The 55360-nt window shown below is 62.3% G+C and carries 57 protein-coding genes, 1 tRNA gene and 1 pseudogene (2 of these 59 cut by a window edge); 25 read left to right on the forward strand and 34 right to left on the reverse strand.

Annotated elements, in window-relative coordinates; all coding sequences use genetic code 11:
• The 4 genes in view from C8N43_RS17395 to C8N43_RS17410 are tightly spaced (at most 12 nt apart) and all read right to left on the reverse strand, a layout consistent with a single transcriptional unit that may run on beyond the window.
• A protein-coding gene (locus C8N43_RS17395) for a nitric oxide reductase activation protein NorD (RefSeq protein WP_107847351.1) crosses the window boundary here: on the reverse strand, positions 1 to 221 show its beginning. Its footprint begins 1669 nt before the window's first position; 221 of the gene's 1890 nt are visible here — the first part of the coding sequence; the start codon lies at positions 219 to 221; its stop codon lies off the left edge, out of view.
• Positions 222 to 226: 5 nt separating this feature from the next.
• Positions 227 to 1021, reverse strand: coding sequence for a CbbQ/NirQ/NorQ/GpvN family protein (locus C8N43_RS17400; RefSeq protein WP_107847007.1), 795 nt, complete (start codon positions 1019 to 1021; stop codon positions 227 to 229).
• Between the two features lie 3 nt (positions 1022 to 1024).
• On the reverse strand, positions 1025 to 2374 hold the full coding sequence (locus C8N43_RS17405) for a cbb3-type cytochrome c oxidase subunit I (RefSeq protein WP_107847008.1): 1350 nt from the start codon (positions 2372 to 2374) through the stop codon (positions 1025 to 1027).
• 12 nt (positions 2375 to 2386) lie between these two features.
• A complete protein-coding gene (locus tag C8N43_RS17410; protein ID WP_107847009.1) occupies positions 2387 to 2839 on the reverse strand; it encodes a c-type cytochrome in 453 nt (150 codons plus the stop codon).
• Between the two features lie 120 nt (positions 2840 to 2959).
• Here C8N43_RS17410 and C8N43_RS17415 point away from each other — a divergent pair, with 120 nt between their 5' ends.
• The gene (locus C8N43_RS17415; RefSeq protein WP_107847010.1) at positions 2960 to 3169 is read left to right on the forward strand and encodes a DUF1858 domain-containing protein; all 210 of its coding nucleotides are present in this window, start codon (positions 2960 to 2962) and stop codon (positions 3167 to 3169) included.
• Here the strand turns inward: C8N43_RS17415 and C8N43_RS17420 are convergent.
• Positions 3164 to 3892 (reverse strand): Crp/Fnr family transcriptional regulator, encoded by a 729-nt coding sequence (locus C8N43_RS17420; RefSeq protein WP_107847011.1) that lies wholly within the window; start codon positions 3890 to 3892, stop codon positions 3164 to 3166. The genes C8N43_RS17415 and C8N43_RS17420 overlap by 6 nt on opposite strands.
• Before the next feature lie 162 nt (positions 3893 to 4054).
• Here C8N43_RS17420 and C8N43_RS17425 point away from each other — a divergent pair, with 162 nt between their 5' ends.
• The 3 genes and pseudogenes from C8N43_RS17425 (at position 4055) to C8N43_RS17435 (ending at position 6534) form a co-directional block, all read left to right on the forward strand.
• A complete protein-coding gene (locus tag C8N43_RS17425; protein ID WP_107847012.1) occupies positions 4055 to 4495 on the forward strand; it encodes a pseudoazurin in 441 nt (146 codons plus the stop codon).
• 55 nt (positions 4496 to 4550) lie between these two features.
• Positions 4551 to 5768, forward strand: a pseudogene (gene nirK, locus C8N43_RS17430) (copper-containing nitrite reductase).
• Positions 5769 to 5784: 16 nt separating this feature from the next.
• Positions 5785 to 6534: a formylglycine-generating enzyme family protein gene (locus tag C8N43_RS17435; RefSeq protein ID WP_107847013.1), complete on the forward strand. Its 750-nt coding sequence runs from the start codon at positions 5785 to 5787 to the stop codon at positions 6532 to 6534.
• Positions 6535 to 7070: 536 nt separating this feature from the next.
• Here C8N43_RS17435 and C8N43_RS17440 read toward each other — a convergent pair.
• Positions 7071 to 7160, reverse strand: a tRNA-Ser gene (locus C8N43_RS17440).
• 163 nt (positions 7161 to 7323) lie between these two features.
• Here C8N43_RS17440 and C8N43_RS17445 point away from each other — a divergent pair.
• Complete coding sequence (locus C8N43_RS17445; protein WP_146174249.1) at positions 7324 to 7806, forward strand: hypothetical protein; 483 nt, start codon at positions 7324 to 7326, stop codon at positions 7804 to 7806.
• Here C8N43_RS17445 and C8N43_RS17450 read toward each other — a convergent pair.
• From C8N43_RS17450 to C8N43_RS17460, 3 genes are all read right to left on the reverse strand, one after another.
• A complete protein-coding gene (locus C8N43_RS17450; RefSeq protein WP_107847015.1) occupies positions 7758 to 8138 on the reverse strand; it encodes a hypothetical protein in 381 nt (126 codons plus the stop codon). The genes C8N43_RS17445 and C8N43_RS17450 overlap by 49 nt on opposite strands.
• A gap of 91 nt (positions 8139 to 8229) precedes the next feature.
• A complete protein-coding gene (gene ychF, locus C8N43_RS17455; RefSeq protein ID WP_107847016.1) occupies positions 8230 to 9327 on the reverse strand; it encodes a redox-regulated ATPase YchF in 1098 nt (365 codons plus the stop codon).
• Between the two features lie 54 nt (positions 9328 to 9381).
• The gene (locus C8N43_RS17460) at positions 9382 to 10221 is read right to left on the reverse strand and encodes a PhzF family phenazine biosynthesis protein (RefSeq protein WP_107847017.1); all 840 of its coding nucleotides are present in this window, start codon (positions 10219 to 10221) and stop codon (positions 9382 to 9384) included.
• Positions 10222 to 10388: 167 nt separating this feature from the next.
• Here C8N43_RS17460 and trpA point away from each other — a divergent pair, with 167 nt between their 5' ends.
• On the forward strand, positions 10389 to 11180 hold the full coding sequence (trpA, locus tag C8N43_RS17465) for a tryptophan synthase subunit alpha (RefSeq protein ID WP_107847018.1): 792 nt from the start codon (positions 10389 to 10391) through the stop codon (positions 11178 to 11180).
• A 33-nt stretch (positions 11181 to 11213) separates the two neighbouring features.
• Positions 11214 to 12680: an alpha/beta hydrolase gene (locus C8N43_RS17470; RefSeq protein ID WP_107847019.1), complete on the forward strand. Its 1467-nt coding sequence runs from the start codon at positions 11214 to 11216 to the stop codon at positions 12678 to 12680.
• Here the strand turns inward: C8N43_RS17470 and C8N43_RS17475 are convergent.
• Together C8N43_RS17475 and C8N43_RS17480 are read right to left on the reverse strand one after the other, a co-directional pair.
• A complete protein-coding gene (locus C8N43_RS17475; RefSeq protein WP_107847020.1) occupies positions 12677 to 13123 on the reverse strand; it encodes a MarR family winged helix-turn-helix transcriptional regulator in 447 nt (148 codons plus the stop codon). The two genes, C8N43_RS17470 and C8N43_RS17475, sit on opposite strands and share 4 nt — an antisense overlap.
• On the reverse strand, positions 13116 to 14222 hold the full coding sequence (locus tag C8N43_RS17480; RefSeq protein ID WP_107847021.1) for an Acg family FMN-binding oxidoreductase: 1107 nt from the start codon (positions 14220 to 14222) through the stop codon (positions 13116 to 13118). Before C8N43_RS17480 ends, C8N43_RS17475 begins: the two co-directional genes overlap by 8 nt.
• A gap of 135 nt (positions 14223 to 14357) precedes the next feature.
• Between C8N43_RS17480 and C8N43_RS17485 the strand changes: the two genes are divergently transcribed.
• Positions 14358 to 15521 (forward strand): alpha-hydroxy acid oxidase, encoded by a 1164-nt coding sequence (locus tag C8N43_RS17485; protein ID WP_107847022.1) that lies wholly within the window; start codon positions 14358 to 14360, stop codon positions 15519 to 15521.
• An 88-nt stretch (positions 15522 to 15609) separates the two neighbouring features.
• Here C8N43_RS17485 and C8N43_RS17490 read toward each other — a convergent pair whose 3' ends face one another.
• Positions 15610 to 16746, reverse strand: coding sequence for an MFS transporter (locus C8N43_RS17490; protein WP_107847023.1), 1137 nt, complete (start codon positions 16744 to 16746; stop codon positions 15610 to 15612).
• Between the two features lie 149 nt (positions 16747 to 16895).
• Between C8N43_RS17490 and C8N43_RS17495 the strand changes: the two genes are divergently transcribed.
• The 5 genes from C8N43_RS17495 to C8N43_RS17515 all read left to right on the forward strand — a co-directional run bounded on the left by C8N43_RS17495 (position 16896) and on the right by C8N43_RS17515 (position 20935).
• Positions 16896 to 17552, forward strand: coding sequence for a 50S ribosomal protein L25/general stress protein Ctc (locus C8N43_RS17495; protein ID WP_107847024.1), 657 nt, complete (start codon positions 16896 to 16898; stop codon positions 17550 to 17552).
• 132 nt (positions 17553 to 17684) lie between these two features.
• Positions 17685 to 18359: an aminoacyl-tRNA hydrolase gene (gene pth, locus C8N43_RS17500; RefSeq protein ID WP_107847025.1), complete on the forward strand. Its 675-nt coding sequence runs from the start codon at positions 17685 to 17687 to the stop codon at positions 18357 to 18359.
• Positions 18360 to 19526, forward strand: coding sequence for a serine hydrolase domain-containing protein (locus tag C8N43_RS17505; protein ID WP_107847026.1), 1167 nt, complete (start codon positions 18360 to 18362; stop codon positions 19524 to 19526). It abuts the gene before it with no gap.
• Entirely contained in the window at positions 19523 to 20554 is a 1032-nt protein-coding gene (locus C8N43_RS17510) for a DUF2332 domain-containing protein (RefSeq protein WP_107847027.1), read from the forward strand. Before C8N43_RS17505 ends, C8N43_RS17510 begins: the two co-directional genes overlap by 4 nt.
• A gap of 3 nt (positions 20555 to 20557) precedes the next feature.
• On the forward strand, positions 20558 to 20935 hold the full coding sequence (locus C8N43_RS17515; RefSeq protein ID WP_107847028.1) for a DUF2237 family protein: 378 nt from the start codon (positions 20558 to 20560) through the stop codon (positions 20933 to 20935).
• Here the strand turns inward: C8N43_RS17515 and C8N43_RS17520 are convergent.
• The 4 genes from C8N43_RS17520 to miaB form a co-directional block, all read right to left on the reverse strand.
• Positions 20932 to 21942: a PhoH family protein gene (locus C8N43_RS17520; protein WP_107847029.1), complete on the reverse strand. Its 1011-nt coding sequence runs from the start codon at positions 21940 to 21942 to the stop codon at positions 20932 to 20934. The genes C8N43_RS17515 and C8N43_RS17520 overlap by 4 nt on opposite strands.
• Before the next feature lie 134 nt (positions 21943 to 22076).
• Positions 22077 to 22403, reverse strand: a complete 327-nt coding sequence (locus tag C8N43_RS17525) for a hypothetical protein (protein ID WP_107847030.1) — start codon at positions 22401 to 22403, stop codon at positions 22077 to 22079.
• A 12-nt stretch (positions 22404 to 22415) separates the two neighbouring features.
• Positions 22416 to 23018, reverse strand: coding sequence for an OmpA family protein (locus tag C8N43_RS17530; protein ID WP_425437090.1), 603 nt, complete (start codon positions 23016 to 23018; stop codon positions 22416 to 22418).
• A 597-nt stretch (positions 23019 to 23615) separates the two neighbouring features.
• Positions 23616 to 24932, reverse strand: a complete 1317-nt coding sequence (miaB, locus tag C8N43_RS17535) for a tRNA (N6-isopentenyl adenosine(37)-C2)-methylthiotransferase MiaB (RefSeq protein ID WP_107847031.1) — start codon at positions 24930 to 24932, stop codon at positions 23616 to 23618.
• Between the two features lie 124 nt (positions 24933 to 25056).
• Between miaB and C8N43_RS17540 the strand changes: the two genes are divergently transcribed.
• Positions 25057 to 25917 (forward strand): hypothetical protein, encoded by an 861-nt coding sequence (locus tag C8N43_RS17540; protein WP_107847032.1) that lies wholly within the window; start codon positions 25057 to 25059, stop codon positions 25915 to 25917.
• Between the two features lie 158 nt (positions 25918 to 26075).
• On the opposite strand, the gene C8N43_RS17545 is transcribed toward C8N43_RS17540, so the two are convergent.
• From C8N43_RS17545 to C8N43_RS17565, 5 genes are all read right to left on the reverse strand, one after another.
• Positions 26076 to 26522: an Hsp20 family protein gene (locus C8N43_RS17545; protein ID WP_107847033.1), complete on the reverse strand. Its 447-nt coding sequence runs from the start codon at positions 26520 to 26522 to the stop codon at positions 26076 to 26078.
• Between the two features lie 165 nt (positions 26523 to 26687).
• The gene (locus tag C8N43_RS17550) at positions 26688 to 27491 is read right to left on the reverse strand and encodes a trypsin-like serine peptidase (RefSeq protein ID WP_158270011.1); all 804 of its coding nucleotides are present in this window, start codon (positions 27489 to 27491) and stop codon (positions 26688 to 26690) included.
• 281 nt (positions 27492 to 27772) lie between these two features.
• Positions 27773 to 29170 (reverse strand): glycolate oxidase subunit GlcF, encoded by a 1398-nt coding sequence (gene glcF, locus C8N43_RS17555; protein ID WP_107847035.1) that lies wholly within the window; start codon positions 29168 to 29170, stop codon positions 27773 to 27775.
• A 4-nt stretch (positions 29171 to 29174) separates the two neighbouring features.
• The gene (locus tag C8N43_RS17560) at positions 29175 to 30260 is read right to left on the reverse strand and encodes an FAD-binding protein (RefSeq protein WP_107847355.1); all 1086 of its coding nucleotides are present in this window, start codon (positions 30258 to 30260) and stop codon (positions 29175 to 29177) included.
• Positions 30261 to 30320: 60 nt separating this feature from the next.
• Entirely contained in the window at positions 30321 to 31754 is a 1434-nt protein-coding gene (locus C8N43_RS17565; RefSeq protein ID WP_107847036.1) for an FAD-linked oxidase C-terminal domain-containing protein, read from the reverse strand.
• 94 nt (positions 31755 to 31848) lie between these two features.
• Between C8N43_RS17565 and C8N43_RS17570 the strand changes: the two genes are divergently transcribed.
• Both C8N43_RS17570 and C8N43_RS17575 read left to right on the forward strand, forming a co-directional pair.
• Positions 31849 to 32574 carry a DUF599 domain-containing protein gene (locus C8N43_RS17570; protein WP_107847037.1) on the forward strand — a complete coding sequence of 242 codons (726 nt, stop codon included), beginning with the start codon at positions 31849 to 31851 and terminating at the stop codon, positions 32572 to 32574.
• Positions 32571 to 32924: a hypothetical protein gene (locus C8N43_RS17575; protein WP_107847038.1), complete on the forward strand. Its 354-nt coding sequence runs from the start codon at positions 32571 to 32573 to the stop codon at positions 32922 to 32924. The genes C8N43_RS17570 and C8N43_RS17575 overlap by 4 nt, the downstream gene beginning before the upstream one ends.
• 82 nt (positions 32925 to 33006) lie before the next feature.
• Here C8N43_RS17575 and C8N43_RS17580 read toward each other — a convergent pair whose 3' ends face one another.
• From C8N43_RS17580 to C8N43_RS17595, 4 genes are read right to left on the reverse strand one after another with little or no spacing between them, the layout of a single operon-like run.
• Positions 33007 to 35070, reverse strand: coding sequence for a hypothetical protein (locus C8N43_RS17580; protein ID WP_170114433.1), 2064 nt, complete (start codon positions 35068 to 35070; stop codon positions 33007 to 33009).
• Between the two features lies 1 nt (position 35071).
• Positions 35072 to 37813, reverse strand: coding sequence for a DUF4159 domain-containing protein (locus C8N43_RS17585; RefSeq protein ID WP_107847040.1), 2742 nt, complete (start codon positions 37811 to 37813; stop codon positions 35072 to 35074).
• Positions 37814 to 37815: 2 nt separating this feature from the next.
• Positions 37816 to 38715 carry a DUF58 domain-containing protein gene (locus C8N43_RS17590; protein WP_107847041.1) on the reverse strand — a complete coding sequence of 300 codons (900 nt, stop codon included), beginning with the start codon at positions 38713 to 38715 and terminating at the stop codon, positions 37816 to 37818.
• Positions 38712 to 39719, reverse strand: coding sequence for an AAA family ATPase (locus C8N43_RS17595; RefSeq protein WP_107847042.1), 1008 nt, complete (start codon positions 39717 to 39719; stop codon positions 38712 to 38714). Before C8N43_RS17595 ends, C8N43_RS17590 begins: the two co-directional genes overlap by 4 nt.
• Positions 39720 to 39785: 66 nt before the next feature.
• On the opposite strand from C8N43_RS17595, the gene C8N43_RS17600 reads away from it, so the two are divergent.
• The 3 genes from C8N43_RS17600 to C8N43_RS17610 all read left to right on the forward strand — a co-directional run bounded on the left by C8N43_RS17600 (position 39786) and on the right by C8N43_RS17610 (position 41482).
• Positions 39786 to 40373, forward strand: a complete 588-nt coding sequence (locus C8N43_RS17600) for a DUF1285 domain-containing protein (protein ID WP_107847043.1) — start codon at positions 39786 to 39788, stop codon at positions 40371 to 40373.
• Between the two features lie 162 nt (positions 40374 to 40535).
• A complete protein-coding gene (locus tag C8N43_RS17605; protein ID WP_107847044.1) occupies positions 40536 to 40811 on the forward strand; it encodes a DUF2798 domain-containing protein in 276 nt (91 codons plus the stop codon).
• Positions 40812 to 40855: 44 nt separating this feature from the next.
• Positions 40856 to 41482: a LysE family translocator gene (locus tag C8N43_RS17610; protein ID WP_107847045.1), complete on the forward strand. Its 627-nt coding sequence runs from the start codon at positions 40856 to 40858 to the stop codon at positions 41480 to 41482.
• Here C8N43_RS17610 and C8N43_RS17615 read toward each other — a convergent pair.
• The 6 genes from C8N43_RS17615 to C8N43_RS17640 all read right to left on the reverse strand — a co-directional run bounded on the left by C8N43_RS17615 (position 41479) and on the right by C8N43_RS17640 (position 47492).
• On the reverse strand, positions 41479 to 42048 hold the full coding sequence (locus tag C8N43_RS17615; RefSeq protein ID WP_158270012.1) for a YdeI/OmpD-associated family protein: 570 nt from the start codon (positions 42046 to 42048) through the stop codon (positions 41479 to 41481). The two genes, C8N43_RS17610 and C8N43_RS17615, sit on opposite strands and share 4 nt — an antisense overlap.
• Positions 42045 to 42392, reverse strand: a complete 348-nt coding sequence (locus C8N43_RS17620) for an MmcQ/YjbR family DNA-binding protein (protein ID WP_107847047.1) — start codon at positions 42390 to 42392, stop codon at positions 42045 to 42047. Before C8N43_RS17620 ends, C8N43_RS17615 begins: the two co-directional genes overlap by 4 nt.
• Positions 42392 to 45166: a DNA polymerase I gene (polA, locus tag C8N43_RS17625; RefSeq protein ID WP_107847048.1), complete on the reverse strand. Its 2775-nt coding sequence runs from the start codon at positions 45164 to 45166 to the stop codon at positions 42392 to 42394. The genes C8N43_RS17620 and polA overlap by 1 nt, the downstream gene beginning before the upstream one ends.
• A complete protein-coding gene (locus C8N43_RS17630) occupies positions 45166 to 45345 on the reverse strand; it encodes a zinc-finger domain-containing protein (RefSeq protein WP_107847049.1) in 180 nt (59 codons plus the stop codon). Before C8N43_RS17630 ends, polA begins: the two co-directional genes overlap by 1 nt.
• A 192-nt stretch (positions 45346 to 45537) precedes the next feature.
• Positions 45538 to 45909, reverse strand: coding sequence for a histidine triad nucleotide-binding protein (locus tag C8N43_RS17635; RefSeq protein ID WP_107847050.1), 372 nt, complete (start codon positions 45907 to 45909; stop codon positions 45538 to 45540).
• Between the two features lie 5 nt (positions 45910 to 45914).
• Positions 45915 to 47492 (reverse strand): DUF5928 domain-containing protein, encoded by a 1578-nt coding sequence (locus C8N43_RS17640; RefSeq protein WP_107847051.1) that lies wholly within the window; start codon positions 47490 to 47492, stop codon positions 45915 to 45917.
• A gap of 153 nt (positions 47493 to 47645) precedes the next feature.
• Between C8N43_RS17640 and C8N43_RS17645 the strand changes: the two genes are divergently transcribed.
• On the forward strand, positions 47646 to 48464 hold the full coding sequence (locus C8N43_RS17645; protein WP_107847052.1) for a sulfotransferase family protein: 819 nt from the start codon (positions 47646 to 47648) through the stop codon (positions 48462 to 48464).
• Positions 48465 to 48909: 445 nt separating this feature from the next.
• Here the strand turns inward: C8N43_RS17645 and C8N43_RS17650 are convergent, their stop codons facing one another.
• Both C8N43_RS17650 and nth read right to left on the reverse strand, forming a co-directional pair.
• Entirely contained in the window at positions 48910 to 49905 is a 996-nt protein-coding gene (locus C8N43_RS17650) for an adenosine kinase (protein ID WP_107847053.1), read from the reverse strand.
• Positions 49898 to 50554: an endonuclease III gene (nth, locus tag C8N43_RS17655; RefSeq protein WP_107847054.1), complete on the reverse strand. Its 657-nt coding sequence runs from the start codon at positions 50552 to 50554 to the stop codon at positions 49898 to 49900. Before nth ends, C8N43_RS17650 begins: the two co-directional genes overlap by 8 nt.
• A 143-nt stretch (positions 50555 to 50697) precedes the next feature.
• On the opposite strand from nth, the gene C8N43_RS17660 reads away from it, so the two are divergent.
• The 5 genes from C8N43_RS17660 to C8N43_RS17680 all read left to right on the forward strand — a co-directional run bounded on the left by C8N43_RS17660 (position 50698) and on the right by C8N43_RS17680 (position 54818).
• Positions 50698 to 51393 carry a Hint domain-containing protein gene (locus C8N43_RS17660; protein WP_107847055.1) on the forward strand — a complete coding sequence of 232 codons (696 nt, stop codon included), beginning with the start codon at positions 50698 to 50700 and terminating at the stop codon, positions 51391 to 51393.
• A gap of 70 nt (positions 51394 to 51463) precedes the next feature.
• A complete protein-coding gene (locus C8N43_RS17665) occupies positions 51464 to 52348 on the forward strand; it encodes a methylated-DNA--[protein]-cysteine S-methyltransferase (RefSeq protein WP_107847056.1) in 885 nt (294 codons plus the stop codon).
• A 174-nt stretch (positions 52349 to 52522) separates the two neighbouring features.
• Complete coding sequence (locus tag C8N43_RS17670; protein WP_107847057.1) at positions 52523 to 53161, forward strand: YiaD family glycine zipper/OmpA-like lipoprotein; 639 nt, start codon at positions 52523 to 52525, stop codon at positions 53159 to 53161.
• Positions 53162 to 53300: 139 nt separating this feature from the next.
• Positions 53301 to 53945 carry a YiaD family glycine zipper/OmpA-like lipoprotein gene (locus C8N43_RS17675; RefSeq protein ID WP_107847058.1) on the forward strand — a complete coding sequence of 215 codons (645 nt, stop codon included), beginning with the start codon at positions 53301 to 53303 and terminating at the stop codon, positions 53943 to 53945.
• A 105-nt stretch (positions 53946 to 54050) separates the two neighbouring features.
• Entirely contained in the window at positions 54051 to 54818 is a 768-nt protein-coding gene (locus C8N43_RS17680) for a FadR/GntR family transcriptional regulator (protein WP_107847059.1), read from the forward strand.
• Here the strand turns inward: C8N43_RS17680 and C8N43_RS17685 are convergent.
• Positions 54815 to 55360 carry the final stretch of a mandelate racemase/muconate lactonizing enzyme family protein gene (locus C8N43_RS17685; RefSeq protein WP_107847357.1) on the reverse strand. Its footprint extends 684 nt past the window's final position, so 546 of the gene's 1230 nt are visible here — the last part of the coding sequence; the start codon falls outside the window, past its right edge; the stop codon is at positions 54815 to 54817. The genes C8N43_RS17680 and C8N43_RS17685 overlap by 4 nt on opposite strands.

Genomic DNA, 55360 nt, shown 5'->3' on the forward strand with positions numbered 1-55360 from the left:
CGCATGCGTTGACGGTGCTGCACAACGCTTGGCGCAACCTCGGCCAGTTCGACCCCCGGTGCCCCGCCGAGCGCGCGGAAGAGCACGGCAAGGCTGGGCCGGACCGAGGCCAGCGTGACGCCCGCTTCGGGGTATGTGACGCCAGCCCCGATCCCGCTGGCCATATCGTGCCAAAGGTTTCCGACCGTTTCTTCGGGTTCCATGAGGTCGCGCAGGTGCATCATGCTTACCCGTAGATTGTGCTGACCAGATCGCGCAGCGATTGCTGCACATCGGGCTCATCGCTCAGCGGCTCGATGATCGCCGCCTCGAGCGCCTGGTTCAAGCCCATGCCGCCGACCATGAGGGTCGCGGCATAGATCAACAGGCGGGTCGATACGCCTTCCTCAAGATCCATGCCGCTCAGGTTGCGGATATGACCCGCGAGCCGGACCAGCGGCGCGACGCGCCCCGGCTCTAGCCTGCTTTCGGAGGTAACGACCGCGATCTCCGTCTCCGCATCGGGGAAGTCGAAACTGATCGACAGAAACCGCTGCCGGGTCGAGGGTTTCAACCGCTTGAGCACGTTCTGGTAGCCGGGGTTGTAGCTGGCTACCAGCATGAATGACGCGGGTGCCACGAGCTCTTCGCCCGTGCGGTCAATCATCAGCGTGCGGCGCGTGTCCGTCAGCGGGTGCAGAACGACTGTGACGTCCTTGCGGGCCTCTACCACCTCATCGAGGTAGCAGATGCCACCCTCTCGCACGGCACGGGTCACGGGGCCATCGACCCAGACCGTCTCGCCGCCTTTCAGCAGATAGCGACCGATCAGGTCCGCTGCCGACAAGTCATCATGGCAGGCAACCGTGTAGAGCGGTTTGCCCAGCTTAGCTGCCATGTGCTCGACAAAACGCGTCTTGCCGCAGCCGGTCGGCCCCTTCAGAAGAAGGGGCAAACCGTTATCATGGGCCGTTTCAAAAAGGTCGCATTCGCGTCCGGTTGCTTGGTAAAACGGCAGCTTTGGTGTGGTTGCGATATTCATGACCTATTCTCCCGGAACCGAGGCGGTGGGTCCTGGCGCGATGATCTCGCGATCACGCACCACCAGCATCGAATAGATGAACAGAAGTGCACCGAGCACCACGGCAGCCCCCGCGCCAAAGCGCATCAGGTAGAACACCGACAGGCTTTCCTGCACGTCCATGTAGTAGTCACCGATCACTCGCTGCATGTGTGTCTGGATGGTTCCTGCGAAGGTCAGCACGAAGGTCATGAACGCCATGCCGCCAGTCATCAGCCAGAACGACGCCATGTTGAGCACCTGGTTATAAGGCGCACGTTCGCGCAGCATCGGCATCGCGTAGGTGAAGACCGCGAGATTGAGCGCCACGTAGGCCCCGAAGAACGCGAGGTGCCCGTGAGCCGCCGTGATCTGCGTGCCGTGGCTGTAGAAGTTCACACCATGCAGTGTGTGCAAGAAGCCCCATACGCCTGCGCCAAAGAAGGCGACCGTCGAAGATCCGAGAGACCACAAGAGTGCCGCCTTGTTGGGATGGTTTTTGCGACCCTTCCAGACCATGACGAAGGCAAAGCTCATCATCAGGAAAAACGGGATCACCTCAAGCGTCGAGAAGATCGAGCCGACCCACTGCCAATAGCCCGGTAGACCAATCCAGTAGAAATGGTGACCGGTCCCCAGAATGCCTGAGAACAGCGCGGTGGCGACGATGACATAGAGCCATTTCTCGACCACTTCGCGGTCAACCCCTGTCAGTTTCAGAAGCAGGAAGGCGAGGATTGCGGCCATCACCAGTTCCCAGGTCGCTTCGACCCAGAGGTGCACGACGAACCACCAGTACATCTTGTCGAGGCTGAGATTGTCGGGATTGATGAAGGCAAAGATCCAAAGCAGGGACAGCAGCCACAGGCCCATCAGCAGCACACTGGTGATCGCTGTTTTCTTGCCCGCCAGAACGGTCATCGAGATGTTGAGAAGGAAGATCAGAGCGGCCACGAGGATACCGAACTTGACCCAGAGCGGTTGTTCGAGGAATTCTCGCCCGCCATGGATACCGACCAGATAGGAACCCACGGCCCCCAACGTGCCCACGAGGAGTATGATCAACTGGACATAGGCCAGCTTGGGCGACCATATCTCGCGCTCGGATTCCTCGGGGATGAGGAAGTACGCCGCACCAAAGAACCCCAATAGAAGCCATACGATCAGAGCGTTCGTGTGAATCATGCGGATCACATTGAACGGCAGAAGCTCGGACAGGAAATTGGGCGAGACGTAGATCCAGCCCGCGACAAGGCCGCCCAGCACCTGGACACCAAACAGCGCTATCGCTGCAAGGAAGTACCAATAGGCCACTTTCTGAGATTGATATTTCATCGTTTCGTCTCCTTATCCGGCCTCGTTTGGCGGCCAGCCCTGCGTATCGGTCTGATCCGCCCAGCGGAGAAACTCCGCGAGACCGCGAATGTCCTCATCAGTCAGTTCGTATTTCGGCATTTGTCTTCGGCCTTCGATCCCGCTGGGCTGGCTTTCGATCCAGGCCTTGAGGGTTTCGAAAGCGTCCTCGGGGCTGTCGAGCACGCCCCAGCGGGTCATCACGTTGCCGACTTCAGGCGCGAAATAGGCACCCTCGCCATGCAGGCTGTGACAATTGATGCAGGAGTGTTGCTCCCACACATGCTTGCCGTGAATCACCTCGTCGCTCAGAGGCATACCTGCCGTCGAGACGTTCACAACGTATCTATGGGAATGGACGGTCATCACCACGAAAACCACGACAAAGAAAATCGAGCCCCCGTAGAAGATGTTTCGCGCCCGTGATTTTGTGAGAATTTCCGCCATGAGCCGGTCTCCTTGAATTCGGGATGACCGATCTCTAGCGCGGCGCGAAACGTCAAAGTTTGCGCCAGCACAACGTTTCGTCTCTTTGGGCGTCTAGTGTCGTGTCATCAGGAGAGACACATGGGAAAGATGAAACTCGATGATCCCGACCTGCCGCTGTCGGAATTGATGTCGCGCTGGCCGAAGACCATTGCCGTGTTCAATCGGCACAAGATGCTTTGCGTCGGATGCCTGATCAGCCCGTTTCACACGATCGTCGACGCATGCGCGGAGTACGGTCTGGATGAAGAGGTGTTTGTCGCAGAGTTGATGGAAGCTGCGGGTCTATAGATCACTCTTGGGCTGGGAAATCACGACAAGGGCGTGCGGGTTCAGCACCTTGATGCGCTTACGTTTGCTTTGCACCAGGCCCTTTTTTTCCCACGCGCTCAGAAGGCGGCTCGCCGTATGTAGTGTGGTTGCGGTGAGTTCCGAAAGATCTTGCCGCGTGATTGGAAAATCAATCTCGATCCCGTCCGATACCTTGCGACCCGTCTGGTTGATCAGTCGAAGCAGTGCATTCGCAACCCTCTGTTCGACTTGCTGGGTTGCCATCTCCATCACCCGGTTGTGAATTTCTCCCATTCGGTCGCCAACGGTTTTGTAGGTCTCCGTCGCAAATCCGTCGTAGTCTGCAACAAACCCATCCCAAAGCCGGGTTGGCCAACTAAGTACAATGGACTCGGTCGCGGTCATAGCCGTCGCTGGGTAGGTCACCCGCCCAATCGCTTTTGCGATTCCTAACAGCTGCCCTGCGGGAATATGCAGAGCCGTCACTTGCTCTCCCGTCGGCGTCACCCGCACCACCCGCACATACCCGTCGAGCAACATGAAGAAGCGTTCGGCGGGTGCGCCCTCATCAAAAATCGCGACCCCTTCATTGTACCTGCGTGACGTCGCCTGATCCAGGATCGTGCGAATCTCACGCTTCTCCAGTTTGGAGAAGGGTGGCAGATGCGTCAGCAGGCTTTCATCGAGCCGCGGCAGCGTCTTGCGAGGTGATAAATCGGTCATCCACGCAGTCATGCCACAATATCCACCGTAATTTCCATCGCTTATCGGTTCGGAGTCACCAATAGCGCGATCGAATTTGAGTTTGAGCCAGCGCAAAGTTCTCTTCGTCGAAAATCTTAATCTTGTCCTAAACGAATAACCCGAACGGAAAGGAAAACGAAGATGCTTCGCACGGTTTTATCCGGTCTCGCTCTCGCCGCCTTGATGGGTGGCGCAGCTTTTGCTGAGACCTTCGAGGTTCAGATGCTCAACAAGGGCGCGGATGGGGAACGTATGGTTTTCGAACCTGCCTTCATCCAGGCGCAGCCCGGTGACACGATCAAGTTCATCGCTGCCGACAAGGGCCACAACGCCGAAGTGAACAAGGGCATGATGCCGGAGGGCGCAGAGGGGTTCAAAGGCAAGATCAACGAAGAAATCGAGGTCACTTTGGACGCGGAAGGCGTCTATGGGGTGATCTGCAAACCGCACTTTGCCATGGGCATGGTGATGACCATCGCCGTTGGTGACGTCGAGGTGCCCGGCGACTTCTTCGAAGGCCGTGTGCCGCCAAAAGCCAAAGAGCGGTTCGAAGCACAGCTCGCCAATCTCGCAACGAATTAACGGATCGGCGGACGTAACGTCCGCCAACCGGAACCAAACCCCAAAGGAGGGAACCATGACCAAATTCATCAATCCAGGCCTCATGAAAACGAGCCGCCGCAACGTCTTGCGAGGCAGCATGCTCGCCGGTGCCGCTGCAATGACGGGAGCCGGGGCAATGGCTGCACCGCGGGCACCCAAGCTGCACGGCATCAACGCCGCATCGGCCAAAATCTACAACGCTGCGTGAAAGGAAGAGTCCGCAACAGATGCCAAACCTGCTGATCTGTCGGGATACACCCGTGTGAAGCAGGAACTCGTGCCACCGCCATTCGCGCCCAAACATGATCAGGTGGCAGTCGGAGGTCCCAAGATCGTCGAAATCACCATGGAAACCGAAGAACGCCTGATGGTCGTCGACGAGGACAACGGCGCAAGCGTCTGGGCACTGACATACAACGGTTCCGTTCCTGGTCCGCTGATCATCGTGCATGAAGGCGACATGGTCGAACTGACCCTGCGCAACCCCACGTCGGGCATGATGGAACACAACATCGACTTCCACGCATCAACCGGCGCTTTGGGTGGCGGTGGCCTGACCCATGTCTATCCCGGTGAGGAATGCGTGCTGCGCTGGAAGGCGACGAAACCGGGCTGCTTCACCTATCACTGTGCACGGGGTGGCGACATGATCCCCTATCACGTCACGCACGGCATGAACGGCGCCATCATGGTGCTGCCGCGCGACGGGTTGAAGGACAAGGACGGCAATCCGCTACGCTATGACAGAATCGCGTACTTCGGTGAGCAGGATTATTATCTGCCCAAGGACGAAAACGGCGACTACCGCACCTATGAGGCGGCAGGCGACGACTATGCCGACAGCCTTGAGGTGATGCGTGGCCTGATCCCGACCCATTCGGTGTTCAACGGTGCCGTGGGTGCCCTTACCGGCGAAGGCGCAATCAAAGCCAAGGTTGGTGAGACTGTGCTGATGGTCCACAATCAGGCCAACCGGGATTCCCGTCCCCACTTGATCGGCGGGCATGGCAACTATGTCTGGGAAAGCTCGTTCACGGACGCGCCTCTGCAGGACATGGAAACCTGGTTTGTGCGTGGCGGCAGCGCTGTCGCAGCGATGTACACCTTCGAACAACCGGGCGTTTATGCCTACGTGAACCACAACCTCATCGAGGGTGTGATGCTCGGGGCGACCGCTCACGTGGTGGTCGAAGGTCAATGGGACAATGCCCTCATGGAGCAAGTTGTCGCTCCGCGCAGCTTTGAGACCTAAGAGAGGAGGAGGACCGATGTCGGCCGCTGCAAACTCAGAAACAAGACTTGGTAAAACGTCCCTTCGTTTCGCCATCCTGGGTCTTGCGGCGGCAAGCATCGCCTGGGTCGCGCTCACGCAGCGCGGCCCGGATCTAGCTTACTTGCCGGTGATGGCCGAACAGGTCGTCATTTTGCCGGACGGGCGTTCGGTCTACGTGCAAAAGTATGAAGTCACCGTAACTGAATGGAACAGATGCGCGGACGAGGGTGCCTGTGAGCTGACTTTGCGCGCGCGACCTGATCAGAACCCCGCTACAACACCAGCAACGGGGCTGAGCTATGTGGACGTTCAGCAGTATCTCTCTTGGATCAACAAAAGAAGCCGCCATAGTTTCCGGCTGCCGACCGCTGAAGAATGGAATTCTATGGCCGCCACGGTTCTTCCCGAGAAACCCAATCCAATCTTTACTGACCCGTCGTTAACATGGGCATCCAGCTATCTTGTTGAGGGCCTGGCCCCACGGGCGCTCAAGCCTCAAGGCAGCTCTTCTGCTTCCCCCGAAGGCGTTGTCGATCTCGACGGCAGTGTCTGGGAATGGACAATGGAATGTTACGATGGACTGGATGGTGGTACCGCTCCTGATCGCTGTCCGGCGTTCTTCGTGGGTGGAGAGCATTTGGCAGCGATGTCTTATCTGGTGCGCGATCCCGCGCGTGGCCGTTGTGCTGTTGGAACGCCACCGGCCCACCTTGGGATGCGTCTGATTAGTGACAAAGCGGTTTGAACACGTGACAAGTTCTATGCGATTTCCCAAGCAGGCGAAGCGCACGAGACGAGCAATTGATCGAACAATATGATCGAACGACCGCTTCGTGTCGTAGAGGCCCAGGACAACCAACCCGATGCCGCAGCCGCAATAACTTTCTGCGTAAGCAATAGCTGCAAGTGCACAAGTCCGCTTCGTCCGCGAACTGTGAGTTCGACAGCGTTGAACCATCCGCCTGCAGCGAATGTCCGGTAAGCGGGCTGCGACCGCAGTATCTCGAAGGAAGGTCGAAGGTCCGCTAAGGGCCGGAACTAACTCAAGACATGATGGCGATGGACAGGCACTCGAGCTCGCACAGCGTTGAGAAAACCCATGTCGGCGCGCGCGACGACGAAGCCCAGCGTATCCGAAGCGTTCTCCATTACAGTTCCCCACGGATCACTAATCAAACTGTGCCCATAGCAATCGATCGCACGCAATCGCTTTCAGCTTGGCGGGCATTTAGGCGGGTAAAAAAAAATCAATCAATTTGTATATTTAAAATCAAGGCTTAGTGGCGGAGACGAAGGGATTCGAACCCTCGAGACGGTTTCCCGCCTACTCCCTTAGCAGGGGAGCGCCTTCGACCACTCGGCCACGTCTCCGTCGACCCGTTTAGCGGCACCTCCGCAACGCAGCAACCGCAAAATTTATGTGCAGGCCCCGCGGTATGGCCGGCATGCGTACGAAAAGGTGATGGATTTACGAGAGTTTTTGCTAAGCTGCCCACAAAACAACGCGCTTCAGCGTGGAACAGGAGGGTGAGCCGTGCAAAGATTCTGGACATTGGGCGCTATCGTGACCGCCGCGTCTCTCACGGTGGTAGCGGCGCAGGCCGAGCCATCACAGGATGCGTTCGAGCGCGAGGTCGGCGCCAAGACCTGCGCGTATTTCGAAAACCGCGCGCGGCATCAGGAGCGCAGTCCGCAACAGAGCCTGGAGGTCACTCTGGCCGACAGCTGTACGCGCGCACTCGACCATATCAGTGGCAACAGCTCGGACGCGCCTGAGTTGGCGCAATCCGCGCGGCGCTACATTGACAGGCTCACCGCGTTAAAGGCGGTCATCGTGTCGATGAACACCCGCGAATTCCTGGACGCGCTGGCGCGAGGTCAGACCCGTGCCGCGATGAACATTGCGGCTGTCTCGGTGACCCCAACGGGCGAGTATCTGATCGCGCGCCAGATGGGGGTACTGGCCGATCACGCCGATTGGGCGGAGGCCTCGAGGATCTTGCGCGCGTCTCGATAGTTTTGCCCGAGACGCGCGGCGGCCCTGGATGGCAACATCTTGAGCCGCGCTGCATGGGCGATTATGGCTTCGCACGCTTCAATGGCTGTCGCGCCCTCGGGATGGATCGTGTGGGTGACACGGTCGTCGCTTGCCCCTTCAAACGCGCAGCTCTGCAAGCGCAGCTCGCCACGTAGATAGACCAGCGCGGGCAGGCCTTGCAGCTCGTCCATCGCGGCATCCAGCAAATCAGGCGCGCAGATCACCTGCAACAGGGGGCCATCACGGGCGCCCACGAGACGCAGGGCCGAAACGGGCTCAGCTTGGTCTTCCAGATTTCGATCTTGCAGCATCTCGCGCACTCCTCGCGAGAACGCCTAATGCGACAGAGCCCCTGCGGCATGGGGAAAAGTCAACGGCTCGGGTCTTAGGCGAAGTCCTGCCTTAAGTGTTGAAAAGGAAGTGCAAAACATCGCCGTCCTTGACGGTGTAGCCCTTGCCTTCGGCGCGCATCTTGCCCGCTTCCTTGGCCGGTTGCTCCCCGCCCAGCGTGATGTAGTCGTCATAGGCGATGGTCTCGGCGCGGATGAAACCCTTCTCGAAATCGCCGTGGATGACGCCCGCTGCCTGCGGGGCCATGGTGCCGTGCTTGATCGTCCAGGCGCGTGCTTCTTTCGGGCCCACGGTGAAGTAGGTCTCGAGATGCAGCAGCTCGTAGCCCGCGCGGATCAACCGGTCGAGCCCGGCCTCTTCCAGCCCCATCTCCTCGAGGAACATCGCGGCTTCGTCCTCTTCGAGCTGCGAGATTTCCTCTTCGATCTGGGCGGAGATCACCACATGGGCGGCCCCTTGCGCGGCGGCCATCTTGGCCACCTTGGCCGAAAACTCATTGCCCGACGCCGCAGAGGCCTCGTCGACATTGCACACATACAGGATCGGTTTGGTGGTCAGCAGTTGCAAGTTCTTCCACGCGCGCGCATCCTCGGCATCGACTTCGACCAGCCGAGCGGGGCTCCCGCTTTCCAGCATCTCCATCGCCGCCTTCAGCAAACGCTCCTGCTGAACCGCCTCTTTGTCGCCGCCGCGCACCTTGCGCACGATGTTGACCAGCCGCTTCTCGATGCTCTCCATGTCGGCCAGCATCAGCTCGGTCTCGATGACCTCGGCATCGGCCACCGGGTCGACACGCCCGTCGACATGGGTGATGTCGCTGTCCTCAAAACAGCGCAGCACATGGGCGATGGCGTCGGTCTCGCGGATGTTGGCCAAGAACTGGTTGCCGAGGCCTTCGCCCTTGGATGCCCCTTTCACCAGCCCCGCGATGTCGACGAAGGTCATACGCGCCGGGATGATCTGCTTGGAGCTCGCGATCGCCGCCAGCTTGTCCAGCCGCGAATCCGGCACCGCCACCTCGCCCACATTGGGCTCGATCGTGCAGAAGGGGAAGTTCGCCGCCTGCGCCGCCGCGGTCCGGGTCAGCGCATTAAACAGCGTCGACTTGCCCACATTCGGCAGCCCCACAATGCCCATCTTGAAACCCATCACTTTCTCCTTGGCCGGTGTCGAGCGGCATGTAGGGGCGCGGGTGGGCCGGGGTCAAGTGGAAGGGGGTGCGTCCGCAATGACCCGGGTGCGGCCCGACACGCGCACGGGCGCGCCCGCACCTTCCAACGCGGCGATTTCCAGCCGCGATGGCGCGCCCATTTCCACGCCCTGCAGCGCGGTGTAAGGCCCGCCCCGCCCGCCCGCGTCCCGCAGATATCCCGCCACCGCGCTGGCCGACGCCCCGGTGGCCGGGTCCTCGTAGACACCATGGCCCGCGAACGGGTTGCGCACATGGACCAGGTCCGATGCGGCGCGCCAGTAGAGATGCAGAGTTATGAACCCGTGCTCTCGCATGAAGGCGGCGCCGTCGTCGAAATCGTAGGCCATGTCGCGTAAATCCTCGGCCTTCGCCAAGGGCAGCACCAGAAATTGCGCCGATCCGGCGCGCACCACCGCGGGCGCAATCTCGTCCGACAGGTTCGTGCGATCCCATCCGAACAGCGCCAAACCTTCGTCCAAAACTTCGTCGGCGACCGTCTCAAAAGATGTCGGCGGCGACACGAGGCTCACCAGCCCATCCGCCCCCGCCGTCACGCTGATCTCACCATCATTCAAGACCAGCGCATACTCCCCGGCCCCATGCGCGGCCGATAAAGCCGAGCCCAGCGCGATGGTCGCATGGCCACAAAACGGCACCTCAGCCTCGGGCGCAAAGTAGCGGGTTCGCCACGCCTCGCCTTGGGGCGCCGCAAACACGGTCTCGGAATACCCCACCTCGGCGGCGACACGCTGCATCTCTGCCTCCGCGGGCAGCACGTCGCACAGGACTACCCCCGCCGGGTTGCCGCCCGCTTCGCCTTCGGCAAAGGCCGCCAATCGCTGAACTTCCATCGCGCGTCTCCTTTTGGCGACACCCAACCATGGCCACCCTGCCCCGGCAAACCACCATTCGTGATGCCCGGCATGACACAGCGCAATATTTCGCACTCCGCCCCGTTGATTTCCCCCCGCCATCTGGTGCACACCCCGTGAAGCTTGAACGCCAGGGGACGACGACCATGACTCGCATCGATGACACATTCGCGCGGCTGCGCGCCGAGGGGAAAAAGGCTTTCGTCACCTATGTGATGGCCGGCGACCCCAACGAGGCCCGCGCGCTGGAGGTCGTCAAGGGCCTGCCCGCCGCTGGCGTCGACATCATTGAACTGGGCCTGCCTTTCACTGATCCCATGGCCGATGGCGAGACGATCCAGCTGGCGGGTCAGCGCGCGCTCGAGGCGGGCATGACGCTCGAGAAATTCCTGCAATTCGTGCGCGACTTTCGCGCGTGCGACGACACCACGCCCATCGTGATGATGGGCTATTACAACCCGATCTATTCACGCGGCGTCGACCGGTTCCTGGCTGAGGCCAAGGACGCTGGGATCGACGGCATGATCATCGTCGACTTGCCACCAGAGGAAGACGCAGAGCTGTGCATCCCCGCCCAAAAAGCGGGCCTGAACTTCATCCGTCTGGCCACGCCCACGACCGACGACAAGCGCTTGCCCAAGGTACTGCAAAATACCTCCGGCTTTGTCTACTACGTCTCGATCACCGGCATCACCGGCGCGGCAGAGGCGCAGGCGGGCGACGTTGCCCCCGAGGTCGCACGGATCAAGTCTTCGACCGACCTGCCGGTCATCGTGGGCTTCGGCGTGAAGACGCCCGAGACCGCACGCGAGGTCGCAAGCGTGGCCGACGGCACCGTCGTGGGCTCCGCCATTGTCGCCAAGATCGCCGCCGGTGAAAGCACCGAAGACGTGCTGGCCTTCGTCAAGTCGCTCGCGGATGGCGCGCACAGCGCCTAGCCCCGATCGCGGCGCGCGCTAGGTTCCGCGCCAATGACCCGCGCCCGTCTCATCAATCTGCTCTGCGCCGCTATTGGCGCCGTGGCGATCCTGATCTCGATCGTTTTTCTGGAACGCGAGCGGGCTGGCATTGAACGCACGGTACTTGCAATCGGACCCACGCCCGCCACGCTCTATAACGGCTCGGCTGAAGCCCCCACGGTCATCATTGCCCATGGTTTCGCAGGCTCGCGCCAGCTGATGGACGCCTACGCCCTGACCCTCGCCCGCGCGGGCTACCGGGTGCTGAGCTACGATGTCGAAGGGCACGGGCGCCATCCCGAACCCATGGGCGGCGATGTCACGCGCCTAGATGGTACTACCGCGCTTTTGGTTGCCCAAACCCGCACGGTCGTCGACCACGCCCGCACCCTGCCCGGCTTCACGGGCGAGCTGGCCCTTCTGGGCCACTCAATGGCCACTGACGTAATCATCCGGGCCGCGCTGCAGGACGGCGATGTCGATGCGCTGGTGGCAGTCTCATCGTTTTCCGGCGCGGTCACGGCGTCAGAGCCTGACATGCTGCTGACAATTTCCGGCGGGACGGAGACGCGCTTGCGTGCGGAGGCTCTGCGCACGGCCCGGCTTGTCGACCCTCAGGCGATCGAAGGCGAAACGGTCGCTGCCTCCGGTACTACCCGCCGCACGGCGGTGGCACCCTATGTTGGACATATCGGCGTGCTCTATGCTCCCACCGCTTTGCGCGAGGCGAATGCCTGGCTCGACACCGCATTCGGCCGGTCTAGCAACACGCAGCCAGTGACAATCGGCCCGTGGATCCTCGCACTACTGGGCGGCGCGGTGCTTCTCTTCCGCCCTCTCGCAAGCCTTTTGCCGCTAACCGAACGCGCTGCACCTCTCCCGACCCGGCGCTTCCTGATCGCGACCCTGGCACCGATGCTCGCCGCTCCGCTCCTGGCAATGCTGGTCTACACTCCGTTTCTCCCAGTCCTCGTGGCAGACTACCTGCTGATCCACCTCGCGCTTCTGGGCATCCTGCAGCTTGTGCTTCTGCGCCCGAGCTTGCCGCGCCCGTCGCTCGCAGGCATAGCGCTCTTGGTGGTCTGGGGTATTGCCGTTTTCGGCCTGCTGCTGGACCGCTATGCCGCCAGTTTCGTGCCCACGGAGGGTCGCCTTTTCATCGTGGCCATGCTGGCGCTCGGCACCATCCCCGCCATGGTCGCCGATGCGAGCCTCAGCGCCGCCGGTCATGCGCCACTGTGGCGGCGCGTGGTGCTGCGGCTGGCCTTCCTAATCTCGCTCGCGATCCCTGCGCTTCTCGACCCCGAAGGCCTCGGCTTCATCCTGATCACCTTCCCTGTGCTGATCCTGTTCTTCGCGGTCCACGGCTTGATGGGTCGCTGGGTGGCCCGTCGCGCCGGGGCCACGACAGCAGGGCTTGGGCTGGGTCTGATCCTGGCCTGGGCCATCGGCGTAAGCTTCCCGATGTTCGCCGCCTAATCCCGCGCGGCGTCGAGGTGTTTGCGCAGGCGCTCCAGCACAGGTAGCACCTGCGCCAAATCATCGGCGGTGACGACATCACGGAGCTGCGCGAAATCCGGGCCCATGCCAGTGATCGCGGCGTCGCGCACCGAACGGCCAGCCTCTTGCAGCCAGACCTGCTTGGACCGGGCGTCATCGGGATTGGGGCGCATCTTCACCAGACCGTGCTTCTCCAGCCCGGCAAGCGTATGCGTCATAGAGGTCTTGGGCACCTGAAACGCCCGTGCCAGCTGCAGCGGCGTCCGCCCATCACCCACCCGGATCAGGTGGTTGAGCACCGCGAAATGCGGCGCAATCAAACCCTTGGGCAGCTGCGCCTCCAAGAAGGCGCGGCTGAGTTGTTCCAGGATGCCGATCTCATTGAACAGGCGAAAGTAGTCGGCGTCGTTGCGGTCAGGCATTCCTCAGGCGGGTCTCCAGCGGCCAGCGCGGCGTGCGTGGCGTCTGCGCACCGTAGCCCAACAGCCCCAGCATTTGAACCGTCTCGCCGCCTGGGGCGAACTCGGTGTGAATGGCCTCGAAAACCTCGGCCATCTCCTCGTATTCCTGAAGCGCCTGACTGACCGGACGCAATGCCAGCCCTGCACCCGTCGCCGCCAGATTGAGCCGCAGCCACCGGGCACCGGTCTCGATCTGGTCGGTCCGACTGTTGCCCGCACTGCTCTGAACAACAAAGGCAGGTGTGCCGAGGATCGCGGCCCGCGTATCCTCGATCGCGCCCTTCGTGCCCGGATTGTTAGGGTCCGCCGCCGCCTCGCGGGTGAAGACCCCCGCCAGCGCCAACGATTCCAGGAACGGGCCGCCTGCGTCGATCCCGTCGGGCTGCGCGTTGATCTCCGCCTTGCCGATCCGCAGCAGATCGATGCTTTCCTGCCATGCATCGGCGGTCGTGGCCTCGATCATCCATGCCTGCTCCGCGATCTCGCGCAGCCGGTCGGCCTGTGCTCCGCCAAGATAAAGCGTCCCGTAGGGCGCAAGCGGCGCCGCGGCCTCTGCCGTGACAGGTGTCGGATCAAACGCTTCCTTGTGACTGCGCCGCTCCATCACATGGGCAAACAACGGGTCTTTTTGCGCGCCCGGAACAAGACGGCAACTCGCGACCGGACCATCTTCGCCGTCCGGAAACAGATCCATCTTCATCGTGAGTCCCGCCTCGGCCGCGGCCATGCGCGTCAGCTCCAGAAAGCAGCCCATCCCGATGGTCAACTGCCGCGCAAACGGATCGGTGACCGGCAGGTCCCGCTCCGGATCACGCCAAACGTTGAACGCGTCCTCGCCCACCAGCTCCACCTCCCACGGCTGGCGGTTGTGGGGGTTCGGCGCAAGCAGGCCATAGGACAGCGCGCGCAGGCGCGGATCACTGGCAGCCCCCGCCTGATCCCAGGGCGCAAGTGCCTTGTGGGGCGTGCGGGTGGCGAGGAAACCGCCTGCGGCAGCGCTGGCGGCGAACAGGGTTCCGCCCCCGATCAGGGCGAGTGTTTTTCTGCGAGAGAGGGTCATGTCGATCTCCAATATAATTCGATATCGCACCAATATAGTTCGATATCGGATCAATCAAGAAAAAACAGCTCATTGACTCGAAAACTGCCAAATTGGTAATGAGACCTAACCAATATCGCCCGTCAGGACTGAGAAATGCCCAAAATCACCGAGATCGAGGATCTGAAACGCATCTACAAGCGGCGCACGCCGAAGATGTTTTATGATTATTGCGAAAGCGGCAGCTGGACCGAGCAGACCTTTCGCGAGAATTCCTCCGATTTCGACCTGATCAAACTGCGCCAGCGCGTGGCGGTGAACATGGAAGGCCGCACGACCAAATCGCAGATGATCGGTCGCGATGTGGCGATGCCAGTGGCCTTGGCCCCTGTCGGCTCGACCGGCATGCAGCACGCCGACGGCGAGATCCTGGCGGCCAAGGCGGCCGAGAATTTCGGCGTGCCCTTCACCCTGTCGACGATGTCTGTCTGTTCGATCGAGGACGTGGCCGAGAACACCACCGCCCCCTTCTGGTTCCAGCTCTACGTGATGCGCGATGAGAAATTCGTCGACAACCTTCTGGCCCGCGCCAAGGCTGCCGAGTGCGACGCGCTGGTGCTGACGCTCGATCTGCAAATCCTCGGCCAGCGCCACAAGGACATCAAGAACGGCCTTTCGGTGCCGATCAAACTCGCGCCGCACACGATACTCGATCTGATGACCAAGTGGCGGTGGGGGCTGCAGATGCTGGGTACGCATCGCCGCAGCTTCCGCAATATTGTGGGCCATGCGCAGGACGTGGACGATATCTCCAGCCTGCATTCCTGGACCGCCCAGCAATTCGACCCGCGGCTCAACTGGGACACGGTCATGGAATACCGTCGCAAGTGGGACGGCAAGATGGTCCTGAAGGGCATCCTCGACGCCGACGACGCCAAGCAGGCGCTCAACATTGGCGCAGATGCCATCATCGTCTCCAACCATGGCGGACGGCAGCTTGATGGCGCGATGTCGTCAATCAAAGCGCTGCCCTCGATCCTGGAGGCCGTGGGCGACAAGATCGAAGTGCATCTCGACAGCGGCATCCGCTCCGGCCAGGACGTGCTCAAGGCGCTCGCCATGGGCGCGCATGGCACCTATATCGGCCGCGCCTTCGTCTACGGTCTCGGCGCTATGGGCCAGAAGGGCGTCGAAGAAGCCTTGCGCGTCATCCACACGGAGCTCGACACAACCATGGCGCTCTGCGGCGAGCGGGACGTGCACAACCTCGACAAACACAACCTGCTAGTCCCACGGGATTTCTACGGCGACTGGGCCTAGTCGCTCTTTCTTTGTTCGGCAAATACGGCGGGGGTTTGGGGGCTGGCCCCCAATAAGGAATGGCGTGCGCGGAACGCGCTCCGCTGGATCACGGCCCGCGACGCCGGATCTCCAGGGCCAGCGGGATCAGCGCCAGCAACAGCACCCCAATGGCCGCGAAAGCCACGCGCAAGCCGAAGCCTTCTGAGATCACGCCCATCGCCGCCGGCGCCAGGAAGAAACCGAAGAACCCCATGACCGCCGCGCGCGAGATGGCCTTGGTGCGGACATGCGGCGGCACCATGCGGCCCACCAGCGCCAACCCGATCGGCCCGATAGCCGAGACACCCAGGCCCATCATCCCGAAGCCCGCATAGGCCACCCAGGTCACCTGCGCCAGCGCCACGAAACTGACGCCCATCACCGCAAGTGCGCAGCCCGCGAAGATCACTGCCAGATCGCTCATCCGCTCTGACACCGCCTGGCCGCCGAAGCGCCCCACAGCCATCGTAATCCCCAGCATCGCGGGTCCCAAGGCGCCCTCGGCTGCGCGCCCGCCCAAGGTGCGTTCGATATGTAAGGCAGACCAGGCTTCAACGGAGGCTTCGGTCATGAAAGCGACAAGCACTATCGCGCCGCATAGCAGGACAACACCGTAAGGAAAGCCGTCCGCCCCCTCCGGCGCTTCGTCGACCGGCGCGGGCGCCATGCGCATCCGCCATGCGAAGGACAGGACAAGACCGCCGATGACAAGAAACACGGCCACCGGCGGCAGCGCCGCCTCCCGCGCGAGCCCGGTGCCCAGCGCCGCGCAGGCATAGGCCACGGAGAACACACCGTGGTTGGCGTTCATCAACGGGCGCGCGTGGGCTGTCTCCAGCTCTGACACCCTTGCATTCATGATCACGTCCAGCATCCCCGACGCCATCCCGCAAAAGATCATCGCAACGAAGAAGCCAAGTGGTGTCACCACCAGCCCCGGCGCAAGAAACGCCGCGGCGAGCGCCACAGCCGCGACCACCATTGACCACTGCCCCATTGCGCGGTCCAGCGCCGGGGCCAGCACCATCGTGGTCAGCAAGCCGATCGAGGTGCCCAGCAGCAGCAACCCGAACTGTGCGTCACTCGCTCCGATCCGCGCCTTCAGCTCCGGCACAAGCGTCGCCAAGCCGCCCCAGTAGAGGCCGACAACAACGAAGCCCAGGGCAGGCGTTCGGGACAGGGCAAGGGCGGTGCGCACGGACATGGAATCCGCGCTATACCTGATCCTGCACGCTCACAACGAAAAACGCGCCAAACCCCCTTCCCAACCTCACGATTCCCCCCTATACGGCACCCTTCACGCGGCCCGACACCCTTGGAGGCAGCCGCTTAACTTTGAAAAGGAATATAGTCATGGCTGGTGAGATCCCTGATCTTGAAGTCGAGGCACGTGCGGGGACGGGCAAGGGGGCCGCTCGCACAGCACGCCGTAACGGCATGGTGCCCGGAGTTGTCTACGGTGGCGGGGCAGACCCCCTGCCCATCCAGATCCCCTTCAACGCGCTCCTGAAGCGCCTGAAGGCAGGGCGCTTCATGTCGACCCTGCAGAACATGAAGATGGAAGGCCAGGACGATGTCCGCGTGATCTGCCGCAACGTGCAGCGCGACGTGGTCAAGGACCTGCCGACCCATGTGGACTTCATGCGCCTGCGCCGCACCACGAAAATCAACCTGTATATCCCGGTTGAAGTCGTGGGCGAAGAGGTCTCCCCGGGTCTGAAAAAGGGCGGCGTTCTGTCCATGATCCGCCCCGAGGTGGAGTTGGTCGTGACGGCGGGCGATATCCCAGATCACATCACCATCGACATCTCCGAGCTGGAGATCGGCGAGAACGTATCGATCTCGTCCGTGAACCTGCCCGCGGGCGCCAAGCCCACCATCGACCGCGACTTCGTGATCGCCAACATCTCTGCCCCGTCGGGCCTGAAGTCTCAGGACGATGACGCCGAGGATGATGCACCCGAGGAAGTCGAAGTCATCGGCGAGGAAAAAGAGGGCGACGAGGAATAATCCTCCCCCTTTTGCCATTAAAATCTTCGAAAACGCGAGCAGGCTTGTCCCGCTCGCGTTTTTCTTTGCCCAAAGGCTCCGTGCCGCCGCGACGCGCTGGCCCCGCGCGTCCTGGCGGGGTAAAACGCCCCCATGAAACTCTTTGTAGGCCTCGGAAATCCCGGCGCGAAATACGCGCACAACCGTCACAATATCGGCTTCATGGCCGTGGACCGCATCGCGGAGGATCACGGCTTCGCCCCGTGGCGTGCAAAGTTTCAGGGGGAGGTGACCGAAGGCCGCTTGGGTCACGAGAAGGTATTGCTCCTTAAGCCCACAACTTTCATGAACCTGTCGGGCCAATCCGTGCAGGCAGCGATGAGCTTCTACAAGCTCGACAGCACCGACGTGACCGTCTTCCATGACGAGATTGACCTCGCACCCGCCAAGACACGCCACAAGCGGGGCGGCGGCCATGCGGGTCATAACGGGCTACGCTCGATCCATCAGCATATCGGGCCGCATTACGACCGGGTGCGCTTGGGCGTCGGCCATCCCGGCCACAAGGACCGCGTCCCGGCCTATGTGCTGGGCGATTTTGCCAAGGCCGATCAAGACTGGCTCGATGATGTGCTGCGCGGGGTGTCTGACGGAGCGCCACACCTGGCAGAGGATGACCCTGCCAAGTTTCTCAATGCCGTCGCGCTGCGGGTGAACCCGCCCCGCTCGTCCGACAAGCCCAAGGCCAAACCCGGCCCGGAGCCAAAGCCGGAGCCCGCCCCGGACGCCCGCTCTCCCCTCCAAAAACTGCTCGATCGGTTCAACTGAATGCGACCCTTGATCAAATGGGCCCTGCGCCTTCTCGCCCTCGTTGTCGTCGTCTCGCTTGTCACTGGCTTTTGGAAACGCGAGGAGCTGACCCGCTTGATGGCGGTCAATTCGCTCTTCGCCGAAGACAAGATCGTCGGCAACTTTTCGAACATGAACAAGGCGTTCCTGTGGACGGAGATGGAGATCCCCGACGCCGAACCGTCCCCCTTGCCCAATGGACCCGAAGCCACTTTGCCAGCCGAGACCGCAGACTGGATCAAGGCGCGCAGCGTCACGTCGCTCGTGGTTCTGAGGGACGGGAAGGTCGTGCATGAAAGCTACTATCTTGGCACCGAACCGGACGACCGCCGTATTTCATGGTCCATCGCCAAAAGCTACCTTTCGGCGCTGTTTGGCGTCGTTCTCGACGAGGGTGCGATCGACAGTCTCGATGATCCGGTCACCAAATATGCGCCTAGCCTCGCGGGCACGGCCTACGCGGACGCGACGATCCGGAACGTGCTGCAGATGTCCTCCGGCGTGACGTTCAACGAGGACTATCTCGACAAGAGTTCCGACATCAATCGCATGGGCCGCGTGCTGGCCCTTGGCGGCACGATGGATGGCTTCACCGAAGAGCTGACAGACAGTTTCGCGCCCCCCGGCGAGGCCTGGAAATACGTCTCCATCGACACCCATGTGCTGTCCATGGTGATACGCGGCGCAACGGGCCGCTCAATTCCTGATCTGATGGCCGAGAAGATCATGGGTCCGATGGGGTTGGAGCAGCCGCCCTACTACCTCACAGACGGCGTCGGCGTAGCCTTCGTACTGGGCGGGCTGAACCTGACGACGCGTGACTATGCCCGGATGGGGCAGATGTTTTTGCAGGACGGTGCGCTGAACGGCCAACAGATCGTGCCACGCGATTGGGTCGCCGCGTCGACCGTGCCGTCCGCGAAGACCGCGCCGGGCAAGCTGCAATATGGCTACCAATGGTGGATGCCCAAGGACGCGCGGCCGGGCGAGCTGATAGCACAGGGCGTTTACGGCCAATTCGTCTTCATCGACCGCGAGGCGGGTGTCGTCATCGCGACCACCGGGGCGGACCGGAAGTTCAAGGAGACAGGCGTGCATGACAGCAACATCGCCATGTTCCGCGCCATTGTCGCGGCGGTGCGATGAGCCGTCTGGCAGAAGCCCTGCGCGATCAAGCCGTGCATTGCGAGGCGCTTGGCTCACCCTTCATGGCGCGTCTGCTGGGCTTGCTTGCCGAGCGCCTGACGCCCGAAGGTGCGGTGCGCGAACGTCTGTTTGCATGGGAAGGCGATCTGTCGCCACAAGGCCATTCCGTGCCGTTGCGCTTGTGCGGCGCGCTGCATGCATTGAAGATGCGTGACCCCGACGGGGCCTTGGCAGCGGTTTATCCGCCGAATAGCGCGTCTGACGACGCGCTCTGGGCCGCTGTTGATGCAACTTTTAAGGACGACGAAGCATTTCTGATGTCCTTCTTGGACAGCCCGCCGCAGACAAACGAGGTGCGCCGCTCCGTGGCGATCATCCCCGCCGCCATGGTGGCGCTGTCGAAGTTTAATCTGCCGCTTACCCTGTCCGAGCTTGGCGCGAGCGCCGGGCTGAACCTGAACTTCGACCGCTACGCGCTGTCGCTAAACGGCACGAGCTTCGGGGCGCCTGACCCTGCCCTTACGCTTGCACCGGATTGGAACGGGCCCTTGCCACCGCGCCGCGAGATCCGTGTCATCGACAGAGCGGGCGTCGATCTGAACCCGCTTACCGGCCCCGATGATCCCGCGCGCCTGCGCGCCTATCTCTGGCCGGATCAGCCGGAGCGGCTGGCGCTCACCGACGCGGCGCTCGATCTGCCGACGCCCGACATCCACCGTGGCGACGCGGCAGATTGGCTGGAAGCGCGATTGGCGCAGCCGTGGACAGGTCTGCATTTTCTGTTCCACACCATCGCGTGGCAATACTTCCCACCGGACGTGCAAGAACGATGCGCGCGCGCCATCGCGACCACAGGGGAGCGCGCGACGCGGGATCAGCCACTGGCGTGGTTCGCAATGGAAAATGACAATGGCGCAGCCGGGCGTGGGGCGGCGATGACCTTGCGGCTCTGGCCCGGCGCGCTAGTTTTTGATTTGGGTCGGGCGGATTTCCACGGCCGCTGGATCGACTGGACATATGAGGGCTGAGACATGGAACGTGAGCCATCCCTGAACGTGCTTGGCGGCACGTTGGAGACCTGCTCCAACGATCCCGTCACGGGCTTTTTCCGCAACGGGTGCTGCGATACCGGTCCGATGGATCAGGGCTCGCACACCGTCTGCGCCGTCATGACGGCGGAGTTTCTGGCCCTGTCGAAGTACCTTGGCAACGATCTGTCCACGCCGCGCCCCGAATTCGGCTTCGCTGGCCTGAACCCTGGCGATCAATGGTGCCTGTGCGCGGGTCGTTTTCTGCAGGCCCATGACGAAGGGGCGGCCCCGAAAGTGCGCCTCTCCTCGACCCATCAACGCGCGCTGGATATCGTGCCGCTGGACGTGTTGGCGCAATATGCACTGGATGCGGCCTAGCTCTTTGCGTCGGCCTTGTCGTAGGCCTCGATGATGCGGGCCACCAGCGGGTGGCGCACCACGTCCTTGGCGGTGAAGTAGTTGAACGACACGCCTTTGACGCCCTTGATCAGCTCTTCCGCCTCGCGCAGCCCGGACTGAACCCCGCGCGGCAGGTCCACCTGGGACCGGTCGCCGGTGATCACCATGCGGGAACCCTGCCCCAGCCGGGTCAGAAACATCTTCATCTGCATGGTCGTGGCATTCTGCGCCTCGTCGAGCACGACAAACGCATTGCTGAGCGTGCGTCCGCGCATGAAAGCCAACGGTGCAATCTCGATGCGCTTCTCTTCGATCAGCTTGGCGGTCTGTTTTCCCGGCAGAAAGTCATTCAGCGCGTCGTAGAGCGGCTGCATATACGGATCGACCTTGTCCTTCATGTCGCCCGGCAGATAGCCCAGTTTCTCGCCCGCCTCGACCGCGGGGCGGGACAGGATGATGCGGTCGACTTTGCCAGAGATGAACAAGGAGACGCCCACAGCGACCGCCAGATATGTCTTGCCGGTGCCCGCGGGGCCAATGCCGAAGGCCAGCTCGTTCTTATAGAGGGACGTCACATAGTCCTTCTGCGCTTCGGTGCGCGGTTCAACTGTTTTCTTGCGCGTCTTGATCTCGACAGCGCCGCCCTTGAACATCTCGATCTGGTCGCCATCGCGCGCACCCGTCCCCTCGCCGGACCGGCCCATGCGGATCTCGGCCTCGATATCGGCCATCTCGACGGGCTTGCCCGTTTCCAGCCGATGGTAGAGCGCCTCGAGCACTGTCGCGGCTTTGTCGGCCGCCTCGCCCATGACGGCCAGCTGGTTGCCGCGCCGCACGATCTGGACACCCAGAACCTGCTCGATCTGGGCGAGGTTGCGGTCAAACTCGCCGCACAGATCAATCAACAATCGGTTGTCGGGAAACTCCAGCAAAACTTCTGCCGGGGTGGCTTGTTCAGGGGTCAGGGTCAGGTCGCTGGCGGCCAATTGGCTCTCCTTAGTGAATCCTTGGGATCAGGCTGCATGAGGGGCATGGGGCGTGCAAGAGCGGATCGGGTTCGCGCACGAAAAAAGGCCACCCGCGCGGGTGGCCTTTGGAATTTTGCGTCAGACGAAAGCACTTAGATCGGGTCGTTGACGTCGCGCGAGCCGCGGTAGTTGCCCGTCGCGTAGCCCGGAGGGGCCGCACCGGAGCAAACCGGCTTGCCGTTGCGGTCCAAACGCTGGGACAGGTAGCCTTCAATGCCGTCGTCGATGATCCAGTGGTCGCAGCCGCGCGGGTCGACCCAGATACCGGCCTCAAGCTGGCTAAGGTCCTTGGTGCCGCGCCCGAACAGGCCGTTGCCGTAGTCGCGGGTCTTGTCGCCGCTGTTACGCTCGCCGGTGATGTCACAGGCGGCCAGCGCTCCCAGGGCCATGGTGGCGATGAGTACGTTGCTCAGTTTCATGTCATCGTCCCCTTAGCGGATACACTGGATTTCGACGCGACGGTTGGCAGCTTTGCCGGCCGCCGTGCGGTTGGAGGCCTTGGGGATGCGCTCCCCATAGCCGCGTGTCGCCGACACCCGTGCGCCAACCGAGCGGGCCACTGCAGCAACCGCGCGGGCGCGGGCCTCAGAAAGCCGGATATTGTACTCGTCGCTGGCGCGGCTGTCGGTGTGGCCTTCGATGATGTAGGCCGTCGCACCCGCAGATTGAAAAAACTGCTGCAACCGCTTCTTATTGGCGGAACTGATGTGCGCTCTATTCGTGGCAAAGAGTTGGTCCGAGTTCATCACGGCGCAGGTGTTGCCGCGGCGGCAGACCGGCTTGCCATCCCGGGTCACGTGGGGAGTCATAAACCCCTCGAAGCCGTCGTCCATCACCCAGTGCTCGCACCCATCGGGGTCGACCCAGATTGTCGGGATGTAGCGTTCCGCGCGCACCGTGGTGCGGCGCACGATCTTGCCGTTGGTCACCGTGCCCTGGCTGAAGCCATCCTCGGTGTACACGTAGGTCTGCTGCGCCTGTGCACCTGCGATCGATGCCGCAAGTGCCAGAGCAGCCACAACTCCCCCGCCCAATACGGAACGCAGACTCCTGGTAAGTTTGAGTGTCACTGCCCTAGTCCTCTTGCCTGTTAAATTCGTTTCTCAGCCGCTCCGTGCCTTGCCTCAATGCCGGAGCAGTCATCTATATTTGCGCCATGCTAGCAAACTTCAGTGTAAATTAAAGAAGAAATTACCATATATAGTTGCCTATCCGGCAACAAACTGCGCTTTTTCCGCCATTTCAGGGGGTAAGTCTGTTGAAAACCTGTGGGCAACATGTCCGCTTTGGCTCTCCGGCGGCTGGGAGGCCGCACATATTCAAACTGGTTTTACCCGCAGCAGGCCTCGTGCCCGGTGTTATAAGCCGTTCATTGAACGCGCATCACCCGCGGCATCGTAGGTCAGTCAAGCAGGTCCCTGAGGCTCTCTAACTCGGGCCCTAACGGGTGATCAGGGTCTAAGATCATTTCGTCCAGTCGCGCCCTCACCGCGGCGGTTTCGGCGTTAGTAAATGGGCTGAGACGCTGGGACGACTCCGTCAAGCTCGGATCGAGCCTTAGCAGTTTTTCCGCCCATGGCGACGAGTAGCTCCGCAAGCGCAAAAGACTTGCGGCCCATTCCGGGTAGCCGTCAGATCAGAACGCCCTTGAGGGAGTTGGACGCGCTCGCTTCGATCCGCACCCGCTGCACCGTGCCGATCATCTCCACCGGCGCGTCGCAGTGGACCGCGTGCAGGTAGTCCGATTTGCCGACCAGCTGGCCCCCGTGGCGGCCTTCCTTCTCGAACAGAACACCCACCTCTCTGCCGACCATGTTTTCCTGCGCAGCTTTCTGCTGCTCGGTCAGCAGTGCCTGCAGCTTGTGCAGCCGGGCGGTGGCGACATCGTCGGAAACCGGGTCCTTTTCTGCCGCGGGCGTCCCGGGCCGGGCGGAGTATTTGAAGCTGTAGGCCTGCGCGTAGTTCACCTGGCGCACCAGCTCCATCGTGTCCTCGAAATCCTGCTCGGTCTCGCCGGGGAAGCCCACGATAAAGTCACCCGACAGGGCCAGATCAGGGCGCGCAGCGCGAATACGCTCGATCAGCGCAATGTAGCTCGCGCCCGTGTGCTTGCGGTTCATCGCCTTCAGGATCGTGTCGGAGCCGGACTGCACCGGAAGGTGCAGATAGGGCATCAGCTTGGCGCAAGTCCCGTGGGCCGCGATCAGGTCGTCGTCCATGTCGTTCGGGTGCGAGGTGGTGAAGCGGATGCGCGCCAACCCCTCGATCTCGTCCAGCGCCCAGATCAGGCGCGCCAGCGACCACGTGCCGTCCGGGCCTTCGCCATGGTAGGCGTTGACGTTCTGACCCAAGAGCGTGATCTCGCGCACTCCGCGCTCCACCAGTGCGCGCGCCTCGGCCAGCAGCCGCTCCGGCGGGCGGGACACTTCGGCCCCGCGTGTATACGGCACCACGCAAAAGGCGCAGAACTTGTCGCAGCCTTCCTGCACCGTCAGAAACGCCGATGGCCGCGCCTTGGTCACCCGCTTCGGCAGGTGGTCGAACTTGTCTTCTTCGGGGAAATCCGTGTCCAGCGCGGGTACGCCCTGATCCACCTGATCCATCATAGCCGGCAGGCGATGATAGGTCTGCGGGCCCACCACAAGGTCCACCATCGGCTGACGGCGCATGATCTCGCCGCCCTCTGCCTGGGCCACACAGCCCGCCACGCCGATCTTCAGGTCCGGCTTGTCCTCCTTCAGCGGCTTCATCCGCCCCAGATCAGAGTACAGTTTCTCGGCGGCTTTCTCCCGGATGTGGCAGGTGTTGAGCAGGATCATATCCGCCTCGTCCATTTCGGTCGTGGTATCGTAACCCTTGGCGCCCAGCGCTTCGGCCATGCGCTCGCTGTCATAGACATTCATTTGGCAGCCATAGGTCTTGATAAAGAGCTTCTTTACGTCGGACATGATAAACCTAAGCGTGAGGGGTGTGGGCGGGTCCTACCCCAGCCCGCCCGATCTTGCAATTCACCCCGTGATGGCAGAGTTTGTCGCCAAAGCGGAAACAATAATTCGAAACAATCGAGCAGTCATGCGGCACGCCTCCCTTTCCTCTTTCTTGGCCAGCGCGCCTGCCGCCCTGTCCCCCAAGGGCCCGTTCGCGCTGCTGTTCGTCGAGGACGCGGCGGAGGTCGACAGCACGATCTCGCATCTGATGAAGATGGGCTTTCGCGAGGTGCTGGTGTTCGGTGGTGCCGAACTGCTGCCCGCGGACCGCGATGATCTGCATCTGATCGAGATGGACATTCACAAGGCCGACGCCTTTGCACGCACCACCAACAAGCTGATCGACCTCTTTCCGGGCGTTTGGATGCACTACTGCTTTAACGCCGAATACCTCTTCTTCCCGTTCTGCGAGACCCGCAACATCCGCGAGCTGATCGCCTTTTCGCTTGAAGAGCGGCGTTATTCCGTACTGACCTATGTGATCGACCTGTATTCCAACGATCTTGGCCGCGATCCGAACGCGGTTTCGCTTGAGCACGCCTATCTCGACAAATCCGGCTACTACGCGTTGGCGCGGTTCACCGAGGACGGGCAGGCGCTGGACAGACAACTGGATTTTTTCGGCGGCCTTCGCTGGCGATTTGAAGAGCACGTCCCTTGGACCCGGCGTAAGATCGACAGGGTCGGACTATTTCAGGCGCGCAAGGGGCTGGAACTGCAGGCCGACCACACGTTCAACGAGCCGGAATACAACACCTATGCCTGCCCCTGGCACCACAATATCTCCGGCGCGCTGTGCTCGTTCCGGACAGCCAAGGCGCTGGTGACAAACCCGGGATCCATGTACGAGATCCCGCATTTTTGGTGGAAGAATTCGGTGAAGTTCGAGTGGCACTCAAACCAGCTGCTTGAGCTCGGCCTGATGGAACCGGGGCAGTGGTTCTAAATCTCTAACGTCGAATTTTGAGTATTTTTGCCAAAACGAAGCGATGGACGCTTTTCCGCGGACCACCTGATCCGTTTGGCTTTTCTTCCTCTACTCAATAAAAAACGGCCCCCGGGGAGGGCGGGGGCCGTTTCGTCGTCTCAGCAAAAGGAAGAGTTTTAGGCCTCGATCGCCTTCGGCTCGGACCCTTTGGAGATTGCGATCGTCCGGGGCTTCAGCGCCTCGGGCACCTCGCGCACCAGGTCGATGTGCAACATGCCATCCGCATGGCTCGCACCCGTCACACGGACGTGGTCGGCCAGATGGAAGCGCTTCTCGAAGGCGCGGGTCGCGATACCGCGGTGCAGGTAAGTCTTGTCCTCACCCTCATCGGCTTTCTTGGCAGCCACGATCAGCGCGTTCTCACGCTGCTCGACGCTCAGGTCAGCCTCGGAGAACCCGGCGACAGCAACCGAGATGCGGTAGGCATCGTCATTGGTCTTCTCGATGTTGTAGGGCGGGTAGGTGGTGTTGACCTCGGAGGTCAGAACCCGGTCCATCAGGTCGGCAACGCGGTCAAAGCCAACAGTGGCACGGTACAGGGGGGCGAAATCATAAGCTCGCATGAGTGTCATCCTTTCGAAAAAGCAATGCTATGTTTGGCGGACCTTCCATATCGGACAGGCCCTGTTTTGGTCACCGAACCCCATATCGGGCATCCGGTTGCTTCAGATGTGGGAAAGGATATGCGGGCTTTCAAGGCCCGCAATCGTAATTTTAAATACGGAAAATCAAGGCTTTATGAACAAGGCACCCGATGGTTGGATGCCTGATTGCAATGCGACACGCGATGCGCCGGTGTCGGCGCGGCGGAATACGCCGTCATTGCGATCGATCTGATCGAGAAGCGCGGACAAACGTTGGTCGAGCCCCACGGCCAGCGCCACTTTCTGCTGACGCCACTGCGCCTTGGCAGACACGACGGAGAGTACCACCGCCTCGCCATTTTGCACCGCGAAGATCGGCGCGCCGGAGGCCCCGAAATCCACGTCGCAGGATGTGACGTAGACGCCCGGATCACGCGCAAGCAGATGGCAGGTCTCTTGGATTGACGGGGCATTGGCGCGGTTCTTGGCGTAGGAGACGACCTGAACCTCTTGCCCGCGCTCAACCTTCGTCGCGGTGTTGAACGGCTTGATCGAGGGGTGCTTGATCGGCTGGTCAAGCTGGATCAAGGCCACGTCAGAGGCAACCCGTTCCACGTTGTTGCGCCCTTTGAAGACATATTCGGGATGGATCACGGATCGCTTGGCCCCACGGTAAGCCTCCGCCCGCCCATTCTGCCAGCCCGCAAGGAACTCGATATCGCCATCGGGCGTGCGCCGCCCGTCATTGTCGAAAAAGCAATGCGCCGCAGTAAGCACGAGGTCCGGGGCAATCAGAGTGCCCGTGCAAAAGCCCGAACTGCCGAGATTGATGCGACCAACGCCCTGCCACACTTTGCTCGCGTCCAGCGAGCCGAGCGATTTCAGGCTGTCCGCCTGAACCGGCAGCGCCATGAGAAGCCCCGCCATCAATGTTGCCAAAATCCGCATCAATCGCCCCGATATACCCGTTTTGACCCGTGCTAGGGAACAGTTAAGGCGGGAATGGGGCATGAAGGGGTTAATTTTTAGCTTTGCCAGGGAAGCCAGCGAAATCAAGCTCAATGGGCTGGTCCAGACCACAAGCCGAGCAATCACACCCGTTCTAGCATGGCACAGTAGCGCAGTGAGATACCCATCAACCCCTAGGATCGGCGCAGACAAGGGGAGCGGGCGAACCCATTCGCAAAGAGCGGCGGAGTCGGCTGATCAAGACCGAGCGCACATCCGCGTCACCGCAGAACCGGGATGTCCATCTGGCGCTCGCCGTCATTAACGCTGGCGGTCAGCGCGGGCGGCTTCGGCCCACCTGTCGCCCAATCCAGAAGCTCCACCGTGTGGACAATCGGCACATCGGTGCCCGAGCCGATCTGCATCATACAGCCGATATTGCCTGCGGCGATGATGTCGGGATTTCTGGCCTCAAGCGTCGCCACCTTGCGTGTCTTGAGTTGTTGGGAGATTTCGGGCTGCATCAGGTTATACGTGCCAGCCGATCCGCAACACAGATGCGGGTCCTTCGGCTCCAACACGGTGAACCCGGCGCGTTTGAGCAGGTCCTTGGGATACGTCTTGATTTGCTGGCCATGCTGTAGCGAGCACGCGGCATGATAGGCAACCTTCAGGGGACCGGCCTCTGCCGGCTCGGGCGTAATCTTGTCCGTGCCGGCCAAGCCCATGCGGGCCATGTTCGGCGACAGGGTCACCGTGTCCGCGTCAAGCAGGTCCATCAGCACCTCCGAGACATCCTTGGCGATACCGGCGACAGCGGCGGCCTCCTCCGCCAAGGCGTGGCCTTTGAACATGTGGCCGTAATCCTTGACCGTCGTGCCGCAGCCGGATGTGTTGATCACGATGGCATCCAGCCCCTCGCCCTTCATCTCGCGGTCCCAGGCGCGGATATTCTTGGCCGCCGTCGCATGGCTTTCGTCGGTCTTGCCCATGTGATGGGTGAGCGCACCGCAGCAGCCCGCACCCTCGGCCACAACGACCTCGGCCCCGAGCCGGGTCAGCAGCCGGATCGTGGCGTCGTTGATATCGGTATTGAGCGCCTTTTGCGCACAGCCGGTCATAAGCGCCACGCGCATCTTCTTGCCCTCGGCCGGGAAGGTCTGCGGGTCATCGTTGCGGGACACTGGCGGGATCGTCTTCGGCGCCATTTCCAGCATCGCGCGCAGCCGCGCATCGGGCATGAAACGGGCGAAGGGCCTGCCGATCTTTGCCCCAAGCAAAGCCACCCGGAAGCGGTTCGGATAGGGCAGGATACGCGCCAGAATCCAGCGCAACGCCCGGTCGCTCCATGGCCGGTCGTAATGCTGCTCGATATACTCCCGGGCATGGTCGACCAAATGCATGTAGTGCACGCCCGACGGGCAGGTCGACATGCAGGCAAGGCAGCTCAGGCACCGATCAATATGCTTGACCGTTTTCGCGTCCGGCTTGCGCTCGTTTTCCAGCATATCCTTGATCAGGTAGATGCGTCCGCGCGGGCTATCCAGCTCGTCGCCCAAGACCTGATAGGTCGGACAAGTCGCCGTGCAAAAGCCGCAATGCACGCAGGTGCGCAGCACCTCATTTGATCGCGCAATGGCAGGATCCTTGAGCTGGTCCGGGGTAAAGTTCGTCTGCATCGGATTATCCCATCAAGACAGGGTTGAGGATGCCGCGCGGGTCGAATTGCGCGCGCAGGCCCTTTGAGATCGCAGCCAGCGGCGTGGGCTCTGGATGGAACGTCGCGCCGTCGCCCCGCAGGCAAGTCGCGTGGCCCTGAATAGCGTCCATCTTTGCGCGCACATCGGTGCCGCGTTCCGTCGCCAGCCACAACAACCCGCCGCCCCAATCCAGGAGCGCTGCTATTGGCTGAATGGCCTCCAAGACGTTCGGCCCGTCGGACGGTTTCACCGACACGCGCCACAAGTCGCCCTCTGCCCCGTGCAAGGGCGCAACGTCTCGAATATTCGCCCAAAGCGCGTCGGACGCATCCTTGTCGGACGTCAGATCGCCTGCGCCCAGCAAATCGGTCAGCTGCTCGGCCCGGTAAGCGACCGAGGCGGTGAAGCCTTCGAGACGCAGATACACCTCTTTCTTCGCCGGGTCATAGGCCGCGCCCGAGACCTCGAATGGGGACCCAAGCGCCTTGGACATCGCACCAACCGCAGCCTGCGCATCAAGCCCGCCCAAGGTAAGTGTCGCGCTCGCCTCGATCCCCGGAAGCACCTTGAATGCAACCTCGGTCAGGATGCCCAATGTGCCGTAGGAGCCCGCCATCATCTTCACCAGATCATATCCGGTGACGTTTTTCATCACGCGGCCGCCATTCTTGATCACGGTGCCTGATCCGTCGACAAAGCGCACACCGATCAGGCTGTCGCGGCATGCCCCGGCCTGCACGCGGCGCGGGCCGGACACGTTGGCGGCCACGACCCCGCCCACGGTTGGCGTTCCGCTGCTGCCCAGAAGACCGCGGTGATCCATCGGCTCGAAGGGCAGACGCTGGTTCTCGGCCGTCAGCGCCGCTTCAATCTCCGCCATCGGGGTGCCCGCCTTGGCAACCAACGTCAATGCGCCGGGCTCATAGAGCTCTATGCCCGAAATTGCGGAGGTCGACACGACCTCTCCAGCGCTTGAACCGAGGGGGCGTGTCCCACCACCGACGATGCGCAGGGGGCCATTGGCGCCGCGCACAAGCTCGGCCAGCGCGGTCTCACTTTCAGGTGTCATCATTGGGTCGCAGCCTTCAGGTCGTGGTCTTCCAGGGAAATCGATCGGACGAACAGGCGCTTAGCCCGTCCGTCGGGCCTCGGTCGCCGAGAGCGGGAAGACCTTCGCCGGGTTCAGAAGCCATTTCGGGTCGAACACGTCCTTCACCTTCATCTGCGCCTCAAGATCATCTGTGCCGAACTGATCAAACATCAGATCGCGCTTCTCGATGCCAACCCCATGCTCCCCGGTCAGGCAACCGCCCACCTCGACGCACAGGCGCAAGATGTCCGCGCCCATGGCTTCGCAGAGCTCCAGATCGCCCTCCTTGTTGGCATCAAACAGGATCAGCGGGTGCATATTGCCATCGCCCGCATGAAACACGTTGCCCACGTCGAGCCCGTATTCCTTCGACATCTCGCCGATGCGCTTAAGCACATAGGGCAGCTCGGACACGGGAATCGTGCCGTCGAGACACATATAATCGTTGATCTGCCCCATCGCGCCGAAGGCGGATTTGCGGCCCAACCATATCTTCGCGCTCTCCTCGGCGGAGGTGCTTTGGCGCAGCTCGACGGGATTGTGGCGGCGGGCGATCTCCATGATCTTGCCCAGCTGCTCGTCGATCTCCGCCTCCGAGCCTTCGACCTCGACGATCAGCAGCGCCTCGCAATCGGGGTAGCCCGCACCCGCGAAGGCCTCCGTGGCGCGAATGACCGGGCGGTCCATAAATTCAATCGCAACGGGAAGGACGCCCGCCTTGATGATATCTGCCACGCAAGCGCCGGCGACTTCGTTGTCGTCGAAGCCCATCAGCACGGGCCGCGCGCCTTCGGGCTTGCGCAGGATGCGCAGCGTCGCCTCGGTCACGACGCCCATTTGGCCTTCGGAGCCGCAGATCAGCCCCAGCAGGTCATAACCGCCCGCATCCAGATGCGCGCCGCCGATCTCGACCACGGTTCCGTCCATCTGCACCATCGTCACGCCAAGCAGGTTGTTTGTCGTAACGCCATATTTCAGGCAATGCGCGCCACCGGAGTTCATCGCGATATTGCCCGCGATAGCGCAGGCCAGCTGCGATGACGGGTCGGGCGCATAGAAAAAGTCGTTCTCCTCCACGGCGCCCGTCACGCTGAGATTTGTGCGCCCGGTCTGCACGCGGATAAAGCGGTTCTCATAATCAGTCTCGAGCACATCATTCAGCTTCGCCACCCCAAGGATCACGCAATCCGCCGTGGGCAACGCGCCGCCTGCCAGCGAAGTGCCAGAGCCGCGCGGCACCACAGGCACGTCTTCCTCGTGGCAGATCTTCAAAACGGCGGCGACCTCTTCGGTCGAAGCGGGCAGAACGGCGCAGAGCGGCGGGCATTTATAGGCGGTCAGCGCGTCACACTCGTAGGCGCGGGTCTCGAACTCGTCGTGGATCACGGCGTCGGAGGGCAAGACGCCCTGCAGGCGGCTGACCAGACGGGCCTTCTTGGCCATGATCCTCGCGTCAGGGGCTGGCATCTCCATCGTACGAATCCTCCGCAACTGCATTAATTGGTAAAAACATATTACCAATTACCCCCTATGGCAAGGATAAACAATCGCCTGTATCGTCGCCTCCATGACGATGATTGACCGTCTTTCCCTGTTCAGCCCGCTTGATGCGGTGGCCTTTGTGTTGCTGGTCGGCGGATGGCTGGCCGTGGGATGGTGGATCGAGCACCCGGGCGCGCGCCGACCCTCCGTCACGGTCCTGATGACGGAGTATCGCCGCGAGTGGATGCGCCAGCTCGTCACCCGCGAGCCGCGCATCTTTGACGCGACCATTCTGGGCAACCTGCGGCAGGGTACGTCATTCTTCGCCTCCGCCTGCATGATCGCCATCGGCGGCGTGCTCGCCGCGATCTCGAACACCGAAGCTTTGCAGATGGCTGCGGCAGAGCTCACCCAAGCGATGGTGCCAAGCCTGATCTGGCAGGTGAAGCTGCTTGTCGTCGTGCTGTTTCTGACCCACGCCTTCCTGAAATTCGTTTGGGCCAACCGGCTGTTTGGCTATTGCTCGGTGGTGATGGCCGCGGTGCCCAATGACATCATGCACCCGGATGCCCAGCCGCGGGCAGCGCAGGCCGCAGAGTTGAACATCAGGGCCGCGTGGAACTTCAATCGCGGCCTGCGTGGGATCTACTACGCCATTGGCACTCTGGCGTGGCTGCTTGGTCCAATAGCCCTGATCGCGGCCACTCTGCTGGTCACCTATATCATCTGGCAGCGCGAGTTTTCATCCCTACCCCGCACGATCATCCTCAATGGCCCCGCCATCACCCCCGCAAAGGAGACCGCCCCATGAGACCGCTTGCACTCGTCCTCGCTCTGGCACTCGCCCTGCCCGCGCTCGCCGATCAGGCCAAGATCGAGAAGGTCACCGCGCGACAGTCGGGTGATACATGGAGCTTTGATGTCACCATTCGCCACCCCGATACGGGCTGGGACCACTACGCCGATGGCTGGTCGGTCAACGCGCCCGATGGGACGGAGCTGGGATACCGAAAGCTTGCCCATCCGCACGAAAATGAACAGCCGTTCACCCGTTCGCTGTCAGGCGTGCGCATTCCGGATGGATTGAACGAGGTCATCATCCGCGCCCATGACAGCGTGCATGGGTGGTCGGACAAAACGTTTACGGTGAAGTTGAAATAGTCGCAGGAAAGATCGTGCAGGTTGCGCGCGCTCATGTTTCCTCTTGGCAAATATCTTCGTCGAAGGCATCCGACGCCGCTCTTTAGCGCCGCCCCTCGCGCAGCCACGCACCAATGGTCAGCAACGCCGCCATCAGCAGGAAAAGCCAGGGCGAGACCAACGGTGTTACTGTCACATTTGTCGTCAGATAGGCATTGCGCGGGGTCAGCCCGATCCAGCCGCGGCCCGCGGCGTTGCGCCCCTCGCCCACCATCCGTAGGCCGGGCAGACCCTCTTCCAGCCGCAGAATGCCGCCGCGCGTACTATCGACCAGCGGTTCCAGCTTGTCGCCGGACGCAATCGTCTCGACAAACTCGCGCGGGGCGGCCGGACCAAGCGCGATGACGCTCTCCTGATCGCCCTCTTTCAGCCGGTAAAGCCCCGGCTCCGGCCCCACAAAGGTCGCGGTGAAACGCCCCGGTGTAGTTTCCTCCAACGGCACCACGGTGACCGTGCCATCGGGCGCGGTAATCTCCAGCTCGCCCACTTCCAGATCAAGTGTGCGCCGCGTGATCGTCATCGTCTGACCTTCGGCAAGCGCGGTCAGCGCCTCCTCCTCCAGGTCCGGCTCCTTCATCATCCAGTGCGCCAGTCGGCGAAGCAGCTCCAGCTGCGGGCCGCCGCCCTCGAAGCCACGGTGCCACAGCCACGCGTGGTCGGAAGCCATGAGCGCGATGCGCCCCTCGCCCACCCGGTCGAGCGTCAGCAATGGGCGATCCTCGATACCGGACATGACCGTCTGGCCAGCCAGCGGGCTCACCTCGATCTGGCGCATCCAGCGGCCCCAACCGGGCACGCCGTCGACGGTCGGACCCGGGGCGAACTGCTCCAGCCCTTCGGTGACCGGATGGCGCGCACCAAGCTCGGAGATCATCGGCGTGAAGCCTTCCTCCAACACACGGGCGGTCGGCTCCGCGGGCATGATATCACCCAAGGGCGAACGATAGATGCTGTCGGCAGACGCGAAGTCGGGCCCGGCAGCGACCAGAACCGCCCCGCCCGCCTCGACATATTGGCGGATGCTGTCGAAGTAGAGCGCGGGCAGGATGCCGCGCCGTTTGTAGCGGTCGAAGATGATCAGGTCGAACTCATCGACCTTCTCGAGAAACAGCTCACGGGTCGGGAAGGCGATCAGCGACAGCTCCGACACCGGCACCCCGTCTTGCTTCTCAGGCGGGCGCAGGATCGTGAAATGCACAAGATCCACCGCGCTGTCGGATTTCAGCAGGTTGCGCCACGTCCGCTCGCCCGCATGGGGCTCGCCCGAGACCAGCAGCACCCGCAAGCGGTCCCGCACACCGTTGATCTGGACCACGGCTGCGTTGTTGCGGTCGGTCAGCTCGCCCTCGGACACGGCCACGTCGAATTGCAGCACGTTCATGCCGCCATGGGGCAGCGTGATCGGCAGTTCAAGATCCTCTCCGACCGGCACCTGGAAGGCCTGCGGCTCGGCTCCGTCGATCGCAATGGACAAGCTCGCGCGATCCGGCAAATCGGTCGGCACGCGGCCTTGGTCTTCGATCTTCAAGGTCAGCGTGATCTCTTCGTCGAGGATCGCAAAGGCCGGGGCGTTCTTGATAATCAGCCGCCGGTCCCAATCGGCGGCGCGCCCGGTTAGAAGCGTGTGCAGCGGTGCCTCGAGTTCCGGCGCGCGGGCGGTGTCATGTAGCTGCCCGTCGGTCACAAGGATCGTGCCCGCGATGCGGCTTTTCGGCTCTTCCGACAGCGTCTCGTTCAAGGCGCGCATCAGCTCTGTGCCAGCATCGCCTTCCCCGTCTGCGACGGTCACGGTGCGCAACTCCATGCCGCGCGCGGTAATATCTTCGCTCAACCCTTCGACCGCTTCTGCCGTCTGGCTTTCGCGATCCGACAGGCGCTGGGACGCGCTCTCATCGACCACCATCACGACGATATCGGACAACGGATCCCGCTCCTCGTCCTGCAAGGACGGGTTTGCAAGCGCCATCAGCAAGACCGCAAGCGCGGGTGCGCGCAGCCACCAACCATTCAACCTGCGCCAGATGGCCAGACAGATCAGCGCCGCGCCAACCGCTGCGACGACATAGAGAACGGGCCACGGCAGGAGCGGGTCGAAGATCACATCCATCTCAGTTCCCCAACCGTTCCAACAGCGCCGGGACATGAACCTGGTCGGATTTGTAATTTCCCGTCAGCACATGCATCACGACGTTCACACCAAAGCGAATGGCCATCTCGCGCTGACGCTCTCCGCCAAAGCCGCGGCCGACCGGGTAACGCGGGTTGCCCCGCTCGTCGCGCGCCCAGGCGGCGGCCCAGTCGTTGCCGCCGATCAGCACCGGCGTCACCCCATCATTGAGGTCACGGAACGGTAGCCCGTCGATCTCTTCCGCATCCGCAGGCGCGGCCTCGACCCAGATATCGCGGGAGGTGAAGCGGCCGGGGAAGTCCTGTAGCAGATAGAAGGTCCGGGTCAGAACGTGGTCCTGCGGGATCGGCTCCAACGCGGGAATGTCGAGCGGCGCGGCGAGCGCCTGCAGCTTGCGGCCCTGCGGCGTAGAGCTGCCAAATCCGCCGATATTGCCGTCCCGCGTGTCGAACAGGATCATGCCCCCGGTGCGCAAATAGCGGTTCAACTTCGCATAAGCCGCAGGCGACGGGGTCGGCTGCGTCTCGGTGACCGGCCAATAGAGCATCGGGTAGAAAGACAGCTCGTCGCTCTCGAGATCGACGGCAATCGGGTCGGCAGGCTCGACAGATGTGCGGCGGAACAGGCTGAGCGACAGCCCCCGCAATCCCTGATCCGAGACCTGATCCACTTGCCGGTCGCCGGTCTGCACATAGGCCAGCACCACCTCGGAGGTCGCTTCGATCGCGCGGGCGTCCTCTTGCTGGGCGTCGGCGGCTTGCGGCAATGCGAATGCTGCCAGCACCACCGCGGTCGTCGCCGCCCCGCGCAGCTTGCCCGACAATGCGAGCGAGGCGAGGATGTCGATGAACAAAAGGGCGAGGGCAAAGGTCAACAGAGCGCCCATCAGAGGGGTCTCTTGGGCCACGGTAATGCCTTCCACGCGTGTGCCTGCAGGCCACACGGTCGGGGCAAGCTCTGAATCTGGGCCGAGCACATTAAGCGCGATCCGGCGGTCCTCGCCCGCATAAAGACCGGGCGGCAGGTCGGGGCCAAGCGGACCCTCTGCAAGGTCCTCGCCCGCTATACCGGCCAGATTACCCGCGTCGCGGACCGTGCCGAACGCATCAAGAATATCTTCGGGAACCCATGTCGTGCCCGCGAGATCCTCTGCGCTGATCTCCGCCGGGCGTGTCGAGATCGCGAGGCGTTCAAGCATCTGAACGAACAAGCCCGACAGTGGCAAAGTGGACCACTCCGCATTTGCCGTGACATGGAACAAGATGATCTGACCTGCGCCAACGTCCTGCCGGGTCACAAGCGGCGTGCCATCTGCGAGCGACGCGACCGTGCGCTCCGCCAGTTCCGGGTCAGGCTGGGCGACCACCTGGCTGGTCACTTGCACGTCGTCGGGGATCTCGAGCCCGAAGAACGGGCTGTCGCGGGTGAAGGCGCGCAGGGATTTCGGCTCGCCCCAAGACATTGCCCCACCCACGCTGCGCCCACCGGCGCGCAGGCGCACGGGCATCAGGGGATCGTTGCTTTCGATATCGGCGGCAGCCGTGCGCGGCCCTGCAAACCGCACCAGCATTCCGCCTTCGTCGATCCAGTCAAGCAGCGCGTCGCGATCGGTCCCCGACACGGTCGCGATATCGGCGAGGATCAGTACGTCAGGGCTGGCGAGCAGCATATCTTCGAGCGATCCCTCGATCAGATCAGCGGTCGGCACCAACGCCTTGTTCAGGTAGTAGAGCGGCGAGAGCAGGTCCTGGGCCTCTTGGTCGTTGCGCCCCGACAAAAGCCCGACCTCCCGCCGCTTCAACGCGTCATCGGTCAGCGTGACGGCCCCGGCAGAGCGGCTGCCCTGCACCTCAAACCGATTCACGCGATTGCGAAGCTCGGTCGGCAGATCGAGCATAATCTCAGCGCGCGCGTCGGTCAGACCAAAGCTTGCCGTCGCCGTCGCAAGCTCCTGCTCGACCCCATTTGGGTCGGGGCCCATGGCCGAAATCGTCACCTCCCGCGCGCCGGAGGCGGGCGAGCGCAGAACATCGAGTGCGATGCGTCCGTCCTCAAAACGGGCGGGCGTCAGGGCGAAAACGGGACGCGGGGTCTCGATAACCGTCAGATTGCCTTGCGCCTCGAACGCGGCCAACAGCTCCGCGCGGCTCCCACGCTCGATCCCGTCTGAGAACCAGACCGTCTCGAACCCGTCCGATCCCATGCGCTCTGTCCAGTCGAGGGCGGCCTGCCCGGGCTCCCACGCGCGCGGCGAGACGCCGGGCAAGGAGGCCGCCACAGTGTCGGCGGTCTGGAACGTCAAATCACCCGCGGGCGGCTCCGACAGGTTCACCAAGGCCGCGGGCCGGCCTTCGCGCGCAGCCTCCGCCAGCAACTCCTCAACACGTGCGGTGCGGGCGGGCCAGTCGCGGGCACTGGCCCATGAGCCGTCCATCGCGATTAGGAGCGGGCCAAAGCCCGGCCGGTTTTCTTCGGGGTTTAGAACGGGACCGGCGAAGCCAATGATGAAAGCCGCCACAGCCAGAATTCGCAGCAGCAACAGCCACCACGGCGTCGTGTCCGTCTGGGTCTCGTCATCATTGAGCCCCAGCAGCAGCGCGATGCCGGGAAACCGCCGCCGGATCGGCGCGGGCGGCACGGCGCGCAGCAGCCACCACAGGATCGGCAGGGCGATCAGGGCGGCCAACAAAAGCGGCGTGGTGAAGGCGAGATTTGCCAGCATGCTCAGCCACGCTCCAGCGATTGATAGAGCCACAACATCGCCTCTGTCGCGGGCTTGTCGGTGTGGTGGCAGAGATAGCGCCAACCAGTCTTGCGCGCGAGGTCGCGCAGATGCGCTTTGCGCGCAGCAAGACGCTCCAGATAGGCTTCGCGCAGGTTTTTCGCTTTCAAAGTCTCGAACTTGATCGCGCCCGACATGCTCTCGAAGACGGTGCGGCCATCATAGGGGAATGCCTCTTCATCGGGGTCCAGCACGTGGACCAGCGCGCCTTTGACGCCGCGATCTGTCGCCGATGTCAGCGCGGCCTCGACCGCCGCCGGATCGCCCATGAAATCGGAGATGAACACCGCGCGTGAGCCCGACGGCAGCACGCGTGGGTTCGGCGTGCCGAAGTCCGCCTCACCTTGGGCCGCCATAAGGTGTCCAGCGACACGGGTCAGCTGCCCCTCGCCCCGGCGCGGGGGCGTGCCGCGATTGGCAAGGCCGAACCGCTCGCCGCCCTTGTTGAGCAGCACGCAAAGCGCAAGTCCAAGCACGCGAGCGCGGTGCCCCTTGCTGGGGCGATCCTTGCCACCCGTGAAGCTCATCGACATGGCATCATCGACCCACAGCATCACGGATTGCGCAGCCTGCCATTCCTTCTGGCGCACGAAGGTCGCGTCGGAGCGCGCCGAGCGCCGCCAGTCGATATCACGCAAGCCGTCGCCGTGCTGCGTCGGGCGGTACTGCCAGAACTCGTCGCCCAAGCCCGCCCGCTTCCGGCCGTGATCGCCCAGCAGCACAGTCGCCGCCAGATGTTCGGCCTGCGCCAGCAGCGCCGGGAAAGCGCTGGCATGGGCTTCTGCCCGGTGGCGCAACCCCGCAGGGTTGCTCGCCGGATCATGGGGGAATGGTAGGCTCACGCGGCGGCTTTCCGCTGGCCTGTGCTTTGGGCCACATCGGCAATGACGTCGGCCAACACGCGGCCTTCGGCGCGGGCGGCGAAGCTGAGCGCCATGCGGTGCGACAGGATCGGGTCGGCCAGTGCCAGCACGTCTTCCGACGACGGCGCCAAGCGGCCTTGCAACAGCGCCCGCGCGCGGACTGTCAGCATCATGGCCTGCGCGGCGCGCGGTCCCGGGCCCCACGCAACGGTCTCGCGCACCAGATCGGTGGCTTCCGCCTCATCCGGACGGCAGGCGCGGACCAGATCAAGGATATGATCGACCACCGCATCGCCCACGGGCATCCGCCGCACAAGGGTCTGCGCCGCGATCAGTTCCGCCGGTGTGAACACCGTCTCCGACGCAGCGCTCTCGATGCCGGTCGTGGCCATCAGGATGCCACGCTCCGTGTCGCGGTCAGGGTAGTCGACGTTGATCTGCAAGAGGAACCGATCGAGCTGCGCTTCGGGCAGCGGGTAGGTGCCTTCCTGCTCCAACGGGTTTTGCGTGGCCAGCACGTGGAACGGCGCGGGCAGCGGGTGATCGGTGCCCGCAACGGTCACCGAGCGTTCCTGCATAGCCTGCAACAACGCGGATTGGGTCCGGGGCGAGGCGCGGTTGATCTCGTCGGCCATCAGCAGTTGGGCAAAGATCGGGCCTTCGATGTAGCGGAAGGATCGCGTGCCATCATCGGCGGTCTCCAGCACTTCGGAGCCGATGATATCGGCGGGCATCAGGTCTGGGGTGAACTGCACCCGGTTGGTGCTAAGGCCCATCACGGTGGACAGCGTATCCACCAGAAGCGTCTTGCCGAGGCCCGGCAGGCCCATCAGCAACGCGTGGCCGCCGGACAACAGCGCCGTAAGCGACAGGTCGACCACATTCTCTTGTCCGATAATCTGCCGGCCGATGGAGCTCTTGGCGGTGGCCAGCTTGTCGGCCAGGGCCTCGATCTCTTTCACCAGGTCTTGCGCGTCGGCCATGTGACAACTCCCTCAGGGCACTATATTGGAATAGGTGTAGTAAGGCAGATATGGCGGAATAACGGAATGGCAAAAGGAACCGGTGCACAAAAGCTTGAGATGCCCTCTGCCGAGAGCATCGCAGCGAGTGCGCAAGAGGTCGCCAAAGGCGGGATGCCGCCGGTGGACAAGTGGAATCCGCCATTCTGCGGGGACTTAGACATGCGCATCGCGCGGGATGGCACCTGGTTCTACCTGGGCACCCCGATCGGGCGGGCCGGTCTTGTGAAGCTGTTCTCGTCGATTATCCGCAAAGACGGCGATGATTACTTTTTGGTCACCCCGGTCGAGAAAGTGGGCATCATCGTGGACGATGCGCCTTTCGTGGCGTTGGATTTCGATGCGGTGGGTGAAGGGGACGCGCAAAAGCTGCGGTTCGAGACCCATGTAGGCGACCGCTTTATTGCGGGCCCCGACAACCCGATCCGCGTGGCCTATGACGATGAGGGCGAACCATCGCCCTACGTCCTCGTGCGCCGCAATCTCGAAGCGCTGATCGACCGCAAGAGCTTCTACCGGCTGGTTGACCTTGGCACGCATCACGATGGCTGGTTCGGGGTCTGGTCCGGCGGCGCGTTCTTCCCGATCATCAGGTCCGAGGCGCTGGAGGAGTGATAACGCTCGTTTGAGCTCGTGTGAGCATGACACGAGGTTTCAAGGGCTTAGCCCCCGCGCGGCGCGCATGTGCACAGAAGTCGTGCGGTTGCGCGCTATTTCAGCACAAATTGCACTGCTAAAGCTCTCTGCAGTCGAAACCTCGCCGAAGGCTCTCTGCCCATGCCCCGCACCTTGCTGGCCCATCTCTTATTTAGCGCCGTGACCTCGGCCATGATGTCCGCCCTCGTGTGTGGGGTCGCGACCTACAAGATGATGGGGTTTGACGCCGCCTTCATGCATGTCTGGTCGGGCGCGTGGTTCTTTGCGTGGCCGGTGGCCTTCGCGGTGCTGGTCAGTATCGGTCCCTTCGTGCGCAAGACGGTCTACAAGGGCTGTAAATGCCCGCTGGCCATGCCTGAAGATCAGACCAAACAACAGTTGCCACCTGCCGAGTGATCTGCGTTGAGTTTCCGGACTAATCCAAGTTCGGAGCCTGCATCATGGATATCTCGACCTGGCTGGCCTTTGTAGCCGCCTCGACCGCCCTTCTTCTTATTCCCGGGCCCACCGTCTTGCTGGTGCTCAGCTACGCGCTGTCTCAGGGGCGCAAGGTGGCGCTCGCCACGGCAGGCGGCGTCGCATTGGGCGATCTGATCGCAATGAGCGCGTCTTTGGCGGGCCTGGGCGCACTTGTGCTGACCTCCGCGCAGCTGTTCATCGCGCTGAAATGGATCGGGGCGGCGTATCTGATTTATCTGGGCGTCCAACTGCTGCGCAACGCGGGCAATGCCTCCATCGGGCAAGACACCCCGCGTGTGCTGTCGGCCCGCGAGTGTTTTGTGAATGCGACTGCCGTGACCGCGCTGAACCCGAAATCCATCGTCTTCTTCATCGCCTTCGTGCCGCAATTCGTGGACCCTGCGGCGGCGCTTCTGCCGCAATTCGCGATCTTGATCGCGACCTTCGTGACGCTGGCGAGCGTCAACGCGCTGGCCTATGCCGTGCTCGCCGACGTGATGCGCGCACGGATCGCTCGGCCTTCGGCCATCGCGTGGCTGACCCGCGCAGGAGGGGCGACATTGATCGCGATGGGCGTGGCGACGGCGGCGGTGCGGCGGACGGCCTAGGCCTTGACGTAAGGCGGCGGGCGCAGGCCGTTGGCTGCGTTCGCGACGATGCCAGACAGCCGCTTGTCCCGTGTCGCATCGGTCTTTGCGGTCTTCAGCCATTCCAATGTCCCGCGCCGCACGTTGGGCGGGTAGCTGTCCCATGTGGGCCGCTGATCACCGAGCAGCTTCGCCAAATCGTCTGGCACTTCCAGCCTGTCCACGTCATCAAGGAACTCCCACATCCCGTTGGCCTGCGCCGCCGTGATCTTCGCCTCGCCCGCTTGGGTCATCTCGCCTGTGGCGCGCAGCTCCGTCACGTAGGCCTTGTTGACCGCGGACCAAGCGGAGCTGTCCTTGCGTGGCGAGATCAGGATCGCCGTGCGGATGTCGTCGATCCTGCGCGGAACGGAATCGATCCATCCCCAGCAAAGCAGCTCTTTCACCCGCTCTTCGACCGACAGATAATCGGGATGCGATGCCTTGTAGCTGACCAGCCATACGGAGCCGGATTGTGTGTGGTTCTCGGCAAGCCATGCGCGCAGCTCGGCGCGCGAGCGGACCTCGACCTCCGGCGCGTCTTTCACCGGGCGTCCCATTCTTTGAGGAACCGTTTGGGGGCCGCATCCCGCCAGCTTTGGCGCAAGCGCGCCTCGGCCCAGCCTGGGTCGATCCGACCGCCCGCGACGAGGATCAGGCCCGTATTTGCATAATGCGGATGCATCACGAAGGTCTCGGGGTCCGCGGCCATCAGCATCTCGCGCTCGTCGCGCGAGCCCTTGAAGATCGCGGCATCAACGTAAGGCGACCACCAACACCACATCTTGCCATGGGCCTTCAGGTTCGGATTGCCCCAACTGACGGCATCGGTGACATGCGGCAGATCAAGACTTAGGGCAAAGTCGCGCAGCTCTGCCCAGGTGCTGATCATCAGTGAGCCTCGGCCCAGTTCGCCCCCTGCCCCGCATCGACCACCAGCGGCACGTCGAAATGCACCGCCGGGTCGGAGGCATTTTCCATCACGTCCCGCACGGTCTCGATCGTCTGGTCGACACGGTCCTCGGGCACCTCGAAGATCAGCTCGTCATGGACCTGCAACAGCATCATCTCGCGCATATCGGCGGGCATGCGGATCATCGCACGCCGGATCACATCCGCCGCCGTGCCCTGGATCGGCGCGTTGATCGCCGCGCGCTTGGCAAAGCCCGCGCCGGGGCCCTTGGCGTTGATCTCGGGCGTGTTGATCTTGCGGCCAAACAGCGTCTGCACGTAGCCATGGTCTTTGGCGAATTGCACCGTCTCATCCATGTAGGCGCGAATGCCCGGAAAGCGCTCGAAGTAACGGTCGATGAAGCCCTGCGCTTCGGCGCGCGGGATGCGCAGGTTGCGCGCGAGGCCAAAGCCGGAGATCCCGTAGATCACCCCAAAATTGATGGCCTTCGCCTGACGGCGCACATCGGGCGTCATCTCGTCAAGCGGCACATCGAACATTTCCGACGCGGTCATGGCGTGGATGTCATGCCCGTCCTTGAAAGCCTGTTTCAGCGCCGGGATGTCAGCGATATGGGCGAGGATGCGCAGCTCGATCTGGCTGTAATCCAGCGCGACCAACACATTGCCGGACTCCGCCACAAACGCCTCGCGGATGCGGCGGCCTTCCTCAGATCGGACGGGGATGTTCTGCAGGTTCGGATCGGTCGAGGCGAGCCGCCCGGTGTTCGCCCCGGCAATCGAGTAAGAAGTATGCACCCGCCCGGTGTCCGGGTTTATGTGGGTCTGCAGCGCATCGGTATAGGTGGATTTCAGCTTGGACAGCTGCCGCCAGTCCAGAACCCGGCCTGGCAGTTCATGCTCGGTCGCGAGATCCTCTAGGATGTCGGCCCCGGTCGAATATGCCCCCGTTTTGCCCTTCTTGCCGCCGGGCAGCTCAAGCTTGTCGAACAGAATCTCGCCCAACTGCTTGGGCGAGCCAACGGAGAACTCCTGCCCAGCCAGCTCGTGAATCTCCGCCTCCAGCCCCGCCATCTTCTGGGCGAAAGCGTTGGACATGCGGCTCAGCGTGTCGCGGTCGACCTTGACCCCGTGCCGTTCCATCTGCGCCAACACCGGTACCAGCGGGCGCTCGAGCGTCTCGTAGACCGTCGTGACCTGCTTTGCATGCAGCTGTGGCTTCAGAAGCTGCCACAAGCGCAGGGTAATATCCGCATCCTCCGCCGCGTAGGGCGTCGCGTCCTCCACCGGAACCTTGTCGAAGGTAATCTGGCTCTTCCCGCTACCCAGCAGGGATTTGATCGGGATCGGTGTGTGGCCGAGGTAGCGCTCGGACAGCGCGTCCATCCCGTGATTATGCAGCCCGGCATGCAGCGCGTAGCTGATCAGCATCGTGTCGTCGATCGGGGACACGTCCACATCGTAGCGCGCGAAGATCTTCGCGTCGTATTTCATGTTCTGGCCGATCTTCAGGATGCTGTCGTCCTGCAGAACCGGTTTCAACATCGCGACGGCCTGCTCCAGGTCCATCTGCCCCTCGGCGCGTTCTGCGGCCCCCAGCAAATCACCCTCGCCGGTGACATGGGCCAGCGGGATGTAACAGGCGTGACCGGCATTCACGCAAAGCGAGATACCGACCAGATCGGCGGTCATATCGTTCAGACCCGTGGTCTCGGTATCCACTGCAACGTGCCCGTGCTCATAGATCAGATCGATCCATTTCTGAAGACCGTCGGCATCGCGCACCGTCTCGTAGGTCGCGTCCTTTATTTCCGGCATCTCTGGCGCGTCTGCCTCGGGCGCCGGGGTATCCTCGATCACGGGTGCCTCGGCCCCCAGCTTGTCGGCAATCCGCTTGGTCAGTGTGCGGAATTCCATTTCTGCAAGAAATTCCAAAAGCTTCTCCGGCTCCGGCTCGCGCACTTCGAGATCATCGAGCGTGAAATCCAGCGGAACCTCGGCGTCAAGCTGCACTAGACGCTTTGACAGCTCGATCTGGGAGCGGTGTTCGATCAGCGTCTCGCGGCGCTTGGGCTGCTTGATCTCTTCGGCGCGGTCCAACAGCTCTTCCAGCGAGCCATATTCGTTGATCAGCAGCGCCGCTGTCTTGATCCCGATTCCCGGCGCGCCGGGAACATTGTCGACGCTGTCGCCTGCAAGCGCCTGCACATCAACGACCCGGTTGGGGCCTACGCCGAATTTCTCCTCGACCCCTTCGACGTCGATCACCTTGTTCTTCATGGCGTCCAGCATCTCGACGCCGCCGCCCACGAGCTGCATCAGGTCCTTATCCGATGAGATGATCGTGCACCTCCCACCCGCATCCCGCGCCTGCACGGCAAGGGTGGCGATGATGTCGTCAGCCTCGAACCCCTCTTTCTCTTCGCAGGCTATGTTGAAGGCCGCCGTCGCCTCGCGGGTCAGCGGAATCTGTGGGCGCAAATCCTCCGGCATCGCATCGCGATTGGCCTTGTACTGATCGAACATCTCGTTGCGAAACGTATGGCTGCCCTTGTCGAAAATCACCGCCACATGGGTCACATCACCGCCGGAATTTCCGTCGATGTAACGCTGCAACATGTTGCAAAAGCCCGACACAGCACCGACCGGCAATCCGTCAGACTTCCGCGTGAGGGGCGGCAGCGCATGATAGGCCCGAAAGATAAACGCCGAGCCGTCGATGAGGTGCAGGTGATGGCCTTTGCCGAAGGCCACTATACCTTGCCCTCGAACTCTCGGTGGATGATCTTCTTGTCACAATAGGGGCATTCCACGAACCCCTCCGTCTCGTCGATCTGCATCCAGATGCGTGGATGGCCCAAAGCCCCTTCGCCGCCATCACAGGCAATGCGCCATGCATCCACAATCTCGGTCTCGGGGGCAGCGGTGGCCATGGTCGGTCTTCCCATCCAGAAATTCAGTCAGCGCCGATCATAGCGCCCCCGCCCGCCCCCACAAGGGCAACCCGGGGCTTCGTTTTGGCAAAAATACTCAAATCCCAACCGTGCAGCCCTCATACCGCCTGCAGCAAGGCGTCGCCTCCGAGATGTCTGAATAAATCGCGCCGCGGCAGCGGCACAATTGGATCACTCCGCCTTAGCCAACATACGGCCAAGCGGACGCCCGCCCAGGATATGCACATGCAGATGCGGCACCTCCTGTACACCGTTCTCGCCGGCATTTGAAATCGCGCGGAAGCCGTCCTCGCTTACCCCTTCGATGCGGCAAACCTCGCCGATGGCACGCATGAAACCGGCCAGTTCCTCCTCTGAGGCCTCCTGGCAGAAGTGATCCATCGAAACGTAAGGCCCTTTTGGGATTACCAGCACATGGGTCGGAGCCTGCGGGTAAAGGTCGCGAAAGGCCAAAGCATGCGCGCTCTCATAGACCGTATCATTGGGGATCTCGCCGCGCAGGATCTTGGCGAAAATGTTCTGGTCGTCATACTCGAATGCCATCGGGGTCAGTCCTCAAAAAGATAGTCGATATCCAGGATCTTTCGCGCCTGATCTTCGGAGATATCGAGGAAGCCCACAAGAGGCTGCGCATTCTCCGCCCGGCTTTGATTTTCGGAGATCTTGAAGTAATTCGGGAAATCCGCGTCCTTGATCTGATCGCTCTCGAACAGGAAGTTTTGCCGCACCGTCGGCAGCAAACGGTCAATCGTGTCCTGTGGCGTCATTTCGCCCGCAAGCCCGACCCGCTTGGCATGGCCCAGAAGGTATTCATCCTCGAACCGGCACTCGATCTCCAAGAGTCGCGTCGTCGAATTGTCCGAGAACAGATCCGTCAGCAGATCCAGGTTCGAGGGATCGAGACAGATCACCATCCGGTTTTGCTCGTAATGGTCATAGAGCAAGCGCATCAGCGCGCGGCGGTGCCGGGTCCGCTTGTCGAGCGTGGTCTGGATGCCGCCCAGATCGGGCAAAACCGTACCGGCCTCGTCAAAAAGGTACTCCGCCCCCTTCAGTTCGGTATGCTCGAGAATGCGCGCCAACAGACGCTTTGCTACATGCCACTTCTTGCACGCGATCACCATCAGCTCGCGCTCGCGACCCAGTGAGCTCTCCCGCTCCCAGAAGCGCGGCGCAAATCGTCGACCGATCCGACCACGCCCCGTAAGAAATTTGAACAGAGTGCGTCCCTCGTTAGAGGTTTGGAAATCCATTCGCTCGGAGGCGTACAGATCACCCAGCCGCGCCTTCAGCTCCGTCGCGTCGGGCGAGACTTTCCGCGCGAACAGGAAATCCTGACTCAAGAGAAGATCGTAGTGATCATTGTAGAATGTGACCGGCATCCCGTAATCGGTAAACATCAGGAAGGTCAGCGTACGGGTCTTGATCTCCGTGCTGGGCACGAGGTGGCGCACCAGGGTCTGAAAGAAGGTCTCGTCGGGGATCCAGGTCGTCTTGAAGAAGCGCATCACGTCGGGCCGCTCGCGCGTGAAATCGAGTACCCACTCCACCGTGCGCCGCCGCAAGCACCACCATTGCGAGCCGATCATCATCTGCAAATCGGACGGAATATCTCGCTTCCAGCCCAGTTTCTTCTGCAGCTCGTAGGAAGCGTAGAACAGCTTCTTGCGCCCGCGCTCGTTGAACCAGTGGCGGTAGATCAGGCGGTCTTCCTTCATCCCCGTCTTGATCCAGTCGGAGGCGAAAAAGTCAAAGCTTTCAATGTAGTCAACGTCGTCAGCGTCAAGGAATTCATGCGCATAGGTCGCAGACTTGATCGCCATGCAATCGCCCGACAGCATGTAGAAATGCGTGGCCCGCGGGAACTCGTCCACGGCGGCACGCATGGCGTGAAGGGTCGCGGCAACAAGGGACCACTCGCCCCAGCCGCATTTCACCCGCTTTTTGGCAAAGGCCACGTTCGGATTGTCGTCCAGCGCCTCGCGGATCTGACGATACGCGGCCGGATCGGCGCTGGCATCGAAATGGATCGCCATGCAATCGCCTGCGGCGGTCAGGCGCTCGGCCTGCTCGATAATCGCACCGGGGTCTTTATGACACAGCAAGATGAAGGCGATCTTTGCCATCTGGAATTGAGCCCCGGTTGCGTCGTAACACTTATTTAGGTTTGCCTACATAACCTTAGGAGTGGTTGCTTAAACAGCCTCAGTTTGTATTTGTAGGGGTAATTGTGGCCAAAACGTAAACAATCGGCCACAAGTTGAGATGAGGACGGCAGAATGGGCTTCCCTGGCACCTGGATGACGGAGAGCGAAAGCTTGGTGTACCGCGTTGTACCCAAATGCGCCTGCTCCTCGATCGGCCAGATCATGTACTACTCCGACCACGGAGAGTTCTTCGACGGCGACATCCATGATGCTACCGGCAAGATGCACAAATGGGCGATCGAGTCGAGCCAACCCAAGATCGAAGCCAACGTCAAAGCCCATAAAAGCTATGCGTTCACCTGCGTGCGCAATCCCTATGGGCGTATCCTGTCGTCGTTTTTCGACAAGATTTGCGGCATCCAGCGCAATGGCAAACGGTACCGCGGCAACCTTGTGCCGCTGCTGATCCAGAAATACGGCATCGAAGTGGGCGACCCGGAAACAGGCTTTGAATTTGATCAAATTCAAAGCTTTAGGCGGTTTTTGCTGTTCGCGCGCGACACCATTCGCTGGCGCCGCCCGATGGACCCGGACATTCACTGGTCGGCCATGTCGGGCCATATCTCGACCTTCATCGTCAATGGCGGGCGATACGACAACATCTTCTTCACCGAGGATTTCAATCCCGGCATGCAATCGGTCATGGATGCGGTGAAGACCAAGCACAAAGTCGATGTGGCCGAGATCCCGCGCTTCAATGAGAGCGAGGGCCACGGCCCAAAACGTGCTCACCCGATCGAGGATTACTTCGACGATCTGTCGATGCATCTGGTCTACGAGATCTATAAGCGCGACTTCCAGCTGTTCAAATATGACGTGGACAACCCGGGCAACAAGAAGCCCATCGGAGAGATCGATCTCGACGAGGTTCATGTCAAGCTGGGCGACTGACGGAGCTTTTCCGCCGGGATTTGTGATTAGCAGAGCGTAAACCCGACCCATTGGGTGCGGGCGGTGCGGTGCGTCTGGCTAAAATTCGAGGTGATGTCTGTCCGATCGGAGCTTTTTCGCCGAGACAGCGCCACCGGCCCGTCCGTCACAGGATCCTTCACATCTTGAGGCAAAATTTTCGTGCCGCGACCCCAACTTTTACAAGAATTTTTGGGGCGTTTTTCGATAATCCTCGGGCCAAATATCGACAACGGACCCGGATGATCTGCGGCGCATAGTTCGGCCAACTCCGAACTATGCGCAAACGGGAATTTGGGGTCGCCGGGACGACAGGAGCGCCAAAGTCGCTTCGAAGCGACTTTCTTGAACCGCCTTCCAAGGCGGTTTCCATGCGATTTCGAAATCGCATGCCAAAGCCCGTTCGAACGGGCTTACCGCGCTCCGCTCAGAGCAGTCCTTGCTCGGCAAATAGCGCCTTCAGATCGGCCTCGGGACGGGCGCCGATATGGCTGATGACCTCGGACGCGGCGATGCAGCCCATGCGACCGCAGCTCTCCAGATCGTGTCCGTTGGTCAGCGCCCACAGAAACGCGCCCGCGAACAGATCGCCCGCGCCGGTGGCATCCACGATCTGAACCGGCATCGCCGGGGCGTGCCAGCGGTCATTTCCAGAAACGATATGTGCGCCGTTTTCACTATCGGTGCAGGCCACGATCTCGACCTCGGCGGCGGCTTGCGCCAGCGCCGCGTCGAAATCTTCGGTCTGGTACATCGACAGCAATTCGGAGCGGTTGCAGAACAGAAGGTCGGTGTGGTCCTTGATCAGCCCGCGAAAGGCGTCGCGGTGGCGGTCCACGCAGAACGGATCGCTGAGCGTGATCGACACGCGCCCGCCCGCGCCTTTGCACGCAGCAATGGCTTTGTCGAACGCGGCGACGGAGGCCGGGCCGTCGAACCGGTAGCCTTCCAGGTAAATCCAATCCGCGTCGGCGCATTGATCCGCGTCGACATCATCGGGGCCAAGGAATTCGGTCACCCCGAGATAGGTGTTCATCGACCGCTCGCCATCCGGGGTAACCAGCACAATGCAGCGCCCGGTTTCGGCCTCGTGATCCTTGGGGGCCAAAGGGGTCTCGTAGGTGGCGCCTTGCGCGCGCAGATCGTGGGAGAAGATCGCGCCGAGCTGGTCGTCCTTGACCTTGCCCACATACGCCGTCGCGCCGCCCAGATGGGCGATGCCCGCGATGGTGTTGGCCGCCGAGCCGCCCGAGATCTCCTTGGCGGGGCCGATCAGGTCATATAGCGCCACACCGCGTTCGCGATCGGTGAGCTGCATGATCCCCTTGCCGATGCCGTTCTCGGCCAGGAATTCATCCGTGGAGGACGACAGCACGTCGACCATGGCGTTGCCGATACCGACAACTTGAAACGTCTTACTCATGGGTCTTCTCCTCGGAGGTACACAGATCACGGATGATACAATTGGCGCAGACCGGCTTGCGGGCCTTGCAGACGTAGCGGCCATGCAGGATCAGCCAGTGGTGGGCGTGCTGCTGGAAGCGCACGGGGATGTGGTCCTCGATCGCGCGCTCGACCACATCAACATTTTTGCCGGGGCAGATGCCCGTGCGGTTGCCGACGCGAAAAATGTGGGTGTCGACCGCCTGGGACGGGTGCTTCCACCACATGTTCAGCACGACATTGGCGGTCTTGCGCCCAACGCCGGGCAGCGCAGTCAGGGCCGCGCGCGACGACGGGACCTCGCCGCCATACTCGTCGACCAGAATGCGGCTGAGCTTCATGACGTTCTTGGCCTTGTTGCGGTAGAGGCCGATCGTCTTGATATGCGCGATCAGCTTCTCTTCGCCCAGATCGAGCATCTTCTGGGGCGTGTCGGCAATCTTGAACAGCGCCTCGGTCGCCTTGTTCACCCCGACATCGGTGGCCTGCGCGGACAAGGCGACGGCCACGACGAGCGTGTAGGCGTTGACGTGGTTCAACTCTCCCTCCGGGGCGGGGTCGGACGCCTCGAACCGCGAGAAAATCTCGTGGATCGTGTGGTAGTCGAGCTGTTTGGCAGGCTTTGTCATCGCGCGCGGGTATGCCCGCTTGGCGCGCGCACGGCAAGGGGGCGGGATGGATCAAGTTTTAGCTAAAGAAGGCTAGGCGTTTCAGGAAGGCTTTACGTAGATACGTCAAACCCAAGACCGATGTAGCGCAACAGGACACTGCCATGCCCCTCGCCACTGCCCCGATTCCGGCCGACCCCGTTGCGGAACCGCGCCGCGACAGCGATCTGTCCGCGCAGGCCTTGCCGATTTCGGGTTTTGGGGCGGGTACCGTAGTGACGACGGATGACGGGCCGGTGCCGGTGGAATGGCTGCGGCGGGGCGACAAGGTGCAGACCTTCGGCGGCGGCTTCAAGCCGGTGCGCTGGATCGGGCGCGACTGCTTGTGGGCAGAGCCGCAGCAGGTGCCTGCAGTGCGCCTGCCGGTGCTCAGCGGCGTGACGGAAGACAGCCCGATGAACCCGCTAATCGCCGCGCGGCATAGGGTGGTGCTGACCGGCTGGCAGGTGGAGCTGTATTTCGGGCTGGAGTCCATGCTGGTGGAAGCCAAGTATGTGAGCCCCGCGCAGATTTGTTTCCCGGACCGGGCGACGAGCAAGGCGTCTTGCATGCATCTGCTGTTCGAAGCGCCCGAGATCATTCAGGCCAATGGCGCGTGGGTCGAAACGATGCAGCTGAGTAGCGGCGCGACGCAGTGCCTGCGCGAGGATGCGGCGGAGAAGATCGACCGGCTGGATCTTGATCTCGCCGCCCATGCGCAGCCCGCGATGGGCGTCATGCACGGGTGGGAAGCGCAGCAGTTGGGGCTTGATTTGGCCGCGATGCTGGATTGCGATCCGCTGAGCATCGCGCGGGCCTGATCCCGCGCCCAGCGCCGCAATGCGCAAAATGCGGGTCGCGGCGGCAAAGCGCGTCGCATAGCTTGGGCCCATGGAACACAAAACCGATCATATCACCCATGACCACGCAGCGCAGGTGGAAGCCAGCTACCATTACGGGTTGGTGAAACGCGCGATTGAAGCGGTGGATGAGGCCAAGGATGGCCCGCTGTCGCTGGACGCGCTGGCTGCCGAGATGCGGATGAGCCCTGCGCATTTCCAACGGGTTTTCAGCAAATGGGCGGGCGTGTCGCCTGGGCGTCTGCAACAGTACCTACGCCTCGGCCATGCCAAGGCGATGTTGGAGGCGCGCTTCACGACGCTGGAGACCGCCGACAGCGTTGGCCTGTCGAGCAGCGGGCGCTTGCACGATCTGTTCGTCAAATGGGAAGCGATGAGCCCCGGTGAGTTCGCCCGCAAGGGCGACGGGCTGACGATCTATTGGGGCTGGTTTGAAAGCCCCTTTGGCCCGGCGCTGGTGATGGGCACCGAGAAAGGCATCTGCGGGATCGGCTTTGCGGCCGAGACCGGCGAGGCGGCGGCGATGGAGGATTTGACCAGCCGCTGGCCCAAAGCCACCTACGTGGAAGATCCGATGATGTTGCGCCCTTGGGTGATGGACGCCTTTGGGGCGACGCCGGACAAGCCGTCGGACGCGCCGCTCTACCTGATCGGTGCGCCGTTCCAGATCAAGGTCTGGGAGGCTTTGCTTAAGGTGCCGACAGGTCACGTCACGACCTATTCGGAGATCGCGGCAACCGTAGGCAACCGCAAGGCGGTGCGCGCGGTGGGCACGGCGGTGGGGCGCAACCCGATCAGCTGGCTGATCCCCTGCCACCGCGCCTTGCGCAAATCGGGCGGCCTGGGCGGCTACCATTGGGGCCTGCCCGTCAAACGGGCGATGCTGGCTTACGAGACCGCGCTGACCGACGCCTGAACGCGCGGCACGCGCGGGCGAAAACCCGCCGAGCGGCGCAACATTTCAAAGAAGTGACCTCGTCGGCGGGACCCCGCCGGGCCACACATTTGTGTGAGTTGTAAGTGTGGCCCGCAGTCCCAATCTTAGGCTTCGTCTTGCCGCATGTCGTGGCGCAACAAGGACCTGTGACTTATGAAACCTGCCATTCTCGCCCTGCCCGCCGCGGCCTTTCTGCTGACCGCCTGCGATGCCTCTGATCCCAACCAGCGCGCCAAGAACGGCGCTTTGATCGGGGCTGCGGTTGGCGGCGCGCTAGGGGCGAACTCGACCTCTGACAACAAGTTGGAACGCGGCATCATCGGGGCTGCCATTGGTGGCGCCATCGGCGGCGCGGTGGGCAACGAACTTGATAAACAGGCGGATGACCTGCGCCGCGATCTTGATAGCGACGAGATCGGCGTTGTGAACACCGGCACCGAGCTGCGCGTGACCATGCCGCAGGACCTGCTGTTTGCGACCGACAGCGACCGGCTGCGCGGCGATCTGGTGGCCGATCTGCGGGCGGTTGCGGGCAACCTCAACGACTACCCAAACTCGACCGTAATCGTTGTGGGCCACACCGACAGCACTGGCGAGGCGGGCTATAACCAGCGCCTGTCGGAGCGTCGGGCCCAGACCGTTGCTGGCGTGTTGCGGTCTTCTGGCGTGTCGGGCAACCGCCTGCGCACCGTGGGTCAGGGCGAAAGCCAGCCTGTTGCCTCGAACGACAGCGCATCTGGCCGCGCCCAGAACCGCCGGGTGGAGATCATCATCCGCCCGACCAACACCTAAGAGCAGTGGAGCCCGGGCGGGTGGCATGATTTTGCCTGCCCGGGTTTTCCCCTTAACAGACAGGTGATTTTCGCCTATTCTCAGGGCTATAACGCACGTCGGCAAACGGCGGCACCCACAGAGACCTGAGGCAGGTAACATGACCATCAAACCCATCGCGGCGCTGGCCGCAGTGGCGCTCGCTGCGAGCGCTTGCACCACAGACAGCCTTTCCGACGTAAACAAGTCCCAGACCGGCGCCGTTATTGGCGGCGCAATCGGTGGCCTGATCGGCGCGTCAAGCGACGACAACAAACTGATCAAGGGCGTCGTTGGCGCGGGCATTGGCGCCGCCGCGGGCGGCTTCATCGGCCACCAGCTGGACAAGCAGGCGCAGGATCTGCGCCGCGACATCGGCAATGAAGACATCGAGATCACCAACACCGGCGACGAGCTGCGCGTGACCATGCCGCAGGATCTGCTGTTTGCGTCCGACAGCTCGACCCTGCGCTCGGACCTGCGGGCCGATCTGGAAGCGCTGGCGAACAACCTGCGCGACTACCCGGACACGACGGTCAACATCGTGGGCCACACCGACGACACCGGCTCGGAGAGCTACAATTACGACCTGTCGGAGCGCCGCGCGCAATCGGTGGCCTTCACGCTGGAAGATGCGGGCGTGTCGCCGTCGCGCATCCGCTCTTGGGGCCAGGGCGAGAGCCGCCCGGTCGCGTCCAACCTGACCGAAGAGGGCAAGGCGCAGAACCGCCGCGTCGACATCATCATCCGGCCCAACGCCGCCTGATTGAGCCCCAAAGCTGCATCAACGGCCCCTGCGCGCGCGGGGGCCGTTTTTTGTTGTTTCACTGGGGTTCTGGTCATATAAATTGACCAATTCGGGAGGTTTGCGATGCCATTTCAGAAAATCGAGGCGGAGAAGCTGTCCACAGCCGTGGTCCGCCAGATCGAGCTTTTGATCCTGCGCGGCATCCTCAAGCCCGGCGAGCGCCTTCCGTCGGAGCGCGAAATGGCCGAAAAAATGGGCGTGTCGCGCCCGTCACTGCGCGAAGCGGTAGCCCATCTGCAAGAGCGTGGATTGCTGGCGACCAAGGCAGGCGCGGGCATATACGTGGCGGAGGTCGTGGGCGCGGCCTTCTCCGACGCACTGGTGCAACTGTTTGCCGACCACGACGAGGCGGTGTTCGACTACATCTCCTTTCGCCGCGATCTCGAAGGGCTGGCAGCGGCACGCGCCGCGCGTATGGGCTCAGACACGGACTTGACGGTGGTCGACACGATCTTCCGCAAAATGGAAGCGGCCCACACCAAACGAAACCCGGCGGAAGAGGCGCAGCTCGATGCCGAATTCCATCTGGCCATCATCGAGGCCAGCCATAATGTCATCATGCTGCACATGATGCGCGCGATGTTCCAGATGCTGCGCGAAGGCGTGTTCTACAACCGCCAGATGATGTTCAAGCAGCGCACCACCCGCGACACGCTTCTGGACCAGCACCGCGCCATCAATGAGGCGCTGCAGGCCCGCGACGAAGCGGGCGCCCGCGCTGCGGTCGAGGCGCATCTCACTTACGTCGAGGACAGTTTGTCAGACAGCCAGAAGGCGTCACGCAATGAAGCGATCGCCAAACAAAGGCTGGAATACGAAAACTCCCGCTAGGTCTTCAGCGGCGCGCCCCCGGCAAAGGAATTGCCGTTCTGGTAATCGCAGGGCTCTTCTTGCATCTGCAGATGCAGCCCCTGCCCCGTCCACGGATTGGCGCGCGCCAGATCCTCGTTCAGCTCTATCCCGAGGCCCGGGGTCTGCGGCGGCGTGATGAAACCGTTCTCGACCGCGATGGCGCCGCCGATCAGGTCGCGGTGGAAGTCAGTCTCGATCGTCTCGCACATCAACAGGTTCGGCAGGGACGCGCCGAGATGGATGTTGGCGGCCCACTCGACGGGCCCGGCATAAAGGTGCGGGGCCATTTCCGCGTTGAAAACCTCTGCCAGCGCGGCCAGCTTCTTCATCTCCCAGATGCCGCCAGCGCGGCCCAAGGCGGGCTGCAGGATTTTGACGCCGCCGGTGCGCAGGAGCGTGGCAAACTCGGCCTTGGTCGTCAGGCGTTCACCCGCAGAGATCGGGATGGCGACGGCGCGGGCGACCTCGGCAAATTCGAGCGCGTTGTCGGGCGGCAGCGGCTCTTCGAACCAGAGCGGCTG

The organism is Litoreibacter ponti (genome assembly GCF_003054285.1).
GTDB lineage: Bacteria > Pseudomonadota > Alphaproteobacteria > Rhodobacterales > Rhodobacteraceae > Litoreibacter > Litoreibacter ponti.

Bases quoted from the DNA above. Each gene is read 5' to 3' on its own strand.
- C8N43_RS17400 (WP_107847007.1), bottom strand. From the start codon at position 1,021: ATGAATATCGCAACCACACCAAAGCTGCCGTTTTACCAAGCAACCGGA.
- C8N43_RS17405 (WP_107847008.1), bottom strand. From the start codon at position 2,374: ATGAAATATCAATCTCAGAAAGTGGCCTATTGGTACTTCCTTGCAGCG.
- C8N43_RS17410 (WP_107847009.1), bottom strand. From the start codon at position 2,839: ATGGCGGAAATTCTCACAAAATCACGGGCGCGAAACATCTTCTACGGG.
- C8N43_RS17415 (WP_107847010.1), top strand. From the start codon at position 2,960: ATGGGAAAGATGAAACTCGATGATCCCGACCTGCCGCTGTCGGAATTG.
- C8N43_RS17420 (WP_107847011.1), bottom strand. From the start codon at position 3,892: ATGACCGATTTATCACCTCGCAAGACGCTGCCGCGGCTCGATGAAAGC.
- C8N43_RS17425 (WP_107847012.1), top strand. From the start codon at position 4,055: ATGCTTCGCACGGTTTTATCCGGTCTCGCTCTCGCCGCCTTGATGGGT.
- C8N43_RS17435 (WP_107847013.1), top strand. From the start codon at position 5,785: ATGTCGGCCGCTGCAAACTCAGAAACAAGACTTGGTAAAACGTCCCTT.
- C8N43_RS17450 (WP_107847015.1), bottom strand. From the start codon at position 8,138: ATGCTGCAAGATCGAAATCTGGAAGACCAAGCTGAGCCCGTTTCGGCC.
- ychF (WP_107847016.1), bottom strand. From the start codon at position 9,327: ATGGGTTTCAAGATGGGCATTGTGGGGCTGCCGAATGTGGGCAAGTCG.
- C8N43_RS17460 (WP_107847017.1), bottom strand. From the start codon at position 10,221: ATGGAAGTTCAGCGATTGGCGGCCTTTGCCGAAGGCGAAGCGGGCGGC.
- trpA (WP_107847018.1), top strand. From the start codon at position 10,389: ATGACTCGCATCGATGACACATTCGCGCGGCTGCGCGCCGAGGGGAAA.
- C8N43_RS17470 (WP_107847019.1), top strand. From the start codon at position 11,214: ATGACCCGCGCCCGTCTCATCAATCTGCTCTGCGCCGCTATTGGCGCC.
- C8N43_RS17475 (WP_107847020.1), bottom strand. From the start codon at position 13,123: ATGCCTGACCGCAACGACGCCGACTACTTTCGCCTGTTCAATGAGATC.
- C8N43_RS17480 (WP_107847021.1), bottom strand. From the start codon at position 14,222: ATGACCCTCTCTCGCAGAAAAACACTCGCCCTGATCGGGGGCGGAACC.
- C8N43_RS17485 (WP_107847022.1), top strand. From the start codon at position 14,358: ATGCCCAAAATCACCGAGATCGAGGATCTGAAACGCATCTACAAGCGG.
- C8N43_RS17490 (WP_107847023.1), bottom strand. From the start codon at position 16,746: ATGTCCGTGCGCACCGCCCTTGCCCTGTCCCGAACGCCTGCCCTGGGC.
- C8N43_RS17495 (WP_107847024.1), top strand. From the start codon at position 16,896: ATGGCTGGTGAGATCCCTGATCTTGAAGTCGAGGCACGTGCGGGGACG.
- pth (WP_107847025.1), top strand. From the start codon at position 17,685: ATGAAACTCTTTGTAGGCCTCGGAAATCCCGGCGCGAAATACGCGCAC.
- C8N43_RS17505 (WP_107847026.1), top strand. From the start codon at position 18,360: ATGCGACCCTTGATCAAATGGGCCCTGCGCCTTCTCGCCCTCGTTGTC.
- C8N43_RS17510 (WP_107847027.1), top strand. From the start codon at position 19,523: ATGAGCCGTCTGGCAGAAGCCCTGCGCGATCAAGCCGTGCATTGCGAG.
- C8N43_RS17515 (WP_107847028.1), top strand. From the start codon at position 20,558: ATGGAACGTGAGCCATCCCTGAACGTGCTTGGCGGCACGTTGGAGACC.
- C8N43_RS17525 (WP_107847030.1), bottom strand. From the start codon at position 22,403: ATGAAACTGAGCAACGTACTCATCGCCACCATGGCCCTGGGAGCGCTG.
- miaB (WP_107847031.1), bottom strand. From the start codon at position 24,932: ATGTCCGACGTAAAGAAGCTCTTTATCAAGACCTATGGCTGCCAAATG.
- C8N43_RS17540 (WP_107847032.1), top strand. From the start codon at position 25,057: ATGCGGCACGCCTCCCTTTCCTCTTTCTTGGCCAGCGCGCCTGCCGCC.
- C8N43_RS17545 (WP_107847033.1), bottom strand. From the start codon at position 26,522: ATGCGAGCTTATGATTTCGCCCCCCTGTACCGTGCCACTGTTGGCTTT.
- C8N43_RS17550 (WP_158270011.1), bottom strand. From the start codon at position 27,491: ATGCGGATTTTGGCAACATTGATGGCGGGGCTTCTCATGGCGCTGCCG.
- glcF (WP_107847035.1), bottom strand. From the start codon at position 29,170: ATGCAGACGAACTTTACCCCGGACCAGCTCAAGGATCCTGCCATTGCG.
- C8N43_RS17560 (WP_107847355.1), bottom strand. From the start codon at position 30,260: ATGACACCTGAAAGTGAGACCGCGCTGGCCGAGCTTGTGCGCGGCGCC.
- C8N43_RS17565 (WP_107847036.1), bottom strand. From the start codon at position 31,754: ATGGAGATGCCAGCCCCTGACGCGAGGATCATGGCCAAGAAGGCCCGT.
- C8N43_RS17570 (WP_107847037.1), top strand. From the start codon at position 31,849: ATGACGATGATTGACCGTCTTTCCCTGTTCAGCCCGCTTGATGCGGTG.
- C8N43_RS17575 (WP_107847038.1), top strand. From the start codon at position 32,571: ATGAGACCGCTTGCACTCGTCCTCGCTCTGGCACTCGCCCTGCCCGCG.
- C8N43_RS17580 (WP_170114433.1), bottom strand. From the start codon at position 35,070: ATGGATGTGATCTTCGACCCGCTCCTGCCGTGGCCCGTTCTCTATGTC.
- C8N43_RS17585 (WP_107847040.1), bottom strand. From the start codon at position 37,813: ATGCTGGCAAATCTCGCCTTCACCACGCCGCTTTTGTTGGCCGCCCTG.
- C8N43_RS17595 (WP_107847042.1), bottom strand. From the start codon at position 39,719: ATGGCCGACGCGCAAGACCTGGTGAAAGAGATCGAGGCCCTGGCCGAC.
- C8N43_RS17600 (WP_107847043.1), top strand. From the start codon at position 39,786: ATGGCAAAAGGAACCGGTGCACAAAAGCTTGAGATGCCCTCTGCCGAG.
- C8N43_RS17605 (WP_107847044.1), top strand. From the start codon at position 40,536: ATGCCCCGCACCTTGCTGGCCCATCTCTTATTTAGCGCCGTGACCTCG.
- C8N43_RS17610 (WP_107847045.1), top strand. From the start codon at position 40,856: ATGGATATCTCGACCTGGCTGGCCTTTGTAGCCGCCTCGACCGCCCTT.
- C8N43_RS17620 (WP_107847047.1), bottom strand. From the start codon at position 42,392: ATGATCAGCACCTGGGCAGAGCTGCGCGACTTTGCCCTAAGTCTTGAT.
- C8N43_RS17630 (WP_107847049.1), bottom strand. From the start codon at position 45,345: ATGGCCACCGCTGCCCCCGAGACCGAGATTGTGGATGCATGGCGCATT.
- C8N43_RS17635 (WP_107847050.1), bottom strand. From the start codon at position 45,909: ATGGCATTCGAGTATGACGACCAGAACATTTTCGCCAAGATCCTGCGC.
- C8N43_RS17640 (WP_107847051.1), bottom strand. From the start codon at position 47,492: ATGGCAAAGATCGCCTTCATCTTGCTGTGTCATAAAGACCCCGGTGCG.
- C8N43_RS17645 (WP_107847052.1), top strand. From the start codon at position 47,646: ATGGGCTTCCCTGGCACCTGGATGACGGAGAGCGAAAGCTTGGTGTAC.
- C8N43_RS17650 (WP_107847053.1), bottom strand. From the start codon at position 49,905: ATGAGTAAGACGTTTCAAGTTGTCGGTATCGGCAACGCCATGGTCGAC.
- nth (WP_107847054.1), bottom strand. From the start codon at position 50,554: ATGACAAAGCCTGCCAAACAGCTCGACTACCACACGATCCACGAGATT.
- C8N43_RS17660 (WP_107847055.1), top strand. From the start codon at position 50,698: ATGCCCCTCGCCACTGCCCCGATTCCGGCCGACCCCGTTGCGGAACCG.
- C8N43_RS17665 (WP_107847056.1), top strand. From the start codon at position 51,464: ATGGAACACAAAACCGATCATATCACCCATGACCACGCAGCGCAGGTG.
- C8N43_RS17670 (WP_107847057.1), top strand. From the start codon at position 52,523: ATGAAACCTGCCATTCTCGCCCTGCCCGCCGCGGCCTTTCTGCTGACC.
- C8N43_RS17675 (WP_107847058.1), top strand. From the start codon at position 53,301: ATGACCATCAAACCCATCGCGGCGCTGGCCGCAGTGGCGCTCGCTGCG.
- C8N43_RS17680 (WP_107847059.1), top strand. From the start codon at position 54,051: ATGCCATTTCAGAAAATCGAGGCGGAGAAGCTGTCCACAGCCGTGGTC.